Source organism: Agrobacterium albertimagni AOL15, from assembly GCF_000300855.1.
Lineage (GTDB): Bacteria > Pseudomonadota > Alphaproteobacteria > Rhizobiales > Rhizobiaceae > Allorhizobium > Allorhizobium albertimagni.
This window is the reverse complement of record NZ_ALJF01000011.1, coordinates 1-55,668: the sequence shown is the minus strand read 5'-3', so window position 1 is coordinate 55,668 and position 55,668 is coordinate 1. Positions and strand designations below refer to the sequence as shown.

General features: G+C 62.1%; 55 protein-coding genes, 1 tRNA gene and 1 other RNA gene (1 of these 57 only partly in view). 24 read left to right on the top strand and 33 right to left on the bottom strand.

The window, feature by feature from the left end:
- On the top strand, positions 1–214 hold the 3' portion of the coding sequence (locus QWE_RS14225) for a cell division protein ZapA (protein WP_006726843.1). The gene continues 167 nt to the left of window position 1, outside the view; only the last 214 of its 381 coding nucleotides appear in the window; its start codon lies beyond the left edge, outside the window; its stop codon occupies positions 212–214.
- 54 nt (positions 215–268) lie between these two features.
- Positions 269–427: non-coding RNA, 6S RNA (ssrS, locus tag QWE_RS24750), on the top strand.
- A gap of 82 nt (positions 428–509) precedes the next feature.
- On the opposite strand, the gene QWE_RS14220 is transcribed toward ssrS, so the two are convergent.
- The gene (locus QWE_RS14220; RefSeq protein ID WP_006726842.1) at positions 510–2,534 is read right to left on the bottom strand and encodes a methyl-accepting chemotaxis protein; all 2,025 of its coding nucleotides are present in this window, start codon (positions 2,532–2,534) and stop codon (positions 510–512) included.
- A 168-nt stretch (positions 2,535–2,702) separates the two neighbouring features.
- Here QWE_RS14220 and QWE_RS14215 point away from each other — a divergent pair, with 168 nt between their 5' ends.
- Entirely contained in the window at positions 2,703–3,281 is a 579-nt protein-coding gene (locus tag QWE_RS14215; RefSeq protein WP_100220921.1) for a 5-formyltetrahydrofolate cyclo-ligase, read from the top strand.
- 10 nt (positions 3,282–3,291) lie between these two features.
- Positions 3,292–4,116, top strand: coding sequence for a TIGR00282 family metallophosphoesterase (locus QWE_RS14210; protein ID WP_006726840.1), 825 nt, complete (start codon positions 3,292–3,294; stop codon positions 4,114–4,116).
- A gap of 35 nt (positions 4,117–4,151) precedes the next feature.
- Here QWE_RS14210 and QWE_RS14205 read toward each other — a convergent pair whose 3' ends face one another.
- The gene (locus tag QWE_RS14205) at positions 4,152–5,507 is read right to left on the bottom strand and encodes a methyl-accepting chemotaxis protein (protein ID WP_006726839.1); all 1,356 of its coding nucleotides are present in this window, start codon (positions 5,505–5,507) and stop codon (positions 4,152–4,154) included.
- A gap of 227 nt (positions 5,508–5,734) precedes the next feature.
- Here QWE_RS14205 and QWE_RS14200 point away from each other — a divergent pair, with 227 nt between their 5' ends.
- Complete coding sequence (locus QWE_RS14200; protein WP_006726838.1) at positions 5,735–6,577, top strand: MBL fold metallo-hydrolase; 843 nt, start codon at positions 5,735–5,737, stop codon at positions 6,575–6,577.
- Between the two features lie 15 nt (positions 6,578–6,592).
- Here the strand turns inward: QWE_RS14200 and QWE_RS14195 are convergent, their stop codons facing one another.
- Positions 6,593–7,096, bottom strand: a complete 504-nt coding sequence (locus QWE_RS14195; protein ID WP_006726837.1) for a pyridoxamine 5'-phosphate oxidase family protein — start codon at positions 7,094–7,096, stop codon at positions 6,593–6,595.
- A 147-nt stretch (positions 7,097–7,243) separates the two neighbouring features.
- On the opposite strand from QWE_RS14195, the gene QWE_RS14190 reads away from it, so the two are divergent.
- The gene (locus QWE_RS14190; RefSeq protein ID WP_006726836.1) at positions 7,244–7,990 is read left to right on the top strand and encodes a YebC/PmpR family DNA-binding transcriptional regulator; all 747 of its coding nucleotides are present in this window, start codon (positions 7,244–7,246) and stop codon (positions 7,988–7,990) included.
- 78 nt (positions 7,991–8,068) lie between these two features.
- Here the strand turns inward: QWE_RS14190 and glmM are convergent, their stop codons facing one another.
- The 19 genes from glmM to ruvC form a co-directional block, all read right to left on the bottom strand.
- Entirely contained in the window at positions 8,069–9,424 is a 1,356-nt protein-coding gene (gene glmM, locus QWE_RS14185) for a phosphoglucosamine mutase (RefSeq protein ID WP_006726835.1), read from the bottom strand.
- A gap of 250 nt (positions 9,425–9,674) precedes the next feature.
- Complete coding sequence (ftsH, locus tag QWE_RS14180; RefSeq protein WP_006726834.1) at positions 9,675–11,606, bottom strand: ATP-dependent zinc metalloprotease FtsH; 1,932 nt, start codon at positions 11,604–11,606, stop codon at positions 9,675–9,677.
- Positions 11,607–11,726: 120 nt separating this feature from the next.
- A complete protein-coding gene (gene tilS, locus QWE_RS14175; RefSeq protein ID WP_006726833.1) occupies positions 11,727–13,052 on the bottom strand; it encodes a tRNA lysidine(34) synthetase TilS in 1,326 nt (441 codons plus the stop codon).
- Complete coding sequence (gene ybgF, locus QWE_RS14170; protein WP_006726832.1) at positions 13,052–14,041, bottom strand: tol-pal system protein YbgF; 990 nt, start codon at positions 14,039–14,041, stop codon at positions 13,052–13,054. Before ybgF ends, tilS begins: the two co-directional genes overlap by 1 nt.
- Before the next feature lie 162 nt (positions 14,042–14,203).
- Positions 14,204–14,743 carry a peptidoglycan-associated lipoprotein Pal gene (gene pal / locus QWE_RS14165; protein WP_006726831.1) on the bottom strand — a complete coding sequence of 180 codons (540 nt, stop codon included), beginning with the start codon at positions 14,741–14,743 and terminating at the stop codon, positions 14,204–14,206.
- 165 nt (positions 14,744–14,908) lie between these two features.
- On the bottom strand, positions 14,909–16,213 hold the full coding sequence (gene tolB / locus QWE_RS14160) for a Tol-Pal system beta propeller repeat protein TolB (RefSeq protein ID WP_006726830.1): 1,305 nt from the start codon (positions 16,211–16,213) through the stop codon (positions 14,909–14,911).
- A 21-nt stretch (positions 16,214–16,234) separates the two neighbouring features.
- Positions 16,235–17,269 (bottom strand): cell envelope integrity TolA family protein, encoded by a 1,035-nt coding sequence (locus QWE_RS14155; protein WP_006726829.1) that lies wholly within the window; start codon positions 17,267–17,269, stop codon positions 16,235–16,237.
- 10 nt (positions 17,270–17,279) lie between these two features.
- Positions 17,280–17,732: a protein TolR gene (gene tolR, locus QWE_RS14150; RefSeq protein WP_006726828.1), complete on the bottom strand. Its 453-nt coding sequence runs from the start codon at positions 17,730–17,732 to the stop codon at positions 17,280–17,282.
- A 24-nt stretch (positions 17,733–17,756) separates the two neighbouring features.
- A complete protein-coding gene (tolQ, locus tag QWE_RS14145; protein WP_006726827.1) occupies positions 17,757–18,476 on the bottom strand; it encodes a protein TolQ in 720 nt (239 codons plus the stop codon).
- Between the two features lie 243 nt (positions 18,477–18,719).
- Positions 18,720–19,172: a tol-pal system-associated acyl-CoA thioesterase gene (gene ybgC, locus QWE_RS14140; RefSeq protein WP_006726826.1), complete on the bottom strand. Its 453-nt coding sequence runs from the start codon at positions 19,170–19,172 to the stop codon at positions 18,720–18,722.
- Positions 19,173–19,259: 87 nt separating this feature from the next.
- Entirely contained in the window at positions 19,260–19,823 is a 564-nt protein-coding gene (locus QWE_RS14135; RefSeq protein WP_006726825.1) for a DinB family protein, read from the bottom strand.
- Entirely contained in the window at positions 19,820–20,329 is a 510-nt protein-coding gene (locus QWE_RS14130) for an NUDIX hydrolase (RefSeq protein ID WP_006726824.1), read from the bottom strand. The genes QWE_RS14135 and QWE_RS14130 overlap by 4 nt, the downstream gene beginning before the upstream one ends.
- Before the next feature lie 4 nt (positions 20,330–20,333).
- Complete coding sequence (ruvB, locus tag QWE_RS14125) at positions 20,334–21,374, bottom strand: Holliday junction branch migration DNA helicase RuvB (RefSeq protein ID WP_006726823.1); 1,041 nt, start codon at positions 21,372–21,374, stop codon at positions 20,334–20,336.
- Positions 21,371–21,769: a PIN domain-containing protein gene (locus QWE_RS14120; protein WP_006726822.1), complete on the bottom strand. Its 399-nt coding sequence runs from the start codon at positions 21,767–21,769 to the stop codon at positions 21,371–21,373. The genes ruvB and QWE_RS14120 overlap by 4 nt, the downstream gene beginning before the upstream one ends.
- On the bottom strand, positions 21,766–22,026 hold the full coding sequence (locus QWE_RS14115) for an AbrB/MazE/SpoVT family DNA-binding domain-containing protein (protein ID WP_006726821.1): 261 nt from the start codon (positions 22,024–22,026) through the stop codon (positions 21,766–21,768). Before QWE_RS14115 ends, QWE_RS14120 begins: the two co-directional genes overlap by 4 nt.
- Positions 22,027–22,080: 54 nt before the next feature.
- Positions 22,081–22,698, bottom strand: coding sequence for a Holliday junction branch migration protein RuvA (gene ruvA / locus QWE_RS14110; protein ID WP_006726820.1), 618 nt, complete (start codon positions 22,696–22,698; stop codon positions 22,081–22,083).
- A gap of 16 nt (positions 22,699–22,714) precedes the next feature.
- The gene (locus tag QWE_RS14105; RefSeq protein ID WP_006726819.1) at positions 22,715–23,134 is read right to left on the bottom strand and encodes a type II toxin-antitoxin system VapC family toxin; all 420 of its coding nucleotides are present in this window, start codon (positions 23,132–23,134) and stop codon (positions 22,715–22,717) included.
- Positions 23,115–23,375: an AbrB/MazE/SpoVT family DNA-binding domain-containing protein gene (locus QWE_RS14100; protein ID WP_006726818.1), complete on the bottom strand. Its 261-nt coding sequence runs from the start codon at positions 23,373–23,375 to the stop codon at positions 23,115–23,117. The genes QWE_RS14105 and QWE_RS14100 overlap by 20 nt, the downstream gene beginning before the upstream one ends.
- A 55-nt stretch (positions 23,376–23,430) precedes the next feature.
- Entirely contained in the window at positions 23,431–23,943 is a 513-nt protein-coding gene (ruvC, locus tag QWE_RS14095; protein WP_006726817.1) for a crossover junction endodeoxyribonuclease RuvC, read from the bottom strand.
- A gap of 151 nt (positions 23,944–24,094) precedes the next feature.
- Between ruvC and QWE_RS14090 the strand changes: the two genes are divergently transcribed.
- The 8 genes from QWE_RS14090 to QWE_RS14050 all read left to right on the top strand — a co-directional run bounded on the left by QWE_RS14090 (position 24,095) and on the right by QWE_RS14050 (position 35,523).
- Positions 24,095–25,096, top strand: coding sequence for an LLM class flavin-dependent oxidoreductase (locus QWE_RS14090; protein WP_006726816.1), 1,002 nt, complete (start codon positions 24,095–24,097; stop codon positions 25,094–25,096).
- 157 nt (positions 25,097–25,253) lie between these two features.
- Entirely contained in the window at positions 25,254–27,530 is a 2,277-nt protein-coding gene (locus tag QWE_RS14085; RefSeq protein ID WP_040300303.1) for a methyl-accepting chemotaxis protein, read from the top strand.
- A gap of 230 nt (positions 27,531–27,760) precedes the next feature.
- Positions 27,761–28,597, top strand: coding sequence for an outer membrane protein (locus tag QWE_RS14080; protein ID WP_006726814.1), 837 nt, complete (start codon positions 27,761–27,763; stop codon positions 28,595–28,597).
- A 199-nt stretch (positions 28,598–28,796) separates the two neighbouring features.
- Complete coding sequence (locus QWE_RS14075; protein ID WP_006726813.1) at positions 28,797–29,975, top strand: phosphoserine transaminase; 1,179 nt, start codon at positions 28,797–28,799, stop codon at positions 29,973–29,975.
- A gap of 88 nt (positions 29,976–30,063) precedes the next feature.
- A complete protein-coding gene (gene serA, locus QWE_RS14070; RefSeq protein WP_006726812.1) occupies positions 30,064–31,659 on the top strand; it encodes a phosphoglycerate dehydrogenase in 1,596 nt (531 codons plus the stop codon).
- 205 nt (positions 31,660–31,864) lie between these two features.
- Positions 31,865–33,277, top strand: a complete 1,413-nt coding sequence (locus QWE_RS14065; RefSeq protein WP_006726811.1) for a cytochrome ubiquinol oxidase subunit I — start codon at positions 31,865–31,867, stop codon at positions 33,275–33,277.
- Complete coding sequence (gene cydB / locus QWE_RS14060) at positions 33,267–34,271, top strand: cytochrome d ubiquinol oxidase subunit II (RefSeq protein WP_006726810.1); 1,005 nt, start codon at positions 33,267–33,269, stop codon at positions 34,269–34,271. The genes QWE_RS14065 and cydB overlap by 11 nt, the downstream gene beginning before the upstream one ends.
- Before the next feature lie 238 nt (positions 34,272–34,509).
- On the top strand, positions 34,510–35,523 hold the full coding sequence (locus QWE_RS14050) for a Tim44 domain-containing protein (protein WP_006726808.1): 1,014 nt from the start codon (positions 34,510–34,512) through the stop codon (positions 35,521–35,523).
- A gap of 65 nt (positions 35,524–35,588) precedes the next feature.
- Here the strand turns inward: QWE_RS14050 and QWE_RS14045 are convergent, their stop codons facing one another.
- Together QWE_RS14045 and QWE_RS14040 are read right to left on the bottom strand one after the other, a co-directional pair.
- On the bottom strand, positions 35,589–36,029 hold the full coding sequence (locus tag QWE_RS14045) for a GNAT family N-acetyltransferase (RefSeq protein WP_006726807.1): 441 nt from the start codon (positions 36,027–36,029) through the stop codon (positions 35,589–35,591).
- 185 nt (positions 36,030–36,214) lie between these two features.
- Positions 36,215–36,799 carry a transglycosylase SLT domain-containing protein gene (locus QWE_RS14040; protein WP_006726806.1) on the bottom strand — a complete coding sequence of 195 codons (585 nt, stop codon included), beginning with the start codon at positions 36,797–36,799 and terminating at the stop codon, positions 36,215–36,217.
- Positions 36,800–37,068: 269 nt separating this feature from the next.
- Here QWE_RS14040 and QWE_RS14035 point away from each other — a divergent pair, with 269 nt between their 5' ends.
- The 3 genes from QWE_RS14035 to QWE_RS14025 all read left to right on the top strand — a co-directional run bounded on the left by QWE_RS14035 (position 37,069) and on the right by QWE_RS14025 (position 39,696).
- The gene (locus tag QWE_RS14035) at positions 37,069–38,169 is read left to right on the top strand and encodes a Gfo/Idh/MocA family protein (RefSeq protein ID WP_006726805.1); all 1,101 of its coding nucleotides are present in this window, start codon (positions 37,069–37,071) and stop codon (positions 38,167–38,169) included.
- 22 nt (positions 38,170–38,191) lie between these two features.
- Positions 38,192–38,833, top strand: a complete 642-nt coding sequence (locus tag QWE_RS14030; protein ID WP_006726804.1) for a ThuA domain-containing protein — start codon at positions 38,192–38,194, stop codon at positions 38,831–38,833.
- A 116-nt stretch (positions 38,834–38,949) separates the two neighbouring features.
- Positions 38,950–39,696: a hypothetical protein gene (locus tag QWE_RS14025; RefSeq protein ID WP_006726803.1), complete on the top strand. Its 747-nt coding sequence runs from the start codon at positions 38,950–38,952 to the stop codon at positions 39,694–39,696.
- A gap of 124 nt (positions 39,697–39,820) precedes the next feature.
- Here QWE_RS14025 and QWE_RS14020 read toward each other — a convergent pair.
- Both QWE_RS14020 and mnmA read right to left on the bottom strand, forming a co-directional pair.
- A tRNA-Met gene (locus QWE_RS14020) sits at positions 39,821–39,897 on the bottom strand.
- A gap of 159 nt (positions 39,898–40,056) precedes the next feature.
- Complete coding sequence (gene mnmA, locus QWE_RS14015) at positions 40,057–41,253, bottom strand: tRNA 2-thiouridine(34) synthase MnmA (RefSeq protein ID WP_006726802.1); 1,197 nt, start codon at positions 41,251–41,253, stop codon at positions 40,057–40,059.
- A 180-nt stretch (positions 41,254–41,433) separates the two neighbouring features.
- Between mnmA and dgcA the strand changes: the two genes are divergently transcribed.
- Entirely contained in the window at positions 41,434–42,417 is a 984-nt protein-coding gene (dgcA, locus tag QWE_RS14010; protein ID WP_006726801.1) for an N-acetyl-D-Glu racemase DgcA, read from the top strand.
- 215 nt (positions 42,418–42,632) lie between these two features.
- Here dgcA and QWE_RS14005 read toward each other — a convergent pair whose 3' ends face one another.
- Positions 42,633–43,301 (bottom strand): spermidine synthase, encoded by a 669-nt coding sequence (locus QWE_RS14005; RefSeq protein WP_006726800.1) that lies wholly within the window; start codon positions 43,299–43,301, stop codon positions 42,633–42,635.
- Between the two features lie 185 nt (positions 43,302–43,486).
- Here QWE_RS14005 and QWE_RS14000 point away from each other — a divergent pair, with 185 nt between their 5' ends.
- Both QWE_RS14000 and QWE_RS13995 read left to right on the top strand, forming a co-directional pair.
- Positions 43,487–44,257 carry an HpcH/HpaI aldolase family protein gene (locus tag QWE_RS14000; RefSeq protein WP_006726799.1) on the top strand — a complete coding sequence of 257 codons (771 nt, stop codon included), beginning with the start codon at positions 43,487–43,489 and terminating at the stop codon, positions 44,255–44,257.
- A 34-nt stretch (positions 44,258–44,291) separates the two neighbouring features.
- A complete protein-coding gene (locus QWE_RS13995; protein WP_006726798.1) occupies positions 44,292–45,284 on the top strand; it encodes an Ldh family oxidoreductase in 993 nt (330 codons plus the stop codon).
- Positions 45,285–45,304: 20 nt separating this feature from the next.
- Here QWE_RS13995 and QWE_RS13990 read toward each other — a convergent pair whose 3' ends face one another.
- Together QWE_RS13990 and QWE_RS13985 are read right to left on the bottom strand one after the other, a co-directional pair.
- Positions 45,305–46,636, bottom strand: a complete 1,332-nt coding sequence (locus QWE_RS13990; RefSeq protein ID WP_006726797.1) for a sigma-54-dependent transcriptional regulator — start codon at positions 46,634–46,636, stop codon at positions 45,305–45,307.
- On the bottom strand, positions 46,633–48,414 hold the full coding sequence (locus tag QWE_RS13985) for a sensor histidine kinase (RefSeq protein ID WP_006726796.1): 1,782 nt from the start codon (positions 48,412–48,414) through the stop codon (positions 46,633–46,635). Before QWE_RS13985 ends, QWE_RS13990 begins: the two co-directional genes overlap by 4 nt.
- 311 nt (positions 48,415–48,725) lie before the next feature.
- Between QWE_RS13985 and QWE_RS13980 the strand changes: the two genes are divergently transcribed.
- On the top strand, positions 48,726–50,060 hold the full coding sequence (locus tag QWE_RS13980) for a dicarboxylate/amino acid:cation symporter (protein ID WP_006726795.1): 1,335 nt from the start codon (positions 48,726–48,728) through the stop codon (positions 50,058–50,060).
- 79 nt (positions 50,061–50,139) lie between these two features.
- On the opposite strand, the gene QWE_RS13975 is transcribed toward QWE_RS13980, so the two are convergent.
- Positions 50,140–50,448: a ribbon-helix-helix domain-containing protein gene (locus QWE_RS13975; protein ID WP_006726794.1), complete on the bottom strand. Its 309-nt coding sequence runs from the start codon at positions 50,446–50,448 to the stop codon at positions 50,140–50,142.
- Positions 50,449–50,678: 230 nt separating this feature from the next.
- Between QWE_RS13975 and QWE_RS13970 the strand changes: the two genes are divergently transcribed.
- The 3 genes from QWE_RS13970 (at position 50,679) to QWE_RS13960 (ending at position 53,399) form a co-directional block, all read left to right on the top strand.
- Entirely contained in the window at positions 50,679–51,074 is a 396-nt protein-coding gene (locus QWE_RS13970; RefSeq protein ID WP_006726793.1) for a VOC family protein, read from the top strand.
- Positions 51,075–51,197: 123 nt separating this feature from the next.
- A complete protein-coding gene (locus tag QWE_RS13965) occupies positions 51,198–51,728 on the top strand; it encodes a twin-arginine translocation signal domain-containing protein (protein WP_006726792.1) in 531 nt (176 codons plus the stop codon).
- A 99-nt stretch (positions 51,729–51,827) separates the two neighbouring features.
- A complete protein-coding gene (locus QWE_RS13960; RefSeq protein ID WP_006726791.1) occupies positions 51,828–53,399 on the top strand; it encodes a GMC family oxidoreductase in 1,572 nt (523 codons plus the stop codon).
- Positions 53,400–53,473: 74 nt separating this feature from the next.
- On the opposite strand, the gene QWE_RS13955 is transcribed toward QWE_RS13960, so the two are convergent.
- The 3 genes from QWE_RS13955 to QWE_RS13945 form a co-directional block, all read right to left on the bottom strand.
- Complete coding sequence (locus QWE_RS13955) at positions 53,474–54,676, bottom strand: ceramide glucosyltransferase (RefSeq protein ID WP_006726790.1); 1,203 nt, start codon at positions 54,674–54,676, stop codon at positions 53,474–53,476.
- A gap of 84 nt (positions 54,677–54,760) precedes the next feature.
- The gene (locus tag QWE_RS13950) at positions 54,761–55,360 is read right to left on the bottom strand and encodes a DedA family protein (RefSeq protein ID WP_006726789.1); all 600 of its coding nucleotides are present in this window, start codon (positions 55,358–55,360) and stop codon (positions 54,761–54,763) included.
- Positions 55,357–55,668: hypothetical protein (locus QWE_RS13945; protein ID WP_006726788.1), on the bottom strand; the 312-nt coding region annotated here is incomplete at its 5' end. The genes QWE_RS13945 and QWE_RS13950, both read right to left, overlap by 4 nt.

Below are 55,668 nucleotides of genomic sequence, written 5' to 3'. Positions count from 1 at the left end.
GATCATGGTGATGGACGAGATGGCCGAGATCAATCGTCGGCTTGCTGCGGCCGAGGCTGAGCTGGCCGGTTTCCGCGAGGGCCGCGATACGGTCCTGTCAGGCGTGCATAACCGCGAGGAAGCCGTGGCGCATGCAATAGCCGACCTTGCAGATCGCCTGAACGGCATCACGCGTAAACTCACCCAGCGGCCCGCTCCCCAGCCTCAGGCTTGAGGACTATTTTTCCAGCCCACTGGCGCGGTGCCCGCGAAGCGCCTATATCTGAAATGCGATCTGCGCCTCACGACAGGAACCACAATCCCTGGGGCCATACTCGATCCAAAGGGAGCTGTCCCTGACCAGGCCCGTGGGCTTGGACATATGGCGCCCACCTACGTTTGTAGGCACCCAGGATCGTAAATCTCCATCGGTTGCCGTGGATCGCACCTTTCTCTTTTCATCAGATATGATGCAAAAAAAGCCGCCGCGATCGCTCGCGACGGCTTTTCTCTTTGATCTGATCCTGGGATCAGAATTCTTCCCAGTTGTCCTGCGAGGCGGCTGCTGCCGTGCTGCCGCCACCGAAGGCCTTGGCAAGGTTGCCGACCATGCGCCGCGCCGGTGAGGCCACGGGGCGCGTCTCGGCTTGAGCGGCTGCTGGGCGTGCTGCCGGACGGGCCGTAGGCGCCGGTGCGGCGTGGCTCGGGGTCGGAGCGCGGTTCGAGGAGACTGCGCCGCCGGCAACGCGGAACTGTGCGACAAGGCCACCCAGATTGCGGGCGCTGTCGGCCAGACGGTGGGTCACGGCGGTCGCTTCTTCGACCATCGCGGCGTTCTTCTGGGTGAACTGGTCCATGTGGTTGACCGAGCCATTGATCTCGTTCAGCGCGGTGGACTGCTCGCGGGCAGCCGAGGCGATCGATGAGATGTGGTCGTTGATGACGGCCACCTGACTGGAGATCTCGGTGAGTGCGCTGCCGGTCTGCTGAACCAGCGAAACACCGCCGGCGACGGCTTCACCCGACTTGTTGATCAGCGCCTTGATGTCCTTGGCGGCATTCGCGGAACGCTGAGCCAGTTCACGGACTTCCTGGGCGACGACGGCAAAGCCCTTGCCGGCTTCACCGGCGCGCGCTGCCTCGACGCCTGCGTTCAAGGCGAGTAGGTTGGTCTGGAAGGCTATTTCATCGATGACGTTGATGATCTTCGAGATCTCGCTCGACGCCTGCTCGATGCGGCTCATGGCCTCGATGGCGTCGGACACCACCTTGCTCGAGGTCTCCGTGCTCTGGCGAGCCTTGGTCGCCATGGTCGCGGCTTCGTCCGCCTTGGCCGACGAGCCACGGACGGTCGAGGTGATCTCTTCCAGGGCGGCGGACGTTTCTTCCAGAGAGGCGGCCTGCTGTTCGGTGCGCTTCGACAGGTCGTCGGTGGCGGAGCGCATCTCGGCCGAGCTTGCCTCGATGCCCGAGGTTTCGGTGCGGATTTCGGCGAGTGTGCTGCTGAGCTTCTCGACGGAGGCGTTGAAGTCGACACGCAGACGGTCGAGGTTGCCGATGAAGGCACGATCGATGCGGACCGTCAGGTCGCCGTCGCTCAAACAGGTCAGACCGTCGGCGAGAGCGTCGACCGCTTCCTGGACGAGACGCGAATCTTCGGCCTTGGCCACCTCGCGCTCTGCACGTTCCTGTTCGCCCTGGGCTGCGGCATCGGCGGCACGGCGTTCGATCTCGATCTTCTGGATCGCGCTTTCGCGGAAGACGTTGATCGCACGGGCGAGTGCACCGATTTCGTTGCGCAGATGCTGATCCGGCACCTCGGTTTCGAGCTGGCCGGAAGCAAGGCGGTCCGCGACGGCCGTCAGGCGCGGCAAGGAGCCGACGATGCGACGGACGAGAAGGGCGATCAGCGTGGCTGCGATCAGAAGCACGATCAGCGCCGTGGTGCCGATCGCATAGGTCATCTCGGTTGCGATGCTGTTGATGTCGGCCTTGCGCACGCCGGCATAGAGAATGCCAAGCACGTCACCGGCGGGCGAGAAGATCGGCTGGTAGATCGTGTAGTAAGGCGTTTCAAGGATGACGGCTTCACCGCGATAGACCTCGCCCTTGACGGCATAGGGGTAGACGGCGCCGGTCTGGCCGAGGGCTGTGCCGACGGCGCGGTTGCCATCCGGCTTGATGATGTTCGTGGTACGGCGCCAGAAGTCCTTGCGTTCGGCATCCCAGGCAAAGATCGTTGCCGTCTGGCCGGTCATGCGGCCGATGACGTCGATCATACCGTGCTCGGTGAACTCAGCCGGAATGGATTCCATGACGATGCGGCTGACGTTGCCGTCCTGAGCCCAAGTGATCTGGGTGCCGGGCAGATCCCGTTCGATGATCGTGGCCGCCGTGCGAAGGCTTGCATCCTGGCCGGCGATCGCCTGCTGCTGGATGCGAGTTTCGATGCTGCCGGAGATGACCCATGCGACGGCTCCGAGCGCCGCGATCAGGATCAGGACCGTCGTGGCGGTGATTGTCTTCGTGATGCCGAAGCGCGAAAAGAACTGCATTATAAAATGCCCTTTGGACGTTGACTTGTACCTTAGTCTAAGCGCTTTGAGTTAATCTCTGGTTTTACAGGGGTTTTCAAAATCGAGTTGACGAAGGGCAAAAACACGATTTTTCGTTGATTGGCCTCCCCAAATATGGCGTGGCTGGACGGAGAGAGCCTTGTGATGGTGGAAAAACGAGAATTGAAGGCCGAGATCCGCAAGGCGCGGCTGGCGGCCCGGGATGCGATCCCGGCGGAGACGAGACTGGAGCACAGTCTTGCCATGGCCGAGCTTGCGGGAGATGTTCTGTCGCTGGAGCCCGGGCTTGTCGCCTCCGGCTTCTTCCCGATCCGCTCCGAGGCGGATGTTCGTCCCCTCATGGCGCGGCTCAAGGCCCGTGGCGCGCGCCTCTGTCTGCCTGTCGTCCTCGACAAGGAGACGATCGTCTTTCGCGAACTCGTGGCCGGCGCAGAGCTCATCGATACCGGCTTCGGTACCCGTGGACCGGGGCCCGAAGCTGCGGTTCTCGATCCCGACCTGCTGCTGGTGCCGCTCTCGGCTTTCGATGCCGCCGGCAACCGGATCGGCTACGGTGCGGGACATTACGACCGAGCGATTGCCCGTCTCAGGGAAAAAGGCCGGCATCCGCGGCTGATCGGCATTGCATTCGACTGTCAGGAGGTGGCAGAAGTGCCCTACGAGGCCCATGACGTCCGGTTGGAAGCCGTGCTGACAGAGAGTGGCCTCAGAAGATTCATGGAGTGATTGGACGAAAATGCGACTTCTGTTCCTCGGAGACATGGTGGGCAAGACCGGACGGACGGCTGTATGGGAGCGGTTGCCGGGCCTGATCTCCGACCTGAAGCTCGATTTCGTCATCGTCAACGGCGAGAACGCCGCCGGCGGCTTCGGCATCACCGAGGATATCTATCTCGAGACGATCAATGCCGGCGCCGATGTGGTGACGACCGGCAACCATGTCTGGGATCAGAAGGAGGCCGTGTCGTTCTGCACCCGGCACGACCAGTTCCTGCGGCCGGCCAATTATCCTTCAGGCACGCCTGGCAAGGGCTCCGGACTGTTTTATGCCCGCAACGGGGCGCGCGTGCTCGTGGCCAATATCATGGGCCGCGTCTTCATGCATCCTGAGTTGGACGACCCCTTCAAGTCGGCCGAAACAATTCTTGCGGCCGCCCCGCTGAAGGAGCAGGCGGACGTTATCGTCTTCGATTTCCATGCGGAGGCGACCAGCGAGAAGCAGTGCTTCGGGCACTTCGTCGATGGCCGTGCAAGCTTCGTTGTCGGCACGCACACCCATGTGCCGACCGCCGACCACCAGATCCTGAACGGCGGCACGGCCTATATGTCGGATGCCGGCATGTGCGGCGACTACGATTCCTCGCTCGGCATGGAGAAGGAAGAGCCGCTCAACCGCTTCATCTCGAAGATGCCCAAGGGCCGCTTCGAGGCGGCGAGCGGTCCTGCGACGATCTGTGGCGTTGGCGTCGAGATTTCCGACAGCACGGGGCTTGCTGAAAAGATCGCACCGCTGCGGCTCGGGCCGCGGCTCGCCGAGACGATCCCGCCCTTCTGGGCCTGACGGCGGGATCGAGTGTCAGGACGCCGATGGCGCCCTTACGTGCGCGAGGTCTTGCGCTCCAGTCGTCCCAGCTTCTGCAACACTTCGCTGGACGCGATCTCGACGCATTGCAACTGCTTCAGAGCCGAACCGATATCGCCGGCGTTGTAGCAGCGGACGGCTTCCAGCCCGTGCTCATGCACCCGGCAATGCGGCTCGTCCAGCGACAGGAAGTCGCTGTCCTGGCCAAGTGGCGTCGTACGTGCGCCCAGATACCATTTGCCAAGGCGGCAGTTCTTGTGGTCGGCTAGTTCCCGAGGATCGAGCTTGTCGCGCCCCACCATCATGTTGGCGAGACGCCGTTTCCAGATCACGTGATCGGATTGCGCAAGCAGAACCACCTTGCCGGGGATGTCCTCCTCGGCCAGAGCCTTCAGCCGCCTGTCGAGGCCGGCTTGTGCGCTTGCGACCGCGTCCATGACCCGGCCGAGCTGGCGGGTCGCATCGCCGGCGCTCGTGGCGATGTGGGTAATCCCGTTGGCAACGCTCGAAGAGGCAGCTTTCTGTTCGACGAGACCGCTTGCGATCTGGGCCGCGCTGTCTGCGCTCTCATTGACCTGGCGTAGGGCTTCGGCCAGCCGGGTCGAAAGCTTGTCGAGGGCCGTCGTTCCGGCACTTGCGGAGCTTCGGCTAACGGACATCGCCTCATTCATCGAAGTCAGTCCCTGCTCGAGGTCCATGACGATCTTGGAAATTTCCGTCGTCGCATTGGCCGTGCGGTCGGAAAGCGCTTTCACTTCCGAAGCGACGACGGCAAAACCGCGCCCGGCCTCGCCGGCGCGTGCCGCTTCGACGGCCGCGTTGATCGCCAGCATGTTGGTCTGGGACGCGATCTTCTTTATGTTGGAGGCGATCTCCGAGATGCGCGATCCAAGGGTATGGATCGATGCAATCCGGTCGGAGGCATCGCCGAGCGCACGGTTGATGCCTTCCATGGTCGTGCGTGTTTCCATGGCCGATTGCCGAGCTTCATCGCAGGCGGCGCCCGCGCGTCGCGTTCCGCCGGAAATCTCTTCGCCGTGACGGGCGATCTCGTCCACCGTCGCCGCCATTTCTTCGGCGGCTGCCGCAATGTCATGCGTCCGATGGTCGACCTGTTTGAGATCGTAAAGCAGATTGGCCGACATCGTGGCCGTCTCGTTGACGTTGACCGAGATTTCAACGACGTCCTTCAACTGTGCGCCCGACCGCTCCTGGCAACGCGCAATCAGGCGCGCGACGGCGCGATCCAGCGGGTCGGAGCCGGACGGCAGTTTGCTGAAGTCTTCGTTTAGGGCTGCTTCGATACAATCCAGTAGGGCATGGCCGGTGGTCTGGGTGTCGTGGTCGAATAGGGCTTGCGCCGCCGGCATGGGATGGTCCTCTCCAGATATGTGTCGCGGGATGCAGTCCCCGCCTGAGTGCGAAGATTGACCAGCAGCGCTTAAGGATCGATTAAGCCTATGTGCCCGGGACAGGGTATTTTCCGCGCCCCGCGATAACGGCAAATTGACAAGGGCTGCCCGGTCTCATGGCTTTACCCCAGGGGTAAGCTGCCTCATGCTCTCACTCCTGATCTGGATGGGATGCAGGGAGCGGCATGATGCTGAGACTGGTGTTGTCCACGATGGTGCTCTCGGTTCTGACCGGTGGTGCCTTGGCGCAAGAGGCACAGCGACCGCAGGTCAGCCAGTGCCAGCTGATTGCCGAGAAAATTCCCAATGTTCAATATGCCAACTTCACACCCTCTGCCTCCGGTGCTCCGGCGCTGACCCTGGCGCAGGTGCAGGAAGACGTGGTCATCACTTTCGTCGGTCATTCGACCTTCCAGATCGACACGCCGGCCGGGATCTCGATTGCTACCGATTTCAACGGCTGGCTTCGTACGTCGCGCACGCCCGATGTGGTGACGATGAACAAGGCGCATTCGAGTCACTACACGCTCAACCCGGATCCGGCGATCGGTGCAGTCCTGCACGGCTGGAACGAAGCCCAGCCCGGCGAACCGATCGAGCATCGGCTGGTCGTTGGCGACGCCTATGTTCGAAACGTGCCCACGGATATCAGGAGTTGGGGCGGGGCCATGGAGCCGAATGGCAACTCGATCTTCATCATCGAGGTCGCGGGCCTGTGCATCGGCCATCTCGGGCACCTGCATCACGAACTGACTGACACGCATTACGGCGAGATCGGCCGACTGGATATCCTCATGGTGCCGGTGGATGGGGGGCTGACGCTCGGGGCCGACAGCATGAGCCGGATCGTGAAGCGTCTGCGCTCCGCATTGATCCTGCCCATGCATCGCCGTGGTCCGCCGATCGAGACCTTCCTGTCGATGTTCGACGACAGTTTCGATACGCAGATCTCGGACAATCGCGGCTTCACGGTGTCCATGCGAACATTGCCGAAAAAGCCGCTGATTCTCGTCTTGCAGGGGGTTTAATACCCCCTATGCGGCTCAGGCGAAGCGGACCTCGCGGTGTACGCCGACGTCAGGCATCTTCTCGTCGCTCATGTTCGCCTTGGCGATTTCCCAGCCGAACTTGAGCGAGCTGTTGGTGGAGGCCCAGATCTCGCCATCGTCCAGCTTGAGTTCCAGAAGCGTCAGCTTCGGATCGGACTTTCCGCCTTCGTACCAGGCTGCGACGACCGAATTCCAGTATTCGTCGATCTTGGCCGGATCCTTGTTCTCCACCAGCGTGCCTGCGAGGCAGGCATGATAGTCGTGATCCTTGCCAACGACGCAGAAGTGAGCGCGGCTGCCGGGACGCAGGGCCTGCACAAGATGGCTGTCGGTCTTGGAGAAGAACCAGATGCTATTGCGCTTGCGATCCGCATTCGGGGCCATCGGCTGCATATGCATGTTGCCGCCCATGAGACCGAGCATGCCGGCATGGATGCTGTCGATTTCATCCCAAAGCTGCTCGACGGGATTTTCGCGGGCTTCGCTGAAACTTGCCATGTTCTATCTCCTTGTCGTGTGTGCTCACAGCAACGAGTTCGGCAGGCACTTGTTCCGGCTTTTTGAAGCGCTGTCGCGGCCTTGAAACAGCTGGCTTTCGCCCTTATAAGGCGGCCATTCCCACAAACAGACCTGATCAGGGGTGCCATGGCTGGCCATTCACAGTTCAAAAACATCATGCACCGCAAGGGCAAGCAGGACGGTATCCGTTCGAAGATGTTCTCCAAGCTCGCGCGCGAAATCACCGTTGCCGCAAAGACCGGTCTGCCCGACCCTGCGATGAATGCCGCACTTCGCCTCGCCGTGCAGAACGCCAAGGCGCAGTCGATGCCGAAGGACAACATCGAGCGCGCGATCAAGAAGGCGTCCGGCGCCGATGCCGAGACCTATGACGCGATCCGCTACGAAGGCTACGGTCCGGGCGGCGTTGCCGTTATCGTCGAGACGCTGACCGACAACCGCAACCGCACCGCCTCAGTCGTTCGCTCGACATTCTCCAAGGCCGGCGGGGCGCTCGGCGAAACAGGATCGGTGTCCTTCTCCTTCGACCATGTCGGCGAGATCACCTACAAGGCCTCCGTCGGCGATGCCGACAAGGTGATGGAAGCGGCGATCGAAGCCGGTGCCGAAGACGTCGTTTCGGATGAAGACGGGCATACGATCTACTGCGCCTTCGAAGACATCAACGAAGTGTCCAAGGCTCTGGAAGCCGTCCTCGGTGGTGCCGAGTCGGTCAAGGCAATCTGGAAGCCGCAGAACACGATCGAAGTCGATGAAGAAAAGGCGACCTCGCTGATGAAGCTCATCGACACACTCGAAGACGACGACGACGTGCAGAACGTCTATTCGAACTTCGAAATCTCCGACGAAGTCATGGCGAAGCTGTCCGCCTGATCGTCGGACCGATCGAGACTTACAAAAGCCCGGCTGCATCGCAGCCGGGCTTTTGTTATTCAGCGATTTTTCGGCAACTCAGGCAGCGGCGCTGCGTACACTGCCGATGACGTCGACGAGTTCGTTGACGATGCGCTCGACTTGCTCGCGGTCGTCTCCTTCGGCCATGACGCGGATCAGCGGCTCGGTGCCCGAGGGGCGGATGACCAGACGGCCGGACTTGGCGAGCTCGGCCTCAGCGTCAGCGATGGCCTGCTTGACGACGGCGTCTTCCAAAGGCTTGCCGCCGGAGAAGCGGACATTGCGCAGGAGCTGCGGCACGGGCTCGAAGCGATGGCAGAGTTCGCTGACCGTCTTGCCGGTCCGCTTGACGGCGGCGAGGATCTGCAGGGCGGCGACGAGGCCGTCACCGGTCGTGCCGTGATCGGCGAGAACGATATGGCCGGACTGTTCGCCGCCGACGTTGAAGTCATGACTGCGCATGTGCTCGACGACATAGCGGTCGCCGACCTTGGTGCGGGCAAGCGTCAGGCCCTTGTCGCCGAGGAAGCGTTCCAGGCCGAGGTTCGACATGACGGTCGCGACGATGCCGCCGCCACGCAGCAGCCCGTCCTGCGCCCAGGTTTCGGCAACGACCGCCATCAGCTGATCGCCGTCGATGACGGTGCCATTTTCGTCGACGATGATGACGCGGTCGGCGTCGCCGTCGAGTGCGATGCCGATGTCGGCGCGGGTCTCGTGGACCTTCTTCTGCAGGGCGTCCGGATGGGTCGAACCGCATTCCAGATTGATATTGGTGCCGTTCGGCTCGTCGCCGATGGTGACCACGTCGGCACCAAGTTCCCAAAGGGCAGCGGGCGCCACCTTGTAGGCCGCGCCGTTGGCACAGTCGATGGCGACACGCAGACCGTGAAGGGTCACGTCGCGGGGCAGGGTGCGCTTGGCGAATTCGACATAGCGGTCATGCACGCCGTCGATGCGCTTGGCACGGCCGATGTCGTTGGGGGCTGCGAGCTGGCCGTAGAGATCCTTCTCGAGCAGTTCCTCGATCTGCTGCTCCAGCTCGTCCGACAGCTTGTAGCCATCGGGGCCAAAGAGCTTGATGCCGTTGTCGGCAAAGGGATTGTGCGAGGCGGAGATCATTACGCCGAGATCGCAGCGGAGCGAGCGCGTCAGCATGGCGACAGCGGGCGTCGGGATCGGGCCGAGAACGAAGGCATCGAGGCCAGCGGCCGTGAAGCCGGCGACCATGGCGTTTTCCAGCATGTAGCCGGAGAGGCGCGTGTCCTTGCCGATCACCACCCTGTGGCGGTGCCCGCCGCGGCGGAAGATCGTGCCGGCGGCAATGCCGACACGCATGGCGAGATCGGGTGTCATGGGGAAGCGGTTGGAGAGGCCGCGAATACCGTCCGTGCCGAAGTAACGACGTGTCATCAAGTGTTCCTTCAAGTCCATTTCGCTGGCGGTCGCCGCACGTGATCAGCCAGAAGCGATCGTGCAGGGGCCCGCGGTTGGCTGCTCATGCCATAGAACGCGACGAAGAACACGTAAAATAGCGCTAAAACTCATTACATGGCGTTACCGCAGGCCCTGTCGTCCACCGGATTTTGCGGCTGGTCCCGTTCAATACAAAAAAGGCCACCCCGTGAAGAGTGGCCTTTCGCTTGATCTCTGTCGCGTGCGATCAGTGCGGCTGGGGTTCCAGCCCGCCTTCCGGTTCGCCGCCCTTGGGCGCATCCTTGCGACCGGTCGAGGGTACGGCGGAGCCTCGGCTCGGCGTGCTGTCGTCGCCACTGTCGCGGGACGGCTTCTCACCGCGGATCAGCGCCTTGATCTCTTCGCCCGAAAGCGTCTCGTATTCGAGCAGGCCTTCAGCGATCGCCACAAATTCATCGTGGTGGTCGGTCAGGATGCGACGGGCCTCGGTATAGGCTTCGTCGATCAGGCGGCGCACTTCCATGTCGATCTTCTGGGCGGTCGATTCCGAGACGTTCTTCGACTGCGAAACCGAATGACCGAGGAAGACTTCCTGCTGGTTCTCACCATAGGCGACCTGGCCGAGGACATCCGAGAAGCCCCACTGGGTAACCATGGCGCGGGCAAGCTTCGTCGCCTGCTCGATGTCGGAAGACGCGCCGGAGGTGATGTTTTCCTTGCCGAAGGTCAGTTCTTCAGCCACGCGGCCACCCATCATGATGACGAGGCGCGAGACCATCCACTTGTAGCTCATCGAGTAGCGGTCGCCCTCGGGGAGCTGCATGACCATGCCGAGCGCACGGCCGCGCGGGATGATGGTTGCCTTGTGCAGCGGATCGGCGACCGGCACCTGCAATGCGGTGATCGCATGTCCGGCTTCGTGGTAGGCGGTCAGCTTCTTTTCGGCCTCGGTCATGGCGGAGGACCGGCGTTCCGCGCCCATCATGATCTTGTCCTTGGCGTCTTCGAACTCCGACATGGTGACGACGCGCTTGTTGCGGCGGGCGGCCATCAGGGCAGCTTCGTTGACGAGGTTCATCAGGTCGGCACCGGAGAAGCCGGGCGTACCACGCGCGAGAACCTTGAGGTCGACATTCGGGGCCAAAGGCACGTTGCGGGCATGAACCTTCAGAATGCGCTCACGACCGACGATGTCGGGGTTCGGCACGACAACCTGACGGTCGAAGCGGCCCGGACGCAGAAGGGCGGGGTCGAGAACGTCGGGACGGTTGGTCGCCGCGATCAAGATGATGCCTTCATTGGCTTCGAAGCCGTCCATCTCGACGAGCAGCTGGTTCAGCGTCTGCTCGCGTTCGTCGTTGCCGCCGCCGAGACCGGCGCCACGATGGCGACCGACGGCGTCGATTTCATCGATGAAGATGATGCAAGGCGCATTCTTCTTGGCCTGTTCGAACATGTCGCGAACGCGGCTTGCACCGACGCCGACAAACATTTCGACGAAGTCCGAGCCGGAAATGGTGAAGAAGGGCACATTGGCTTCGCCGGCAACGGAGCGGGCGAGAAGCGTCTTACCCGTGCCCGGAGGGCCGACGAGCAGCACGCCGCGCGGGATCTTGCCACCGAGGCGCTGGAACTTCTGCGGATCGCGCAGGAATTCGACGATTTCTTCCAGATCCTGCTTGGCTTCGTCAACGCCTGCAACGTCATCGAAAGTTACGCGGCCGTGCGCTTCCGTCAGAAGCTTGGCCTTGGACTTGCCAAAGCCCATGGCACCACGCGAGCCACCCTGCATCTGGCGCATGAAGAAGAGCCAGACGCCGAGAATCAGCAGCATGGGGAGAAGCGTGCCGATATAGCTCAGGAAGCCGGAGGATCCGTCCGTCTCAGGACGGGCCACGATCATCACGTTCTTGGCTTCCAGCTTGGTCAGCAGGTTGTCGTCGACCACGGGGGCGTAGGTCTGGAAGGCTGTTCCAGACTCGACATACTTGCCGAGAACGCGATTGCCAGTGACCGTCACTTCCCGCACGCGCCCTGCATCCACCTCTCGGAGGAACTGCGAATAAGGCACCTCGCTCGAGGCCGTCTGCGACGGCGAGGTCTGGAACATGCTGAAGAGCGCGATCAGCAACAGTGCGATAATCGCCCAGAGCGCGAAATTGCGAAAATTTGGGTTCATTGAACTCCCCGAACCTGTGGTGCGGGACGAAGCCCCGCAGAATTACTCTCTAACATAGGATCGCGCCGCATCCTTGCCAAGGCAAACGGGCCTTCACAGATCGTTTTCCGTCAATAAGTCTTAAATGGGACAGCGGGGGCTCGGTTCCGCGCCAATCAGTTTGGCCATCGCATCGGCCAATAGCTGGTCGAAACAGGGCATGAAATCCGCGTAGAGCGAGAGCCGTGGTACGACCGTCACGAGTGCGCCCTGCTGGTAGGAAATGCCATCGATATCAATGATTTGTGGCGCGTTTCCCTGCAATGCAGAACGGATCGAGCCGGGCAGGGCAGGGTCGATTGTGGGTGCAGGGCCGCCCGTGACCGTGATCTCCGCGTCGCTTAAATTCAGGATTGTATAGCGGCCGTCCCAGACACCGATTGCCCCTGGTAAATAAGACAGCGGCAAAAGACCGCGCCTTTCACGCACCAGATAGAGCCGATCACGCCGTCGAAGGATGAGCGCACCTGACAGGGTCAGGCGAAAATCGGTACCTTCGTCCAGGTTGCGGCTCAGCCTCGCAAGACTGTCTGCACCCGGACGATGCGGCTTGCCGCCGAGCACGGCGACCAGCGCACCGAGAGCATGATCGCGAACTTCCTTCTCCGAATCTCCGGAGGCATCCAGCGAAACGCGCACCAGCATTCCGGGGCCGGCAATCGCGTGGCGTCTCAGCCAGACTGCCGCTTGTCCCGAAAGGGATATTCTCTGTCGGGCGGCAGCGTCGATCGTGGCGGCATCGACTCTCGGAGCAGTGCGCCGTGTCCGGACGCGCTCGTAGTGGGGATCGTCATTGCTCGGGTCGTCGATCCATGCCCGGCCTGAGGCCTCGAGGCTGCTGCGGATCGCGGCACGGCGCGTGTGAAGAAATGGGCGGAGGATCCAGAGGCGGCCGGCATACAGGGTGGCAGGCGCCATGCCGGAAAGACCGAGGACAGCGTCGGCGGAGCGACCGGCGCGCATGGCCACAGTCTCGATCTGATCGTCTAGGGTATGGCCGGTGACGATTGCGTCGGCGTCGTAGGTGTCTGCTGCATGGGCGAGCAACCGATAACGCGCCTCGCGAGCGGCAGCGGAGAGGCCGGTCGTGGGCTTCTCGCCGGTCCAGCGTTCGATCCGGTGCGGGACGCCGAGCTCTCTGCATAGTATCGCGACCTGCTCAGCCTCGTCGGCGGCTTCTGGCCTCAGGCCGTGGTCGATGGTTGCGGCGGAAAGAGAGTGGCGGTGAGCATATGTCTGTCCGTCGATCGCGCGCTTCAGCGACAAAAGCAGGCCGAGCGAATCGCTGCCACCGGATACGGCAACGAGCAGGCGCATGGGACGGTTGAGGGAGAGGAGAAAGTCTTGGATCGCGGCTTCGGGCGAGCGTTCGGGCAGTGAAGACCCTGCCGCGAGGACGGCGCTCATCAGCAGCTGAGGCGCTTCTGCTCGCTCGCGACCTTCGATACGACGGCGCGGGAAGCCTTAGGGTAGCGCTTCGAGACTTCGCGCAGCGTGGCGCAGGCGGTCTCGGTATTGTCGAGGGCGGCGAGCGACATGCCGAGCTTCAGCAGCATCTCAGGCGCCTTCGGCGAGGTGTTGTAGGTCTGATGGGCGTTGAGGAAGGTCTTGGCCGCCTCGTTGAAATTGCCCTGGGAGTAAAGCGCTTCTCCGAGCCAGAAATGCGCATCGGCGATCTTGGCGCTGCTCGGATAGGCCGCGATGAAGTCGCGGAACTCGCTCTCGGCCAGCGAATAGTCGCCGGAGAGCACATGGGCATAGGCAATCTGATAGACGTCGCCCTCGGAATTGAGCGAGGCGGTCTGCTGCGGCGCAGACGGAGGCGTCGTCGAGGGGGCGGTCACGCCGGTATCGACGCCGGGCAGGGCGGTCGAGCTGTTGTTCAGCGCATCCTGGTTGAGCGTGGCCGTGACGGGCATGCCGCTTTCGTCGAGCGCGATGGAGCCGAGCGTCTGTTCGCCGGGTGCCGTCCCGGATCCGAGACCGGAAGCGTCGGCGGTTACGCCGACGTCCGGGGTTTCGGTGATGATCTCTGCGACCGAATCCTGCTGGTCGCCGGCTGTGGCAGGACGCGTCAGCGAGCCGCTCTTCTTCTCGAGATCCTGGAAGCGGAACTCATTGTCTTCCTGCTGCTTTCGGATGGCTTCCTGCATCTGCAGGAGCTGGAAGCTCATTTCCTCGATCCGGCCATTCAGGGCGCGGATTTCTTCCTCAAGCTGCTGGACACGCAAGGTCGGATCCGTCGCTTGAGCGAACTGGACGTCTGCCTTCGGCGTTTGTCCGGTTGCCTTCTGGCCGAGCTGGACATTCGGAAACAGCTGAAATGCGTTAGCAGCGCTGCTCAGTCCGGTAAGCGAGGCCGTCGCAAACAGAGCGGCCATCACAAGTTTGTTCATGTTCCTTTTCCTGTTTTCGCGATGATTTTGCGCCGAACCAGCGCCGACAGGAGTTTTCCCAATTGCCTGCAAAAAGCAACCAAGTTCGGCCAAAGTAAGGAGAAAAGTAAAAGGCGGCCCATGGGCCGCCTTCAAGCTCTGGTGATGACCGGGTGAGCCGGATCACATGCCGGCGCCACCGAGAACAGTGACGGCGCGGCGGTTCTGCGACCAGCAGGAGATGTCGTCGCAAACGGCGACCGGACGTTCCTTGCCGTAGGAAATGGTCTTCAGGCGCTGAGCCGGAACGCCACGCTGTGCGAGGTAGTCGCGGGTCGCAGCTGCACGGCGGGCACCCAGTGCCAGGTTGTACTCGCGGGTGCCGCGTTCGTCGGCATGGCCTTCGATCGTGATCGCGTAGTTCGGGTAACGCTGCAGCCACTGCGCCTGACGATCAAGCGTCTGGGCGGCATCGGCGCGGATGGCGGTGGAGTCGGTGTCGAAGAAGATGCGGTCGCCGACGTTGACGGTGAAGTCCTGGGCCGAGCCGGGGGTGGCGGCGCCAGCGCCACCGGCGCCGAGGCCGAGTTCGCCGGCGCTGTTCGGCAGGTTCTTCTTGTTGGCGCAGCCGGCAAGGGCGAGGGCCACGGCAAATGCGACCATGGCCGGATTGGTTGCCATCTTCTGCAGGCGGCTCGTGGCCGGGGAATGAATGCGGCTCATCGCCGGTCTCCTTGAATTCTCTGTTAGGGTTGCCGGAGCATAACCAATCGCGGTTAACCGGCTTCCAACAATTATGGTTAACGAAGCGTCAATTCTCGTCAGAAACAGCGCAATTGCCGGCCCTTTGAGGCAAGAAAGAGGCGCAATTGCGCCTCTTTCCAGTCACTATTCCATCAGCGGCGACCAGGCCGGGTCGGAGGCGAAGGATGGCGTCTTCACCAGTTGCTCGTTGTAGCCCGACAAGTCGATCGAGTAGAGCTGCGGGCCACCGGCGCCAGCGTTCTGGCGGAAGAACATCAGCACGCGTCCGTTCGGTGCCCAGGTCGGGCCTTCGTTGTGGAAGCCTGTGGTCAGGATGCGTTCGCCGGAGCCGTCAGTCTTCATGACGCCGATGGAGAACCGGCCGCCGGACTGCTTGGTGAAGGCGATCAGATCGCCGCGGGGCGACCAGACCGGGGTCGAGTAGGAACCGTCACCGAATGAAATGCGGCGCTGGCCGGAGCCGTCGGCACCCATGACATAGAGCTGCTGGCGGCCGCCACGGTCACTTTCGAAGACGATCTGGCTGCCATCGGGCGAATAGGACGGCGAGGTGTCGATCGCGGCCGTGTTCGTCAGACGTGTCGTGGTGCGCGACCGCAGATCCATCGTGTAGATATTGGCGTTTCCGTCCTGCTGCAGGCTCATGATGACCCGCTGGCCGTCGGGCGAGAAGCGCGGCGCAAAGGTCATGCCGGGGAAGTTGCCGACCACTTCGCGGGCGCCGGTTTCCAGCTGCAGGAGGTAGACGCGCGGCTGCTGGCCCTCGAACGACATGTAGGTGATTTCCTGGCGGCTCGGCGAGAAGCGCGGCGTCAGGACGATGTCGTTGCTGTTGGTCAGCATGCGGATGTTTTCGCCGTCCTGGTCCATGATGGCCAGCTGGCGCTTGCGGTCGGTCTTCGGGCCGCTCTCCGAGACGAAGACGACACGGGTGTCGAAATAGCCCTTTTCGCCGGTGATGCGCTCATAGATCGCGTCGGCGATCATATGGGCGACGCGGCGCCAGTTCTTCGGATCGGTGAAGAACTGCTGGCCGGTCATCTGCTGGCCACCGAAGGTGTCCCAGAGGCGGAATTCGGCGCGCAGGCGGCCATCGGGTTCGCGCACGATGCGGCCGACGACCAGGGCCTCGGCCTTCAGGGCTGTCCAGTCGGGAAAGCGCGGTGCCTGATCGGGGTTCTGAATCTTCTCGATGAAGGCCGCACGGTTGACCGGGGCAAAGAGGCCCGAGCGCTTCAGGTCGGCTTCCACGACCGCAGAGATCTGCGCGCCGATGCCATCGGCCGAGATGAAGTCGGTGATGGCGATCGGCAGCGGTTGGACGTTGCCGCGGTTGATGTTGATTTCAACGGCTGCGTTTGCAGGCGCCACAAAGGCAGCTGCCATGCCGGCACAGACCAGCAGAAGTCGGAGGAGGAGAGTTTTCATGCTTACCAAGCCTTTCAGCTCTTACATCAGTTCGCTGGGGTCGAAATTGACGACAACTTCAGACCAAGCGTCGTATTTGTCCGGGGGCAGATTGGTGAAGGGGGCGGACTTGCGCACGGCGCGAACGGCGCCGCTCATGAGGACCTGTTGGGCCGAGGGCGAGCCGCCGGTGGCCGTCGCTTCGGGTTCGCCGATCAGCGCGCCGTTCTGGTCGAGGCGGAAGGTGACGCGGATGCGAACGTCGGCGGCATCCGCCATGCCCGGCGTGATCAGCCAGTTGTCCTGGATGACGCCACGCAGTGCATCGAGTTCGCTCTGGCTGAGCTTCGAGCCGCCGGTGTCGGTGCGGCCGCCCAGGGCTTCCTGATCGGTGGAACGCTTCGCGCCACCGCCGGCGGCATCCGTCTTGTTGAGAAGGGCTGCCACTTCGTCGGCGTTGAAGTCGCTTTCCATCTGCGGCTTGGATTTCGCCGTTTCCTGCGCCTTGGTGTCTTTCTTGGCGTCAGGCTTGGGCGCCGGCTTCTTCTCCGCCGGCTTGGCGATCTCGGGCTTCGGGCGGGCAGCCGGGATCGGCGCCTGCTCGGGCAGGGGGATTTCTTCGGCTACCGCCTGTTCGACCGGCTGAGGCTCCGTGGGCTGGGGTTCCGGCTCCGGTGGGGGAGCCGTGTCTTCCTTGACCACTTCCTTCACCTCGTTAACCTTCGGATCAGGCGTCGGCGCCGGCGTCTCGACCTTCTTCGGTGCGGCCGCGACTTCCTGTTCGACCGGCCGCTTGGAGGGGGTCGGTGGGGCTTTAAGATCGACCTCGTTGTCGCCGATATTCTCGGCGGGCTCCGCAATCGGTGGCTTCTTGGTCGGCACGGGCGCGGATTTCTCCGCCATCGGCGCGTCCGTCGAGCCCTTCTGGATCTGGGTGAACTCCTCGATCGGAACGATGTCGACCGGGAGCGATTCCATCGGAGCGAATTCGAGTTTTTCAGGCGAGCCGAGGCTCACCAGCGCCGCCGAGAGCGCCAGAGTGTGCAGAAGCGAGGATGTGAAGAGGCTGCCCTTCATGTCCGTCCGATCAGTTCTGCTGTTCCTGCAGGGTCACAAGACCAATATTGGTAAAGCCTGCGGCCGAAATCCGCGCCATGACCTGCATGACGATGCCGTAGGTGGCGGCGGTGTCGGCGCGCACGAAGATGCGTTCACTGTAGCCGGTGGTGGCGATCGCCTGCAGCTTCGGCACGACTTCCTCGATCGGGATCGCCGTTTCCTGCAGATAGATCTCGCCTTCCGGATTGACCGAGACGGTGATCGGCTGATTTTCGCTGCTCATCGCCTGGGCCTGGGTTTGCGGCAGGTCGATCGGCACGCCAACAGTCATCATCGGGGCTGCGACCATGAAGATGATCAGCAGCACCAGAACGACGTCGACGAAGGGTGTGACGTTGATGTCGCTGACGAGGGCCTTCTTGCCACCGCGACGACCGCGGCGTCCGCCGCCCTTGCTACCCGATCCAACCGACATACCCATGATGCGTCTCCTGCTCCCCGAGCTTTACTGGGCGGCCTGACGAGGCTGCAGCTTCTCGTCGATCTGGCGCGACAGGATGGCCGAGAATTCGTCTGCAAAGCCTTCCATGCGTGCGCCGAGCTTGCCGGCCTCGCCTGAAAACTTGTTGTAGGCGATGACGGCGGGAATAGCGGCAATCAGACCCATGGCGGTCGCGAGCAGTGCTTCCGCGATACCGGGGGCGACGACCGCGAGGCTTGCATTGTTGGAGCCGGCGATGGCCTGGAAGGAGGTCATGATGCCTACGACGGTACCGAAGAGACCGATGAAGGGACCGGCGGAGCCGATGGTGGCGAGCGACGACAGGCGCGATTCAAGCGTCTCGGTTTCGCGTGCCATGGTAACGTCCATGGCGCGGTCGATACGCATCTGAAGGCCGATCGGCGAGCGGGCACCGCGCTCGAAGCTCTTCTTCCACTCGCGCATGGCGGCGACGAAGATGGCGGCAAGGCCGGTATTGCTACGCTCGGCGAGCGTGCGGTAGAGCTCTTCCAGCGACTGGCCGGACCAGAAGACCTGTTCGAACTGATCGAACTGGCGCCGCGCGCGAGCATAGCTCACATACTTGTCGATGACGATGGCCCAGGTCCAGACGGAGGCGCCCACCAAGCCGATCATGACCAGCTTGACGATCAGGCCCGCCTGCATGAAGAGGCCCCAAAGGCTCACGTCATGGGTCGCCGCAGCCATTCCAACTTGTTCCATCGCCTTTAATTCCCCGAAATCCAAACGCCCGGTGGGTCGGACCGGGCGGTGACATGAGCTCTACTGTGGAAAATGTGCGGTCGCTGCCGCCGAAACCCTTTTCCCGCCTTAGCTCCCAGAGTGCTTCTGGTATGAAAATTTGGTCAAAGGAAGGCGTGCGCTGCACAATCTTCCAGCCTCCGAGTAAGACCCGATTAAGGTTAAAAAGGGGTTACCACAGAGCTCGATCAGGGCTTTGTGAAGTCAGGTGAGGAACTGCCTGGCGAGATCGTCCGGCAGGCGCCTCGGCCGGCCATTGCGATTGACGACCGCGATCACGACCTTCGCTGCGATCAGCAGCTGATCTGCGCGGCGGATCTCCTGTTGCAGGATCATCTTGGCGCCACCGGCCTTTTCCGTCCGCGTGACGACGCTGACAACGTCATCCATGCGGGCAGGGGCCTTGAAGTCGATTTCCATCCGATGAACCATGAAGGCGAGGCCTTCGTCGGATGTCTCGAAGAGGGTCGATTGCGCAACGCCCAGGCAGCGAAGGTAGTCGGTCCGGGCGCGTTCCATGAAATGCAGGTAGCGGGCGTGGTAGACGGCGCCGGAGAAATCGGTGTCCTCGTAATAGACGCGCTGCGTCAGGTGGTGCGTTCCATCGATGATCTCGCCAGCCAGGGAAACGGTAATCGGTGTCGTGGCGCTTGTCATCGCGTTGCTCCCAAGGCTCGGTCTGTCGTAGTGGAGAGGCTGCGGACGGTGCCGCGTTTTAGTCGGGGCTCGCTACCGCCGGTGTGCTCAGATGTCCAGAGCCATGACGTCCGCTTCCTTCAGCCCGAGCCGTTGGAGGACGTCCCGGCGGTTTTGTGCATCGTCTGCGACGATGAACTCATCGAGCTGCGGTGGCTTTATGCCGGTGCCCGACAGCATGGCGTGTGCCTGGCCACGATGATGGGTCTGATGCTGAAAAAGATGCGACAGCACGTCGTCACAGCGCTCGACCTGGATGCGGCCCGCGCGGTGGATTTGAACTGGCTCGGCGAGACGGTCTTCGGTCAACCTCATGCAAAGGGCGAGCAGGCGCTGGTCTGAGCCCAGTTGCGCGGCCCTGAGTTCCCGAGAATCCGAATAGGGAATCTCGTTCTCCCATGCCTTTGGACCGAGTTGTCCACCTTCGAGCGCGTCGACATAAAACCAGTCGATGATCAGGATGTGGTTGAGGGTCGCGACGAGTGACGGAAAGAAGCTCGTGCGGGGTGCCTCGAATTCTCCAGCCTCCAGCTGCGAGACTGCCTCATGCAGTCGGTCGTTGGCCAGCATGTTGGCATAGGCGAGCTTGCGGACGAAGCGGAGCGCGCTCATGGCCGGTCAAGATTCCCGTCGTGCCAGACGATGTGCTTCGGAGATCTCGGCAGGTTCTCGATCTCGTCGGCGATGAAGTATGGCGGGATGTCGAGTGCAATCAGCGCATCGCGCGTGGCCGGCACCCATTTGAATTCGAGGCTGTTCTTGCCGTCTTCGTTGCGGTGGATGATGTCGGACGCGTGGAAGGGGAAGTGCTCCGGGATCTCCATCCGGTAGTAAAGCCCGAGTTCGTGCCAGGCCTTCTGCTCGTAATCGAAGAAGTTCTCGACGATCCAGAGCAGTTCGTGGACCACGGCCGTCACACCCAGTTCCTCCTGCATTTCGCGCACCAGCGTTTCAGTCGAAGTCTCGCCGATCTCGGCCCGACCGCCCGGGAAGGTCCAGAAGGTCTCGTGGGTGGCGCGGTGGACAAGAACGTGGCCGTCGCGAAAGGCAAGGCCCGCGATGCGATGGTTGAAACGTCGCTTGCCGTCCTTGATGGTGATCAGGGTGCGTTTGGTCACGGGATCAATCATCCTCCAGCGTCAATCTGAACTGCGCCGCCTCAAGGTCCTTCGGCGGCGTCATGCCAAGGTGCTTCCAGGCGGTGGCCGTCAAGACGCGGCCGCGCGGGGTGCGCTGGATAAAGCCCTGCTGGATCATGTAGGGCTCGATGATGTCCTCGATCGCGTCGCGTGGTTCGGACAGGCCTGCGGCGATGGTTTCGATGCCGACCGGGCCGCCGCCGAAGTTGACGGCGATCATCGAGAGATAGCGCATGTCGAGTTGGTCGAGGCCCAAATTGTCGACATTGAGCCGCGTGAGAGCTTCATCGGCAATCTGCCGGGTCACTGCTTCGGCACGGGCGACCTCGGCAAAGTCGCGCACACGGCGCAGCAGGCGGCCGGCGATGCGTGGTGTGCCTCGCGCACGACGGGCGACTTCGCGGGCGCCGTCCTCGGTCATCGGGAGGTTGAGGAGCCGGGCACCGCGACGGACAATCGATTCCAGTTCCTCGACGGTGTAGAAATTCAGCCGCACCGGAATGCCGAAGCGGTCGCGCAACGGGGTGGTCAGAAGCCCCAGGCGGGTGGTGGCAGCAACCAGGGTGAACTTCGACAGGTCGATCTTCACCGAACGGGCCGCCGGGCCTTCGCCGATGATCAGATCGAGCTGAAAGTCTTCCATTGCCGGATACAGGATTTCCTCGACGGCGGGGCTCAGGCGATGGATCTCGTCGATGAAGAGCACGTCGCGCTCTTCAAGATTGGTGAGAAGGGCCGCGAGGTCACCCGCCTTGGCGATCACTGGGCCTGAGGTCGAGCGGAAGTTGACGCCGAGCTCCTTGGCCATGATCTGGGCAAGGGTCGTCTTGCCGAGGCCGGGAGGGCCGACGAAGAGCACATGGTCCAGCGCCTCGCCACGGTTCTTTGCCGCCTCGATGAAGATCTTCAGATTGGCGCGCGCCTCGGCCTGACCGGTGAAATCGTCGAGCGTTTGCGGGCGGAGCGCGGCATCGAGGTCTTCACCACGCTTTTCCGGCGTCAGGATCGGGTTGTTGGTCATCATGCGAGAAGTTCCGTGCCGGGCACGCCGGAGGCGGCGCGTTTGTCAAAGGTCAGGGTGGAGCGGCAGCCTAGTTCGCGGTTCTTCAAGGCAATAAAAATGTCGGCGAACTCTTCTTCGCTCCGCTCCATCTCGTCCAGTGCAAGCTCAATGACGTTCTCATCTTCCAGCACCAGATTATCCGAGTCCAGAAAACCCCCAAGAATCCGCTTCAGCTCTTCCCTGGACATCTTGGCCTGTCGGCGAGCAGTCCAGATGAATTCCAGCAGAACCGCGCTATTGACGAAGCCGGGTTCTCCCGGCGTCAGACCGCCAACCAGCGCAAGCGCCTTTTGCGAATGTGTCTCGTCATCTTGAAGTATCAGCCGAAGCAAAATGTTGGTGTCGAGTCCGATCATGTGCTGCGGTTCACATGTTCAACGATGGCATCACCGATGGCCTCATCAATATCGGTCAGGCTGAGGGCCGGAACGTCGGGACGATGAAGGATACCCGCCAGATCGATCAACCGTTTGTTCTTTGCCTTGATCACGACTTCGCCGTTTCGCACGACGTAGCGAATTCGATCACCCGGCTTCAACTTCAGAAGCTCTCTGATCTCTTGGGGAACAGTCGTTTGTCCCTTGGAGGTCATCTTCCCATAGAACACGTTCATGATCTTCTCCTTACAATTTTAGGATAGTAAGGATTTCGAATTTGCGCAAGGAAGTCACCGCGACAGCTCCTTCAGCCCCAGCCGGATCAACTTGGCGCTGTCAGCCCCTTCGCCGCCGTTCTTCAGCGCTGCGGCGACGGCATTGGCCGCCTGGTCGCGGGAGTAGCCGAGATTGGTGAGCGCCGAGACCGCGTCGGCGACCGGTGCGGAGGCGACACCTTCGCCGAGTTCCTGCTTGAGGCCGATATTCGCGGCGGCCTCGCCGGCGAAAGCGGGCGCCTTGTTCTTCAGTTCGGTTACGAGGCGCAGCGCGACTTTGGGGCCGACGCCGGGCGCGCGGGAGATGGCGGCTTTGTCCTGCAGCGCGATCGCATTCGCCAGTTCCGATGGGGTGAGGGTGGAGAGCACGGCGAGCGCCACCTTAGCGCCGACGCCCTGGACACTTTGCAGCAGGTTGAACCACTCCCGCTCCAGCGCGCTCATAAAGCCGAAGAGCTTCAGCTGGTCCTCGCGCACATAAGTCTCGATGAACAGCACGACGGCTTCACCGGCAGAGCCGATGCGCGACAAGGTGCGGGCCGAGCAATGCGCGACGTAACAGACGCCGTGGACATCGACGAGGACGTAATCGTCGCCAATTTCGTCGATGGTGCCTTTAAGTTTGCCGATCATGGATGCGTCCGTCGCGTTACAGGGGATGGGTTTCGGGGGAGATGATGTCGAGGTCGGGGAAGTAGGTGCGGTAGCGCGCTGCATCCCGTGTCAGTAGCCGGTGAGACCGGACGGCGGCGTGTGCGCCGATGAAGAAGTCCGGCAGAGTGCGTTCGCGCTGCCCCCCATTCCTTCGATAGAGAAGATGAGCCTTGCCAGCGCGAAACGCCACTTCGTAGGATAGCGGTTCCTTCTTCAGATCGAGCCAATCAAGGGCCAGGCTCAGCTGCTGCTCGCTCAAGGGCGAGGCTGCTAGTTCGGACCAAATCACCGGATTGACCACGAGCGGCCCTTCATGGAAGCAGCGTTTCATTGCATCAAGCGACCAGACGCGCGTTTCGCTATCTGGTCCGAGCACGTCGATCAGCGCATTCGTGTCAATGATGGTCGAGGTCATCACGGGGTCCCCGAAGCCAATCGACATACTCGTCTGCTGTCATTCCATTGGTGTCGAAGGTCCCTTGGACGCTCCGCGCCCAGGCATCGAAGTCCTTGAATGCATCCGTGGCGTCGCCGGTCTTGACCAGCATGACACCTGTGTCCGCGACGACGAAGTCGACATCCGACCCCGGCTTGATGTCGAGCCGATCGCGGATTTCCTTCGGAATGGTGACCTGGCCTTTTTCCGTAACGCGCATGGTAATACCTCTGGGGTATTACTTAAATGCAGACTTGGAACAAGTCAAGAACAAATCAGGCGCTAGCGAGCAGTTGGCGCATGCGTTCGCCGCCTCTGTTATGGGCGTGGCAGATGGCGATGGCGAGGGCATCGGCTGCGTCATTGCCCTTGAATTCGGCCTTCGGCATCAGGATCTTCAGCATCATATGGATCTGTTTCTTGTCGCCATGGCCGACGCCGATGACGGCTTTCTTCACCGCATTCGGCGCGTATTCGGAAACACGCAGACCCGCGCGGGCAGGCACCAGCATGGCGATGCCGCGGGCCTGGCCGAGCTTCAGGGTGGCAACCGCATCCTTGTTGACGAAGGTCTGTTCGACAGCCGCTTCGTCGGGTTTGTGGGCGTGAACCACTTCAGCCAGGCCGTCATGCAATTGGCAGAGGCGCGAAGCGAGGTCCATATCGCCATCGGAGGTGACCGTACCCGAAGCGACGAAACGCAGCGAGTTGCCGAGTGTCTCGATCACGCCCCAGCCGCAGCGGCGTAGGCCCGGATCGATGCCGATGATGCGAATCGTTGAAGTCATGGCAGATCCTAGTGCAGGTCGGGGCAGAAGTGCCACTGAAATGTGAACAAAACAAAAACAAACGAAGTGATTATATTTTATTATCGTCACCTCTTGGGCGCCTGATCTGCCCTCCCTACATGAAAGGTCTCAAAGATCGAAGGCCGCCGACATGATCCCGTTTTCCATTCTCGACCTCTCCCCGATTGCCGAAGGGCATACTGTGCGCGAAGCACTGGATGCGTCGCGTCGGCTTGCCCAGGCGGCGGAGAAGAACGGTTACCGTCGCTTCTGGCTGGCTGAACATCATGGCATGCCTGGCATCGCCAGCGCCGCCACTGCGCTCGTCATTTCGCATGTCGCTGCCGGCACGCAGACGATCCGCGTCGGATCGGGCGGCATCATGCTGCCCAACCATTCGCCGCTGGTGATAGCGGAACAGTTCGGAACGCTGGAGGCGCTCTATCCCGGGCGCATCGAGCTCGGTCTCGGTCGAGCTCCCGGCACGGACATGCGCACGGCGCGCGCCCTTCGCCGCAACATGGAAGCCGGCGCTGAAAGCTTCCCCCATGACATCATCGAATTGCAGCGGCTGCTCGGTACTCCGGATGAAGAGAGCGGCTTGATCGCCGTGCCCGGCATGAACAGCCATGTGCCGATCTGGCTCCTTGGTTCCAGTCTCTATAGCGCGCATCTCGCGGCGGCCCTCGGCCTGCCTTATGCCTTCGCCTCGCATTTTGCGCCCGATCAGCTCCTCGAAGCCGTCGAGATCTACCGCGAACGGTTCCAGCCGTCGGCGGGCCTGCAGAAGCCGTATGTCATGGTGGGTGTCATGGCCGCGATTGCCGAGACGGATGCGCGGGCGTCGCACCTCTTCACCTCGGCACAGCAGCAGTTCGTCAATCTGCGACGCAATATCCGGCGGCCGTTTCCGCGTCCCGTCGATACCATGGAGGGCTTCTGGACCGAGATCGAGCGTATCGGCGTCGAACATACCTTGCGTTATGCGATCGTCGGATCCCAGGAGACGGCATCAGACAAACTGGAGCGCTTCATCGCAGAGGTTCGTCCTGACGAGGTGATCGTCTCAATGCCGGTGCACGACCTTGACGCCCGCCTACGCTCCGTTGAACTGTTCGCGGGTCTCCGACAGGGCATCAAGCAGACGGCGTAACCCCCTGGATTACAGGGATTAGCCTGATATCTTTACCCCCGATTAAGCGCTGAGGGTGATTGTTCCCGGATAAAGGGGAGCCTGCCGATTTGAAACGGCAGGCCATGAATCTGTGGGCGCAGGGTTCTTGCCTGGACTGCCCAGGGGAACAATGAACATGACAGCTCGCATCCACTCGCTTTCGTTCAAAGTCATTGCCGTCTTTCTCGTTTTGACTTTCATCACCGTCGCGCTCCTCAATGTCTTTGCCTATCGCAGCTCCAGTGCGCTGTTCGGCGAGCAGACCGAGAAGGCGATGTCGAGCATGCTGACTTTCCGAGGCGACATGCTGACGGAGAAGCTCCAAGCGCTGGAAAACCAGGCAGCCTCCATCGCCAAGATCGAGACGCTGCAGCAGTCGATGACCGGGCTGAAGAGCGGTTGGAACACCATCAGCAAAAGCACAGGCGATGCGAAAGCCGAACTGCAGCGTGTCTTCGTTGCGGAAAATCCCAATCCGCCCGGCGAACGCGAGAAACTGCTGAAGCCCGAGGGGCCGAGTGGTTTCTATTATTCCACCCATGAGACCACGCAGGCCCAGATTGCCGAATATCTCGAAGGCACGAGCTTCAGCGACATGCTGATCGCCGATCAGAACGGCAATGTCATCTACTCCTTCAAGAAGGGCGCTGCATTCGGGGAAAATCTCGCGGAGGGAAGCTGGGCTGCCACGAACCTTGGGCGTGTCTTCCAGCAGTCGGTGCAGGCAGCGGCAGCAGCGGTCGACGATGTCGTCGGCGTCAACTTCTCCGGCCTGTCGGTCGGTGCGGATCCCAGTGCCCCTGATATCTATTTCGCCGTCCCCTTCGTCAAGCTTGGTGGTTACAAGGGCAGCCTGATGTTCCAGGTGAAGGCCGATGTCTTCGAGAACCTCCTGTCCAAGGGCATTGTCGCCGGAAGCAGCCAGAAGGCCGCCATTCTGTCGGGCGAGGGCACCGGGATCGCGCTTGACGCGTCCGGCAAGCTCATCGATGTCCGGGCGGATTTCACCATGTCGGGCGACGGCGTTTCCGTACAATCCGGCGAGCGTCCTGAAGGTGCCGCGATGGTCTATGGCCGGCGCATTACCTTCGGTGACCAGAGCTTCGTGGTGACGGAAAGCCTGACCACGGCCGAGCTCGAAGCCGGCTCGATCCGCATTGCAACGATCCTGTTCGTGACCGGCCTCATTGCGCTTGGCGTTCTTGCCGCGGCGACCTGGGTCTTTACCCGCCGCCTGTTCGCGCCGCTGGAGCGCCTTGTCGCCTTTACCGGTGCCGTGGCCGACGGCGAGATCGACCATCCTGTTCAGAACCAGGAGCGGCGCGACGAGATCGGCAGCATGGCCCGCGCGCTCGAACGCTTCCGGCTGGCGCTGATCGAGCAGCAGCGGCAATCAGCCGAGCGCCGGGAAGAACGGGCGCGCGCCGAAGAAGAACGCCGCCAGCGTATGGAAGAGCGCGACAGCGAGGCTCGAACCCTGCAGGAGGTGGTCGAAACTCTCGATCAGGGCCTGGACAGGCTGGCCGCGGGCGATCTCGCCTTCCGCATTGAAACCCGTTTTCCGGCGGATCTCGAAGCGCTGCGTTCCAACTTCAACAAAGCGATCGAGACACTGAGTGCCACACTTGGCGGCATCGGCGGCAATTCTGTCGCCGTCCGTGAAGGCTCCGAGGAGATGCGGACGGGTGCAGACCAGCTCGCCGCGCGGACCGAGCGGCAGGCGGCTGCGATCTCGCAGGCCGCAACGGCAATCCAGGAAATCACCGGTGCGGTGAAGGTACAGATCGCCCGGGCTGAGGAAGCCGAACGGATCGCCCGGGCCGCGCGGGACGATACCGCGATGTCCGGCCACATCATGCGCGATACAATCGCGGCCATGGAGGCGATCCAGGGATCCTCGATGGAGATCAACAAGATCGTGTCGGTGATCGACGAAATCGCTTTCCAGACCAATCTCCTCGCCCTCAATGCCGGCGTCGAGGCGGCGCGTGCAGGCGAAAGCGGCAAGGGCTTCGCCGTTGTCGCACAGGAGGTTCGCGAGCTTGCGCAGCGTTCGTCGAATGCGGCGAAGGAGATCGCAGGCCTGCTCTCCAAGTCGCGCGGCGAAGTTGATCACGGCGTGACGCTGGTGGAAAAGGCCGGCAATGCGCTCGATGGCATCGGATCGCATGTCCTGTCGATCAACAGCCATATCGCCGAGATCATGGACTCCACCCGCGAAGAGGCGCAAACGCTTGTGGACATCAACACGTCGGTGAACCAGCTCGATGCGATGACACAGCAGAATGCCGCGATGGTCGAGGAGACGACTGCTGCCATCCATCGCCTCGCGGGCGAGGCGGCCGAAATGGACCAGCGGCTCGGTCTGTTCAATCTCGGGGGCGAGCGCCCCACGGCGCGCCACGCTGCCTGAGCACTTCGCGGACAGACCGGGAGATACTGAAATGCGGTCCCTCGGGCCGCATTTTTCTTTTGGGCCGGACTTCTCGCCCTAAGTATCAAGGTAAGCAAATGGATAACGTCTAAAGTTAAGAACTGTAGTTAATCCGAACTTAACCTTTCCACTCCATTATCTGTCCCAATTCAGGATGTTGGGTCTTTGACAGCCTGACGCGATAACGCTGGGATTTGGAGTATCCTGTCATGACGAAAACCATTCTTGCCGTGGCAACGGCTGCCCTGCTCGCCAGCTCGGCCGCCTATGCGGCCGATGTCTATCAGCCTGAACCGCAGCCCGTTTATGTCGATGCTCCCGAAGTTGCCGTTTCGGAAGCCTCGGGCTGGTACCTGCGCGGCGATCTGGGCTACAGCTTCAACAAGCTGCGCGGCGCCAACTACTTTCAGGGCAGCAACGGCAATCAGGTCGACTTCGCCACGTCCTCGATCAAGGACAGCTTCTGGGTCGGCGGCGGTGTCGGCTATCAGATCAACAGCTATCTGCGCACGGACCTGACGTTCGACTACCTGACCAAGGCCGACTTCAACGGCTCGACACGCGGCGAGTGCGGCTTCTCCGCCACGCCGTGCACGTCCTCTGATGTCTCCTCGATGCGCGCCTATACGCTGATGGCCAACGCTTATGTCGACCTCGGCACATATGCCTACTTCACGCCCTATATCGGCGGCGGTATCGGTGGCTCCTACGTCAAGTGGGACAAGCTTCGCAACACGTCCTGCGCCGACAACGGTACCGGATGTGACGCAACCGTCGAGCACCATGGTGCCGGCAGCTGGCGCTTTGCCTATCAGCTGATGGCTGGCGCCTCGATCGACGTGACCTGCAACGTTAAGGCTGATCTCGGCTACCGCTTCCGCCACACTGCGGGCGGCGACATGTTCGGTTACGCGCTGAACGGCGGCCCGGGCTACGACAAGGGCTTCCACAGCCACAGCGTCCATGCTGGCGCGCGTTACGTCTTCGGTGGCTGCGAAACGCCCGTGGCCTACGAGCCGCCGGCAGAGCTGCCGGTCTACAAGTAAGATCCCTTGAGCGATCAAGTACAGGGCTGCCTTCGGGCGGCCCTTTTGCGTTTCTGCCCGGAGCTTCGGCGGCGCAGACGAGACAAAAATTTCTCCTCATGCGACGCGCGCCCGCTTGACTGCGTCAGGCGACAGGAGTAGTTCCGACGGCGGGACACCTCTCCCCAACGAGAGGCTAATTACCTGGAAGGGTATCTATATGGCTGATATCGTCGCCCCCGCCGCGCGTCCGGCGAATGCTTACTTTTCTTCTGGCCCTTGCTCGAAGCGCCCCGGTTGGTCGCTCGACGCGCTTTCCGATGCCCCGCTCGGTCGTTCGCACCGCGCCAAGGTCGGCAAGGAAAAGCTGAAGCTGGCCATCGACCTTACCCGCGAAATTCTCAAGGTTCCCGCTGACTACCGCATCGGCATCGTTCCGGCCTCCGACACGGGCGCCGTCGAGATGGCCATGTGGTCGCTGCTCGGCGAACGCGGCGTCGACATGCTCTCCTGGGAAAGCTTCGGCGCCGGCTGGGTCACCGATGTGGTGAAGCAGCTGAAGCTTGCCGATGTGCGCAAGTTCAATGCCGATTACGGTCTGCTGCCGAACCTTGCCGAAGTCGATTTCGACCGCGATGTCGTCTTCACCTGGAACGGAACGACCTCCGGCGTCCGCGTTCCGAACGCCGACTTCATCCCTGATGACCGCAAGGGTCTGACCATCTGCGACGCCACGTCTGCGGCCTTCGCGCAGGATCTCGATTTCTCCAAGCTCGATGTCACCACCTTCTCCTGGCAAAAGGTTCTGGGCGGCGAGGGCGGTCACGGCGTGATCATCCTGTCCCCGCGTGCTGTCGAGCGCCTGACGACCTATGTGCCGGCCTGGCCGCTGCCGAAGATCTTCCGCATGACGTCTGGTGGCAAGCTGATCGAAGGCATCTTCGTCGGTGAAACCATCAACACGCCGTCGATGCTCTGCGTCGAGGACTATATCGATGCGCTGAAGTGGGCGAAGTCGATCGGTGGCCTTGAGGCCCTGATCGCGCGTGCCGACGCCAATGCCAAGGTGATCTTCGACTTCATCGAGAAGAACGACTGGATTGCCAATCTGGCCGTTGACGATGCGACGCGTTCCAACACCTCGGTCTGCGTCAAGATCGTTGATCCCGAAGTCACGGCGCTCGATGCCGATGCTCAGGCAGCGTTTGCCAAGGGCATTGCCAGCATTCTTGAAAAGCAGGGTGTCGCCTTCGACATCGGCGCTTACCGTGATGCGCCGGCCGGCCTTCGCATCTGGGCGGGTGCCACGATCGAAACCGCCGACATGGCGGCTCTGATGCCGTGGCTCTCCTTCGCCTATGAGACGCAGAAGGCGTCTTTGGCCAAGGCTGCCGCCTGATCGCTGATCAATTCGGCTCCGCCTGATTGGCGGAGCCCCGAAATTCTCATCATCCCATTCAAACGAACTCTCTGAAGGAGGCCTCGTCATGGCACCTCGCGTTCTCGTATCCGACGAATTGTCTGAAACCGCCGTCCAGATCTTCCGTGATCGCGGCGTTGAAGTGGATTTCCAGCCGAAGCTCGGCAAGGACAAGGAAAAGCTTGCCGAAATCATCGGCAATTATGATGGTCTCGCCATCCGTTCCGCCACCAAGGCGACGGAAAAGCTGATCGCTGCCGCCACCAACCTCAAGGTCATCGGCCGGGCCGGCATCGGCGTCGACAATGTCGATATCCCGGCTGCCTCCAAGCGCGGCATCATCGTGATGAACACGCCCTTCGGCAACTCGATCACGACGGCCGAACACGCAATCGCCCTGATGTTTGCCGTTGCCCGCCAGATTCCGCAGGCCGACGTCTCGACCCAGGCCGGCAAGTGGGAAAAGTCGAAGTTCATGGGCGTTGAAATCACCGGCAAGACGCTCGGCGTCATCGGTGCCGGCAATATCGGCGGGATCGTCTGCAAGAAGGCGATCGGCCTTGGCATGCATGTGCTGGCCTATGACCCCTTCCTGTCGACCGAGCGCGCCCAGGAAATGGGTGTCACCAAGGTCGAGCTCGACGAGCTCCTGGAAAAGGCCGACTTCATCACCCTGCACGTCCCGATGACCGACAAGACGCGCGGCATCCTGTCGAAGGACGCGCTTGCCAAGACCAAGAAGGGTGTTCGCATCATCAACTGCGCCCGCGGCGGTCTGGTTGACGAGGCAGCGCTCGCAGACGCCATCAAGTCCGGCCATGTGGCTGGCGCCGGCTTCGACGTGTTCGAAGTCGAGCCTGCCACCGAAAGCCCGCTTTTCGGCCTGCCCAACGTCGTCTGCACGCCCCATCTCGGCGCCTCGACCACGGAAGCCCAGGAGAACGTCGCGCTTCAGGTCGCCGAGCAGATGTCGGATTATCTCATGAAGGGTGCCGTCTCGAACGCCATCAACATGCCGTCGATCACGGCCGAGGAAGCGCCGATCCTGAAGCCGTTTATCCGGCTCGCCGACGTGCTCGGCTCGTTTGCCGGCCAGATGACCGAGAACCCGATCAAGGAAATCGAGATCCTCTATGACGGCGTGACCTCCGGCATGAACACCAAGGCGCTGACTTCGGCACTGCTGGCCGGTCTCATCCGCCCGCAGGTGGCCGACGTCAACATGGTCTCGGCCCCGATCATGATCAAGGAAAAGGGCGTGATCGTTTCAGAAGTGAAGCGCGACAAGACCGGCGTCTATGACGGTTACATCAAGCTCACCGTCACCACCGAGAAGCAGACGCGTTCGGTTGCTGGCACCGTCTTCTCCGACGGCAAGCCGCGCTTCATCCAGATCAAGGGCATCAACATGGATGCCGATGTCGGTCAGAACATGATCTACATCTCCAACACCGACGTTCCCGGCATGATCGGCTTCATGGGCACGACGCTTGGCAATGCCAAGGTCAACATCGCGAACTTCCAGCTCGGTCGCGACAAGGAAGGCGGCGATGCCATCGCACTCCTTTATGTCGACGGTCCCGTCGAGCAGGCGGTTCTCGACCAGCTGACCGCCAATCCGGCCGTCAAGCAGGCCAAGCCTCTGGTATTCAACGTCGACTGATCGGCGCTCTGAAATTCATCGTCAATGACGGCGCGGGATCAAACCCGCGCCGTCTTTGTTTTGGAGCTCTCGGCTAAACGCAAAGTTACATATGGAAAAATATATGCGTTGAACTGACGCATGGCGGGTTGTCGCATTGCTTCTCTGATGCGAGGGTATAGTTGATGTTTATCATCTCCGGGGGGAGAGAAGGAAGGGACAGCCCATGTTCGAGCACTTCGACGCGCAACTCCTGGCACGCATACAGTTTGCCTTTACCGTATCGTTCCACATCATTTTTCCGGCCTTTTCGATCGGCCTTGCGAGCTATCTCGCGGTGCTTGAAGGCCTCTATCTCTGGAAAAAGGACAAGGTCTATCTCGAGCTCTTCGACTTCTGGAAGACCATCTTCGCGGTCGCTTTCGGCATGGGCGTCGTCTCCGGCATCGTGATGTCCTACCAGTTCGGCACCAACTGGTCGGTGTTCTCCGACAAGGCGGGGCCGGTCATCGGTCCCCTGATGGGCTACGAAGTCCTCACCGCCTTTTTCCTCGAAGCCGGCTTTCTCGGGGTCATGCTGTTCGGTCGTAACCGTGTTGGCCCTGGACTGCACTTTTTCGCGACACTGATGGTCGCCTTCGGCACGCTGATCTCGGCCACCTGGATCCTCTCGGTCAATTCTTGGATGCAGACGCCGGATGGTTTTGCCATGAACGAGGTTGGCCAGTTCGTGCCCACCGACTGGTGGAAGATCGTCTTCAACCCGTCCTTCCCCTATCGCCTCGTGCATATGGTGATTGCCGCCTATCTGACGACAGCCTTCGTCGTCGGCGCTGTTGGAGCCTGGCATCTCGTCAAGCGCACGGCGCCGCGCCGCGCCGGCAAGATGTTCTCCATGGCCATGTGGATGGCGGCGATCGTTGCGCCGATCCAGATCTTTGCCGGCGACATGCATGGCCTCAACACGCTGGAGTATCAGCCGGTCAAGGTGATGGCCATGGAGGGCCATTTCGAAAGCCATCCGGAGGGCGCGCCGTTGATCCTGTTCGGGATCCCGAACCAGGACGAGCAGCGGATCGACTATGCGGTGCAGATACCCAAACTTTCCAGCCTGATCCTAAAGCACGACCTGAATGCGCCGCTCGACGGTCTGGATACGGTGCCGCGCGAATTGCAGCCGCCGGTCGCCATCGTCTTCTGGTCCTTCCGCGTGATGATCGCGATCGGCTTTGCGATGCTGGGCGTCGGCCTCTTCTCGCTCTGGTGTCGCTGGAAGGGGACGCTCTATTCCAATGGATGGCTGCACCGCGCGGCCCTCGTCATGGGCCCCTCGGGTTTCGTCGCTGTGCTCGCCGGATGGATCACCACGGAGGTCGGGCGCCAGCCCTATACGGTCTACGGCCACCTTCTGACCGCCGACTCGATCTCACCGATTGCAGCGCCTGCGGTTGCGGCCTCGCTGATCGCCTTCATCGTCGTCTATTTCATCGTCTTCGGTGCCGGCACCTTTTACATCTTGCGCCTGATGGGCCGCCTGCCGCGGGATCCCTTGCCGGATCTCGACGATGGCCCGATCCGCTCGTCCGGCATCACGCCGGCCGCCCAGCCTGGACACCATGGAGGCAGACATGCCCATTGATCTTCCCTTCATCTGGGCCGGCATCATCGCGTTTGCCGTGCTCGCCTATGTCATCCTCGATGGCTTCGATCTCGGCGTGGGCATCCTCTTTCCCTTCTTTCCTGAAAAGCATGAGAAGGACCTGATGATGAACTCGGTGGCGCCCGTGTGGGATGGCAACGAGACCTGGCTGGTGCTTGGCGGGGGAGGGTTGCTTGCGGTCTTCCCGCTCGCCTATGCGACGATCCTGCCAGCCCTCTATGCGCCACTGATCATCATGCTGCTCGGCTTGATCTTCCGGGGCGTTGCCTTCGAATATCGCTGGCGCACGAAGCGCGCGGAGTATCTTTGGAACTGGGCCTTCACCGGCGGCTCCGTCGTCGCGGCCTTCTTTCAGGGCGTGGCGCTCGGTGCCTTGGTGCAGGGTATCCCGGTCGAGAACCGCGCCTATTCCGGCGGCTGGTGGGACTGGCTGACGCCGTTTTCGCTCGCAACCGGTGCTGCTCTCGTCATCGGTTATGCGCTTCTCGGCGCGACCTGGCTCGTGATGAAAACCGAGGGCGAGATCTCGGATCGGGCGCGGTCCTTCGCGCTACCTCTGTCGTTTGCCACCGTCGGGGCGATGGGCGTCTTCAGCCTCTGGACACCCTGGCTGGAGCCGCTCTATTTCGAGCGCTGGTTCAATTTCCCGACGCTGATCTTCTCGATCATCGTGCCTGCACTGGTGCTCGGCTGCCTCTACGTGATCGTCAACGGGTTGCGCAAAGGCCATGACGCGCGGCCCTTCCTGGCGGCCCTCGGCCTCTTCGTGCTCGGCTATGCCGGGATCGGGATCAGCTTCTATCCCTATATCGTGCCGACGTCGCTGACCATCTGGGAGGCTGCCGCTCCCGACGAGAGCCTTGCCTTCCTGCTCTACGGTGCCGTCATTCTCGTGCCGATGATCCTCGGATACACGGCCTATGCCTATTGGGTCTTCCGTGGAAAGCTCAATCCGGACGAGGGCTATCACTGATGGACAAACGCCTCGTTGCCAGCCGCCTCCTGTGGTTCGTCGGGCTATGGGCCGGCGGTGTGCTGGCGATCACTGTCGTCGGACTGATCATCAAATTCTGGCTTGGAGCCTGACGTCGATCACCTGAAATTCAATGGAAATCGGCTCGCTCTCCCTTCAAAAGAGAGCGAGCTCTCTCCATATGGGGGACAAGCCCGAAAGGGCATTCAAGACTGTTTCGAGGAGGACAGGAAACACGATGCGGCAATACGCAAAGACATTCGCGACGCTCGCGCTTGGCATGATGGTCACGCTGGTAGCCGTCGATTTCGCCGAGGCGCGTCGCGCAGGCGGCGGCTTCGGCAGTCGCGGCACGCGCACCTTCGATGCCCCCGCGTCGACACGGACCGCGCCCACCCCGGCCGCGCCAATCGAACGCACCATGACCCCGCGCACCAATGCGAACCAGCCCGGTGCTGCCCAGTCGACGGCGGCCAATCAGGCTGCGCGTCCGGGTGGTCTGTTCGGCGGTCTCGCCGGTGGTCTGATGGGCGGCCTGTTGCTCGGTGGTCTCTTCGGCATGCTGATGGGCACCGGCTTCGGTGGCGGCTTTGGCTTCCTTGGCCTGCTCCTGCAGGGCCTATTGATCTTCTTCCTGATCCGCTTCGTCATGCGCATGTTCGCCAATCGTCAGGCGCCAGCCTCAGGCCCAAGCGGCGGTCCGGGTTTCGGCGGCTTTGGCGGCATGGCACGTGACAACCAGTCCGGCGATCAGGCACGCCCTAGCTTCCAGATCCCGAAGCTTGGTGGTGGCGGCGTAGCGTCGGCGGCTTCCGCTCGCCGGTCCGGTCAGTCCGACGAACTCGGCATCACGCCGAAGGATCTCGAACGCTTCGAGGAACTGCTGCAGGAGATGCAGCGCGCCTATGCAGCCGAGGACTATGGTTCGCTGCGTCGCATCACGACGCCGGAAGCCATGTCTTATCTCGCCGAGGAACTGAGCGAGAATGCCACCAAGGGCGTCAAGAACGAGGTGCGCGACGTGCATCTGGTGCAGGGCGACGTGGCGGAAAGCTGGGCCGAGGACAAGATGGAATACGCGACGGTCGCGATGCGCTACGAGGCAATCGACTATATCGCCGATCGCCAGAGCGGGGATGTGGTCGAGGGGGATCCGAACGCGCCGACCGAGTCGGTCGAGCTCTGGACCTTCGCCCGCCGCCCGAACACCCTGTGGCAGATCTCGGCAATCCAGGGTGTCGAACAAGGCTGAGTGCGTCGGCACTTGGCGTCCCCGAACATGTTAGGGCCCGGCCTTTTGGCCGGGCCTTTTTTGCGTCAGCGAACGAGCTTGATCAACTCGAAGGGTAGACCGCTGTCATCGGTCGGACGGCGGCCTGTCTCGACGAAGCCAAGCCGGTCGTAGAAGCGGCGGGCGCTTTCGTTGAGCGCATACACTTCGAGCTCCAGCTTTGGGCGGAGGTGTGCGGCATGGTCCACGAGATGTCGGCCGATGCCCGTCCCATGGTGGTTCGGGTCGACGAAAAGGCCGCCAATAGTCTGGTCCAGCAGGCTGATGAAGCCGACGATCTCGCCGCTCAGCAGTGCGACATGGGTTTCCGCCAGCGGCAGGTAATGGTCGGCCACGAGGGTCGTCTGGATGTCCAGTTGCTCGCGGGCGAGAAAGGGGTGCCCTTTCTCCGATGCCGCACGCCAGATAGCGACGAGGCGCGTAGTATCCTCGGGCAGAAATGCCCGGATATGCAGGTCGTATTTCATGATTGTTCCGTCAGTGGTGTTGTTGATGCGCGTGCGACAGCGTTCGGCTGTCGTGCCGTTCCCATAGGGTTCACAGGCTATCGTTACTGCGCATCAAACTCCTTCTTGCCGACGATCCTGGACTTTTAGACCTTGAGGCGTCTCGCCTCAAGTCTTGAATGGCATGCCGACCGGTCAGCCCACCCTCACCCCGGGCACTGCTGCAACTGCTTCGCGTAAGTATAGGTAATATCGGTAAATCTCTTGGCACCCCTCAAGGCCTCCGGACGCTTGTTGTAGGCGCCGCGGAGATAGCCTGTGTGGCCGGAGTGGTAGGCGAGATAGAGCTTGTAGGGGTCGTTCAAGGGGATGTTGACCTTCGTCGCGCTCTCGCGGTGATACCAGCCGATGAAGCGGATGGCGTCGGCGAAATCGGTGCGGCGGGCGCCCCAGCGGCCGGTTTCGCGCTGGTAGCGTTCCCAGGTGCCGTCGAGGGCCTGGGAATAGCCATAGGCGGTCGACTGGCGCTTGCCGGGGATGAAGCCGAAGATCTTCTTGCGCGGCGGCTTGGCGTTGTGGCGGAAGCTCGATTCCGTATAGATCGTCGCCATCAGGATCGGCACCGGCACGCCATATTCGCGCTCGGCGGCGATCGCGGCGCGGCGCCAGTTGTTGAACAGCCCGTTGCGTTGCTCGAAGATCGCGCAGGCATTGCGGGTCTGGGATGGCGGCTTGGCACAGGCCGACAGCATCAGCATGACGCCGAGGGCGGAGATAAGAGCGGTACGCATGACAAAACCTCGCTACAGGCCCACCATCCTATTCATTAAAATTTAACGAAAGGTTTTCTTAACCGCCCCCGGATCTCGCATCCCCAATCAGGGGTGGGAATGCCGGGGGAGGGCTGCCCCGCATGCTCGCCTCGCGAGAAACAGGCGTTGACGTCAGTCTCATTTGCCACCAGTCTGCCGGGCGATCGCCGAGGCAGCGAGGAGGAACGAATGCGTTCTTGCCCGGCGATCGCAGTTGGACGGATGTCCGGGAGTGAGGAATTCAAGGCATGCAGCAGGTCGGCATCGGCATCATCGGATGCGGCAATATTTCAGGCGCTTATCTCAAGGCGCTCCAGCATTTTCCTATTCTGAAGGTCTGCGGCATTGCCGATCTGAACAGTGATCTCGCCGCCGCGCGGGCCGCCGAATACGGTGTGCCGGCGCGCACGATCGACGAACTGCATGCCGATCCGGACGTGCAAATCATCGTCAATCTGACGATCCCCAAGGCGCATGTCGAGGTGGGGCTGAAGGCACTCGCCGCGGGCAAACATGTCTATTCGGAAAAGCCGCTCGGCGTCACCTTTCCCGAAGGCAAGCGGCTGGTCGAGGCGGCCAGATCCCTCGATCTCCGGGTCGGGTCTGCGCCCGATACCTTTCTCGGCGGCGCGCATCAGACGGCGCGTGGGCTGATCGACCAGGGCGTCATCGGCCAGCCGATCGGCGGCACCGCCTACTTCATGTGCCCGGGCCACGAGCGATGGCATCCCAATCCGGACTTCTACTACGAGGCCGGTGGCGGGCCGATGCTCGACATGGGCCCCTATTACATCACCGACCTCGTCAATCTCTTCGGCCCGGTCGAGAAGGTGGCAGGCTTTGCCACCAAGGTGCGCGATACGAGAAAAATCGGCAGCGAGCCGCGCCGGGGCGAGACGATCCCCGTGCATGTACCGACGCACGTTGCGGGGCTGATGTCCTTTGCCAATGGCGCGGTGGTGCAGATCTCCATGAGCTTCGATGTGGCCGCCCACTGGCACAAGCCGCTCGAGGTCTATGGCACCGAGGGCACCCTGATCGTGCCGGATCCCAATCATTTCGGCGGCGACGTCTTCGTCCTGCCGCTGACGGGCGAGGCGCAGGGCAAGCCGGTTACACTGCCTTACTCCGAAGGAAATTGGCGCTCGCTCGGCGTCGCCGATATGGCGCATGCCGTTCTCTCTGAACGGCCGCATCGGGCGAACGGAGATCTGGCGCTGCATGTGCTTGAAGTCATGGAAGCCTTCCAGACGGCCTCCGACCGGGGTGAGGCAGTCAAGATCACCACAAGCGTTGAGCGGCCGGCGCCGCTCGAACAGTCGCTCATCGATGGCCTGATCGGCCGCTGAAGACAACAACAGGGAAATTCACATGCGTCAGGTTCTGATTTGCTGGGGCGGCTGGGACGGACACCAGCCCGAACAATGCGCCGCCGTCGTCTCCGACATGCTGAAGGCCGAAGGGTTTACCGTCCGCGTCGAGGCAGGCACGGAGGCCTTTGCCGATCCCGCCATCCGCGACTACAGCCTCATCGTGCCGATGCTGACGATGACCAAGATCGAAAAGCCCGAGATCGAGAACCTGGAGCTCGCCATTCGCGGCGGCGTCGGCCTCGGCGGCTTTCACGGCCAGGCGGGCGACAGTTTTCGCGACTGTGTCCAGTATCAATACATGATCGGCGGCCAGTGGGTCGCCCATCCCGGCAATATCTATGACTACACGGTCAATATCGTTAAGCCCGAGGACCCACTCGTAACAGGCATCGGCGATTTCCCCTACCGCTCCGAACAGTATTACATGCATGTCGACCCGAACAACGAGGTGCTGGCGACGACCACCTTTACCGGCGGGCATGATGCCTGGATCGACGGCCATGTGATGCCGGTCGTCTGGAAGCGCCGCCACGGGCAGGGCAGGGTGTTCTACTCCTCCCTCGGCCATCAGGCGGCGGAGTTCGAGGTGCCGCAGATGCGGGAGATTGTGCGGAGAGGGTTGGTTTGGGCGGCGCGGTGAGGGCGGGTTTGTACTTTTTGGCGCAAGGGGACCGCGCAGCGTCTTACTTAGCAAGCATTCTAGCTAATGCGCCCCTCATTTCTCACCAATTCGCCACCGAGCGCAGGTGATGTTCGATGAAGCAGAAAGAGCTTGAACGCTATCATCTTGAGCAGGCTATTCGAAGCGGGAGGCTCGATTGGAAGATAGTCGCGGAAGGAGAGTCGCCAGACTTCATGGTTGACTCGCCTGGGGGGGGAGCTTTCGGTCTTGAGCTTGTGACTGTCTATCGCGGTGGCGGCGTTGAAGAACCGAAGGTTCGTAGCGCGAAAAAAATCGCAACGGGCGCCTGGAGCAAGAAAAAGGAACAGAAACGCAGTATTCAATTACAAAAACTTCGAAGCTCGTATGAGGCGTCCGGTGGTCCGCCGCTTAGTGTTAAGGTCCTTGGGAACCCGAATTCTCCGGACTTTCGGGACATACCTCGTCATCTAGCTGAGAACGGAGCAGGTGAGTTGGAGATTGGCAACCAGATTAGAATTGGCCTGCCATCGATTATCATCCACGCTACTCGATCGGATAGAGCTATCTGGATCATGATCGAGGACGTAGTGGGCTGGGTCAACTTGGAGCCGCGAAAAGAAGTGGAGGCGGCAATTTCGTCCAAAGCTTCTAAGTTGTCGGCATATCAAGAACGTGTCGGAGCCGATGTTAGGCTCCTGATAATTGCCGAAGATCGCTTCAACAGCGGAAAGCTTCGTCCCCACAATCGTATGTCATTTAACGGACACGGGTTTAGAGAGATTTACTTCTTCAACTCGCCGTCTGGTCCGTTCCAGACCCTAGATATCAGAGCGGCTTCGGATGGGCATATTGAAGTTTGACGTCAAATTGTGACGCATGTCGTTTCGCTTTAGGCTTCCGATAGCGCTAGCCGTAATTAGGGCCATCTCAGGCAGCCACACGCAACTCTGACGAATACAACACATGTGAAATGATCAGAGATTTTGGTAGCGGGGGGCGGACTTGAACCGCCGACCTTGGGGTTATGAATCCCACGCTCTAACCACCTGAGCTACCCCGCCACACATCGAACATCTGGGCCTTAAGGCCGTCGCCGTCCGAAGCGATGGGCGGCTTATAAGGCGAGGGTCCGATCAAAGTCAAGCGCGGTTTGGCCAAAAACAACGTGGCTTTCCACCGGCTTGAGCCAAGACCTTGCACGCGGCCCGAAAGCCCAGGCTTCAGGCCGCGACGGGGCTGGCGAGAAGCGCCTTCAGCGAGGCTTCCGCAGTGACCGAGCGTTCCGAACGCTCGATGAAGCCGCCGCCATAGACGCGGGCGTCGGCGCCGGTTGCCGAATAGAGCACGCAGGCCTGGCCGGGGGCGACGCCGGCTTCGCCGATTTCGAGATCGACATAGACGCCCTTGTCGTCGGCATGCAGCACTGCCGGCGTCGGCGGGCGGGTGGAGCGGACCTTGGCGAAGCAGGGCATGCCGTCTGCGGCATCTTCGGCCAGCGTACGGTCGCCCAGCCAGTTGATGTCGCGCAGATAGACGCGGTGGGTTTCCAGCGCTTCCTTGGGGCCGACGATGACGCGGCGCGAGCGGGCGTCGAGATAGATGACATAGAGCGGTTCGCCGGTGGCGACGCCCAAGCCCTTCCGCTGGCCGATGGTGTAATGCAGGATGCCTTCGTGGTTGCCGAGTACCCGGCCATCGAGATGGACGATGTCGCCGGCAAGCGCTGCATTCGGCTTCAACTTGTTGATCACGTCGGCATATTTGCCCTGGGGCACGAAACAGATGTCCTGGCTGTCGGCCTTCTGGGCGACGACGAGGCCCATCTCTTCGGCGAGCACACGCACCTCCGCCTTCGACATGGCGCCGAGCGGGAAGCGCAGATAGTCGATTTGCTCCTGCGTGGTGGCAAAGAGGAAATAGCTCTGGTCGCGTTCCGAGTCGATCGGGCGAAAGAGGGCGCGATGGCCGGGGTCGTTTGCTAGCGGCACGGATTTCGAGCGGATATAATGGCCGGTTGCCAGCGCATCGGCGCCGAGTTCCTTTGCCGTCGCGAGCAGATCGGCGAACTTGACCGTCTGGTTGCAGGCCACGCAGGGGATCGGCGTTTCGCCGGCGACATAGCTTTCCATGAACGGGTTGATCACAGTATCGCGGAAGCGCTGTTCGTAGTCGAGCACGTAATGGGGAATGCCAAGTGTTTCGCAGACGCGGCGGGCATCGTCGATGTCCTGGCCGGCGCAGCAGGAACCGGCGCGGTGGACGGCGGCGCCATGGTCATAGAGCTGCAACGTGATACCGAGGACGTCATAGCCCTCGCGCTTCAGAATGCCGGCAACGACAGACGAATCCACGCCACCCGACATGGCGACGACAACGCGCGTATCTTCCGGTCTCTTGTCAAAATCCAGCGTGTTCACGGGCTTCGTCTCTGTGCTTCATGCGACCGTTCAGCCCGCCCATTGCGGGGATCTACGTCAGGCTTTGCGGGGTTTTTGGCCCGCTGCCGGTACCGGTCCTTTAGTTGACGGATATAGAAAGGATTGCATCTTCGTGCAAGAGCAGCGATTCGCGGGGATTGCCCGCGAGAGGAGATTTCCATGCCCGTCCATATGGTCGTCACGCCCGAGAGCTTCCCGATTGCAGGCAGCTTCACGATCTCACGCGGGTCGAAGACCGAGGCGAAGGTGGTCACGGTCAGGCTGACGGACGGCGTGCATATGGGCCAAGGCGAATGCGTGCCCTATGCGCGTTATGGCGAGACGGTGGAGAGTGTCGTCGAGGCGCTTTCGGCGCTGGTGCCGGAGGTGGGGCAAGGACTGGATCGGGCAGGGTTGCAGAACCGGCTGAAGCCAGGGGCTGCACGCAATGCGCTGGACTGCGCCTTCTGGGATCTCGAAGCCAAGCGGGCGGGCAAGCCGGTCTGGCAACTGCTCGGGTTACAAGAGCCGAAGCCGCTTTCTGTCACCTACACGCTGTCGCTCGGGAGCCCCGAAAGCATGAAGGCGGCCGCCGAAAAGGAGGCGCACCGGCCGCTCTTGAAGGTCAAGCTTGGCGGCGAAGGCGATATCGAGCGCATCCGGGCTGTCAGGGCGGGGGCGCCGAACGCCGCCATCATCGTCGATGCCAATGAGGGTTGGAGTGTCGATCAGTACAAGGCGCTGGCGCCTGTGTTTCTCGATCTCGGGGTGACGCTGGTCGAGCAGCCGTTTCCGGCGAGTTCTGATGATGCGCTGCTTGGGTTGGACCGCGTTCTTCCGGTCTGTGCCGACGAGAGCTGCCATGACACGGCATCGCTCGCCTCGTTGAGTGGCAAGTATGATGCAGTCAACATCAAGCTCGACAAGACCGGCGGGCTGACGGAAGCGCTTGCGATGCGGGATGCGGCTGTTGAAGCCGGCTTCGGGATCATGGTGGGCTGCATGGTCGGCACCTCGCTTGCCATGGCCCCGGCCTTTCTGATCGGGCAGGGCGCGGCCTTTGTCGATCTCGACGGGCCGCTGCTTCTGGCGCGGGATCGCGAGCCGGCGATTGCCTATGACGGCGCGGTGATGCCGCTTCCGCCGCGCGGGTTGTGGGGGTAGTCTTTCCCGCTTTGCCCGACGGCACCCCCCTCTGTCCTGCCGGACATCTCCCCCACAAGGGGGGAGACTGGCTACCCTGCTAGCCTTTCACCCACCTTTGGGGTTGCATTCGGTGCGGCAGACGCGACGCCCCGCTCTCCCCCCTTTGGGGGAGATGTCACGCAGTGACAGAGGGGGGTGTTGGCGAAGCCGAGCGGTGCAGCAGAGTATCGCCTTCAGGCCTTCGCCATCCAGATCACATGTTTCTTGCCGCGACCGGTCCGCCCGGCTCTGACCGGAATCTCTTCCACGCCATAGCCGCAGTCCTTCAAGCGGCGTGTGAAGTAGGGATCTGGCCCCTGCGACCAGACGCCGAGCACGCCGCCGCGGGTTAGCGCCGACTTGGATTTGCGTAACCCGTCATGGGAATAGAGGCCGTCATTCGCCTCGCGTGTGAGGCCATCTGGCCCGTTGTCGACGTCGAGCAGGATCGCGTCGAATTGGCCCTTTGACTTGGCGATCAGGGCGCCGACATCGCCGACATGCACAGTGACACGCGGGTCGTCGAGGCTGCCGGCATAGATTTCGGCCATGGGGCCGCGCGCCCAGTCGACGACGGCGAGCACGAGTTCGGCGACGGTCACCTTCGCATCCTGAGGCAGGACGGCAAGCGCTGCGCGCAGGGTAAAGCCCATGCCGAGGCCGCCGATCAGGATATGCGGGCGCTTGTGGGTAGCGATCCGCTCATAGGCGAGGGTGGCGAGGGCCTCTTCGGAGCCGCTGAGGCGGCTGTTCATCAGCTCGTTGGTGCCGAGCATGATGGAGAATTCCGATCCTCGGCGCTTCAGGCGCAATTCGCCGCCGCCGGGTATCTTGGCCGTGTCGAGCTGGATCCAGGGGAGCATGGGGCAATTCCTGCGCTTAAAGGTTCGGCTGCCCCTATCACGGCGGACCGTTCGGCTTCAACTGTGGCCGCCAGTCTCCGTCCGTACCAAAGGCGTTGGATTGGCCCTTGCGGTTTGCGTCCGCCAGAGCGCATCTTGCGCTTTGAACACACATTGTCGAGACGTCCTGCAGTTGGAGAATGCCCATGCCCGCCCCCAAGAATGCCTTCAAGGCCGCCCTTTACGACACCAACGAACTGCTTGTCGGTTTCTGGGTGGCGCTGGCGAGCCCGCATGTCGCGGAAGTCTGTGCTGGGGCCGGCTTCGACTGGATTTTGATCGATGGCGAGCACGGGCCGAACGACATTCCGCTGATGGCGGCCCAACTCGCAGCCGTGGCAAGACATCCGGCACATCCGGTCGTGCGTCTGCCGGTCGGTGAGACCTGGCTGATCAAGCAGGCGCTCGATATCGGCGCGCAGACGGTGATGATCCCGATGGCCGAGACGAGGGAAGAGGCAGAGCGCCTGGCCAAGGCCCTGCGCTATCCGCCGGAGGGCATCCGCGGCATGGGCGCGAGCCTTGGTCGCGCCTCGGATTTCGGCCGCATTGCTGACTATGCGGAGACAGCGAATGCGGAGGTCTGCCTGATCGCCCAGATCGAAAGCCGGCTTGGTGTCGAGAATGCCGATGCGATCATCGCGACTGCTGGCGTTGACGCAATCCTCATCGGACCGGCCGACCTTGCGGCAGACATGGGTCATCGCGGCAAGCCCACGCATCCTGAGGTCATGCAGGCCGTCGAAACAGTGATCGGCAAGGGTGTCGCTGCCGGCAAACCGGTCGGCATCATGTCCGGCGATACGGCCATGCTTGCGATGGCGCGCAAGGCCGGCATCCGCTTCTTTGCCTCATCCACGGATGTCAGCCTGCTCTCCGCTGCCGCTGCCAATCTTGCAGCGTCGATGCGCGGTTGATCTTGCTTTCCCTCGATACTCTCATGGATCTTCGATGAAGCTGACACTGGCAGAAGCCGAGGCGCTGGTTGTCGGCGCGCTCAGCCGTTCCGGCGTGTATGAAGCCAATGCGCGATCCGTCGCCCGCGCGCTTGTTGCCGCCGAAGCCGCCGGGCAGGGCGGTCACGGCCTGCGTCGGGTCGAGGCCTACAGTGCCCAGGCGCGGGCCCGCAAGGTCGACGGATTGGCCAAGCCGCAGGCGTCGAGACCGAGGCCGGGTGTTCTCACCATCGATGCGATGAACGGCTATGCCTATCCGGCGCTCGATCTTGCCGTCGAGATGTTGCCTGCCATCGCGCAGGAGCAGGGCATTGCGATCGCCACCATTCACCGCTCGCATCATGCCGGGGTGATGGGGCTGACAGTCGCGCGTTTTGCAGAGCGCGGGCTGGCGGCGTTGATGTTTGCCAATGCTCCGGCCTCCATGGCGCCCTGGGGCGGCAACAAGGCGCTTTACGGCACCAACCCGATTGCCTTTGCCGTGCCGATCGAGGATGGCGAGCCCATTGTCGTCGATCTGGCGCTCTCCAAGGTGGCGCGTGGCAAAATCATGGCGGCACGGCAGAAGGGTGAGGCCATTCCCGACGATTGGGCCTTTGATACCGATGGCCAGCCGACGACGGATGCGAACCTTGCAATGGACGGCTTCATGGCGCCGCTCGGCGGTGCGAAAGGGGCAGCGCTTGCGATGATGGTCGAGATCCTCTCGGCGGGTCTGATTGGCGCCAATTATGCATTCGAGGCCTCCTCCCTGTTCGACGACAAGGGGCCGCCCGTGGCGCTGGGTCAGACGATCATCGCCATTGATCCAACCGCGACAGGTGGGCCTGGCGTTTTCACTCGTCTCGCCCTGCTGGCGGATGAAATCGGGGCGCAGGAAGGGGCACGCATTCCAGGAAGGCGGGGGCAGAATCTTGCTCGTTCCGCCGAGACCGACGGCATCACGATCGATGACGAGGTCGTCGCCGCCATTCGGGCGATTGCCTGACGGGAAATGACGGTATCCCGCTATTCGTAATCGGCGCGGTTGATGCCGTGCCGCTGGAGCTTGTCGTAGAAGGTCTTGCGCGGAATGCCGAGCGTCTCGATGGTCGAGCGGACGTCACCCTTGTTTGCGATCAGCGCCTCGCGGATGAGGGTGGCTTCGTGGCGTTCCATCAGTTCGGGCAGGCTGAGGCTCGATCCTGTGGCCGCTGACGGCTGCCTTGGTGCCTGCGTGATGCCGAGCACGACGCGCTCGGCAAAATGCGAGAGTTCACGGACATTGCCCGGCCAGTCATGGTTTTCCAGATGCCGGTGAACTTCGCTCGTCATGACCGGCATGTCGCGGCGGAAGCGGTCGGCAGCGCGGGCTGTGAAATGGGCGAAGAGCAGTGGGATATCGGCGCGGCGTTCCCGAAGAGGCGGGATCGAGACCGTCACGACGTTCAGGCGGTAATAAAGGTCCTCGCGGAATTCGCCGCGCTCGGCCGGATTGCCGAGATCGACCTTGGCGGCTGCGACGACACGCAGATCGACGGGCCGAATGTCGTTGGTGCCGAGCGGGCTCACCTCGCGCATCTCCAGAACCCGCAGCATTTTCACCTGGGTGGAGAGCGGCATACTCTCGATCTCGTCGAGGAAGAGTGTGCCGCCACTTGCATGCTCGATGCGGCCGATACGCTTCTTCTGCGCGCCGGTGAAAGCGCCGACCTCGTGGCCGAAGAGCTCGCTTTCGATGACGGTCTCGGGCAGGGCGCCGCAATTGAGTGCAACGAAGTTGCCACGGGCGCGGCGGCTCCAGCGGTGAAGCAGCGTCGCGACCACTTCCTTGCCGCTGCCGGTTTCGCCGGCGATCAGCACGTCGACATCGGTGTCGGCGATCTGCCGGAGCGTTTGGCGCAGATGCTCCATGGCCGGTGTCTGGCCGATGAGGGGCAGGTCGTCCGGCGTCGTGGTTGCGGCGTCGCGCAGGCGGCGGTTTTCCATCACCAGCCGGCGCTTCTCGGCGGCGCGGGCAACGCTCTGGACAAGGCGCTCGGCGGGGAAGGGCTTGGCGATGAAGTCATAGGCGCCATCGTGCAGCGCTTTTACAGCCATGTCGACGTCACCGTGTCCGGTGATCAGGAGAACGGGGAGATCCGGATCGAGGCTGCGGATGCGCGTGAAGAGTTCGAGCCCGTCCATGCCGGCCATGCGGATATCGGTGACGACGACGGTTTCGCTTTTCGGCGAGAGTTGGGTGAGCGCCTGTGGTGCGGCCGCGAAATCGCGAACGGCATAACCGGCAAGCTCCAGCGTCTGGCGGGTGGCGCGGCGCAAAGCCTGGTCATCGTCGACGAGGATGATGTCGATGCTCATGCTGGGGCCCTCTTCAAGGTGATGGTGAAGACCGTGCCCTCCTTGCTCGTATCCACAGAGAGCCGGCCGCCATATTCGGCGACGATGTCGCGGGCGATCACGAGGCCAAGGCCCAGGCCTCCCTCCTTGGAGGTGGTGAAGGGGATGAAGAGATTATCCCTGACATGGTCCGGTAGGCCGGGACCTGTATCACTGACGGTGAGATCCACCTCGTCGTTGCCGAGGCGCGCAATCCCGACGCGGATGTGACCATCCGCTTTGCCTTCAATGGCTTCGAGTGCGTTCTGCAGAAGGTTGATCAGCACCTGTTCAAGCCGGATGCGCTGGCCAAGCACCTGGAGATCTGGGGGGATGTCACCGATGGTGAGGCGATCGAAGCTCCCGGCGAAGCGGCTTTTCAGCAGGAAGAGGGCTCCGTCAATGGCGGCCTTGAGTTCGACGGGTTCGGCTGCCTGACGGCCCTTTCGGGCAAGCCCCTTCAATTCGCCGGTGATTGCGCCGATGCGGTCGGTGAGCTCGGCGATCAGGCTGAGGTTCTCCTTTGCCGTTTCTGCCTTGCCGCGATCGAGGAACGACTTTGCATTGTCGGCGTAGGCGCGGATGGTGGCGACGGGCTGGTTGATCTCATGCGCCACGCCGGCTGCGACCTGGCCGAGGATCGCCAGACGGTTCGCCTGGACGAGATCCTGCTGCACGCCCTGCAGGCGGATGTCGGTCGCCCTGTGCTCGGCGATCTCGGCCTGCAGCCGGTCGCGCGCCTCGGTGAGTTCGGCGGTGCGGCGCGTGACCTGCCGTTCGAGTTCGGCCTGTGCCGCCTGCGCTTCGGCGGTCCTGCGGGCAGCACGGCCGCTGCGATACAGGAAGAAGCCGGCTGCGGCGAGCAAGGGCAGGCCGAGCGCGACCGCAGTGGTGCGCCCCTGGAGGATTCCGGCATCCATTGCCGCGGCGGCGGGCGCCAGCAAGTGCAGGGTCCATGGCGTGCCGGGCACCGGCAGGGCTTCGGCGACATGCGGCTGCCGTGGACGTGCGCCGCTTGTGTCGGTCGCCACCATCGTGTTTCCGTCAAGGTCGGAGAGCGACCAGATCGGGACTGGCAATAGCGGCGCTTCACCGAATTGCAGGCTGTCGCGGATTGCCAGCCGATCTTGCTGCGGGATGTCGGTGATGGTGAAGAAGCGCCAGTCCGGGCGGCTGGTGATCAGGACGATGCCTCTGGTGTCGGTCACATAGGTCGGGCGCCCGGACCGCTGCCAGTCCTGCTCCAGCGCGTTGAACTCGACCTTGACGACCACGACGCCCAGCGGCTGGCCGGCAGCGTCATCGACGCGGCGGGAGAGGTAGAGCCCCGGCCTGCGGCTGACATTGCCCAGCGCATATTGTTCGGCCGTGCCGTTCGCCATCGCGCCGGTGAAATATTCACGGAAGGCATAGTTGCTGCCGACGAAGCTGTCGGGCTCACGGAAATTGCTGGCGGCGATCGTCAATCCCTCTGTGTCGACGACATAGATCACGGATGCGCCGGTCCCCGAGGTCAGGGCCTCCAGCTTTTCATTCAGGCGGTTGACGCTGTCTAGGCCAGGCGCCTGTAATGTGGCGGCCAGTTCGGCGTCCGTCCCCAGCACGAAGGGCAGGGTGCGTGATCGCTCCAGCACGGCAATCAGCAATGCGCGCTTCAGCTCGGCATCGGTTTGTGCGTCTTCCGCGACCGCATTCAACGCGAGGATCTTGCCTCTCTCGCCGGCGAAAAACAGCGCGGCGCCGAACAGCAGGACGGCCACTACGGCGTATATGATCCAGATTATGCGACTGGAGCTTCGAAGGAGCAGCATGACGTCGGTGGGGCCTCGGAGACTGTGCGATAGGTCGCATCCTAGCATATCCGGCTTGTGCGGAAAACCGCACATCTTGATGTGGTGAATCAAGTCTACCTATTTCCAAAAATAAGTAAAAACAGTGTCTTAAACCCATTTCTTCGGTCTGGCACGCGCCTTGCTGACCTTTCTCCCAAGCGGCCACGCCGCTCCCAGTCAGTTGAGCCACCGCCCGGGAGGCCGGAATTCGTTCCGTCAGGGCGACCACGGAGGAAAACATGCATATCGATACCGCAGAGCAAGCGCCCGAGGGCCGGCAGCCCTTCTACAAACATCTCTATGTCCAGGTTCTGACCGCGATCGTTGCCGGCATCCTGCTCGGCCATTTCTATCCGGATGTCGGTGCGCAGTTGAAGCCGCTGGGCGACGCCTTCATCAAGCTCGTCAAGATGATCATCGCGCCGGTCATCTTCCTGACGGTCGCGACCGGCATTGCCGGCATGACGGATATGAAGAAGGTCGGCCGCGTCGCCGGCAAGGCGATGCTCTACTTCTTCACCTTCTCGACATTGGCGCTCATCGTCGGCCTCGTGATCGCCAATGTGGTGCAGCCCGGTGCTGGCATGCATATCGATCCGGCTACGCTCGATGCAGCTGCGGTCGCGACCTATACCGAAAAGGCGCATGACTCGTCGATCACAGGCTTCCTGATGAACATCATCCCGACGACCATCGTCGGTGCCTTCGCAGATGGCGATATCCTACAGGTGCTGTTCTTCTCGATCCTGTTCGGCATTTCGCTGGCGCTTGTCGGCGAACGTGGCAAGCCGGTCACGGACTTCCTGCAGGCGGTCATAGCGCCCGTCTTCAAGCTGGTCGCAATCCTGATGAAGGCCGCCCCGATCGGTGCCTTCGGCGCCATGGCCTTCACCATCGGGAAATACGGCATCGGCTCGGTGACGAACCTCGCCATGCTGATCGGCACCTTCTACCTGACGTCCTTCCTGTTCGTCGCCGTGATCCTCGGTGCTGTCGCGCGCTACAACGGTTTCTCGATCCTGTCGCTGATCCGCTACATCAAGGTAGAACTGCTTCTGGTTCTCGGGACGTCGTCGTCGGAAGCAGCCCTTCCGGGCCTGATGAACAAGATGGAAAAGGCCGGCTGCAAGCGCTCGGTCGTCGGTCTGGTCATTCCGACCGGCTATTCCTTCAACCTCGACGGCACCAATATCTATATGACGCTGGCCGCGCTCTTCATCGCCCAGGCGACGGATATCCATCTGCCACTCGGCGACCAGATCCTGTTGCTTGCCGTTGCCATGCTGAGCTCCAAGGGGGCTGCGGGTATCACCGGTGCGGGCTTCATCACGCTGGCCGCCACGCTGTCGGTCGTGCCGTCGGTGCCGATCGCCGGCATGGCGCTGATCCTCGGCATCGACCGCTTCATGTCGGAATGCCGCGCGCTCACCAACTTCATCGGCAATGCGGTGGCAACCGTCGTCGTCGCCCGCTGGGAAGGCGAACTCGACGAGACGCTGTTCCATGCCGCGCTCGGCGGCAAGGTGCTCGAAGAGCACGAGGACCTGCAGCCGCAATTACAGCCAGCGGAGTAATACGTCCGAGCCGACCCAAGACGGTGATCGGAACTGAAGCGCGGCCCGGCATCCGTTGGGCCGCGCTTTTTGTTTGCCTCTACTCGGCGGCGATGATGTGGAATTCGGGCGGCTGTGCCGGATTTTGCGCCTTGCTCATCAGGTAGATGAGACAGCTCGTCCGAAGCAGGGATGCAAAGTTCGACACCGAACCGTTGATCTCCAGCGCTTCGTCATGAAGCGTCGACAGAAAGCGGGATGTCGAGAAATTCTGGCTGGCCGCGATCTCGTCGATCAGCACCCAGAAGGCCGCTTCAAGTTGGATGCTGGTGGAATGACCACCGATGCGGACGGAGCGGTTGACCGCGCGGTAGCGGGCCGGGTCCTGTCCTGCGAAGACTTCACACATGGCATGCTCCTCCCTGATGTCTTTTTCGATCTGCAGTCTTTTCGGGCATTATGTTGCGCGCCGCTGCTCTGGTCAATTTCCGTCTTCTCTAAACTGCCTCGCCCAGGTGCGAAGAATGGCCACATCCGTCAGCGAAAAAAAACGGCTGCGGTAATGGGCTGCTACCAGCCGTCCGGAAAATCGCGACATCCTCTCTGCATGACATATGTCAGCATGCAAGGAGCAGCCCATTGGCCAAAATGATCCATTCGATGATCCGTGTCCTCGAAGAGGTCCGATCCGTTTCCTTCTACGTTCAGGCCTTCGGTCTGGAAGTCGCGGAACGTCTCGATTTCGAAACCTTCACTCTGGTCTATCTCAGCAATGCGGAGAGCGAGTTCGAGCTTGAGCTCACGGTCAACAAGGGCCGCGAGGAGGCCTATGATCTTGGGACCGGTTACGGCCATCTCGCGGTCAGCGTCTCGGATCTCGACGCCGAACACAAGCGGCTGACCGATCTCGGCCTGAACCCGGGCAAGATCGTCGAATTCAACCGCGATGGCGTGCTGCTTGCCCGCTTCTTCTTCATCACCGACCCCGACGGCTACAAGATCGAAGTCCTGGCCCGGCACGGACGGTTCAAATGATTGGAAGGCCGGGGAAGAGGAGCCCTGGCCTTCTTTGTTTCGCAGCCGGTGGGCGCGGTATCGCGCCTGCCACCGCCGACGGCAGACTGGCCGTTGCGCATCATCTCATGTGAGGAGAATGACGTGGTTACGATACTCGACAAGACCGGCGGCATGTCACGCCGCCAGCTTCTGAAGACCGGTGCAGCAAGCGCCGTGCTGATGGTAACCGGCACGGCTGTCATCTGTCCCGACCAGGCCTGGGGCCTGGAGGCGACAGCCCTGAAGCCGGACACGCTCGCGACGCTGATCAAGATGGCGCGCGACATCTATCCGCATGACCAGCTTGCTGATCGTTTCTATGCGGCGGCCGTCAAGGGTCAGGACACGATGGCGGCCAAGGACGAGAAGCACAAGGCGCTGATCGAAGAGGGCATTGCCGACCTCGACAGCAGAGCGGGTGCCGGCGGTTATCGCGGGCTTGGCTGGGAAGACGATCGGGTCGCCATCCTGCGCGACATCGAGACGACGCCCTTCTTCCAGGCGGTGCGCGGCGACCTCGTGGTCAGCCTCTATAACCAGAAGGAGATCTGGCCGATCTTCGGCTACGAGGGCGAGTCCTATTCCAAGGGCGGCTATATCGAGCGCGGGTTCGACGACATCACCTGGCTCTGAGCGACCTGAAAGACACGCATTTATCGTCGCCGGAAGGAGGCCCATCGCGGATGGGACGGCGGCGCTTACCCAAATTGACGGATTTCCCGGGAGGAAAACATGGCAGCGCCCTATGATCTCAACGACGACAGCGTGGTCGTCATCATCGGCTCCGGTGCGGGTGGCGGCACGCTCGCCAACGAGCTTGCCCAGAAGGGCATCGACGTGGTCGTGCTCGAAGCCGGTGCCCGTATCGAGCACGAGGAATTCATCAACGACGAATGGGACAGCTTTGCCCAGCTCGCCTGGCTCGACCACCGCACGACCGGTGGCGGCTGGCGGGTAGCAAAAGACTTCCCCAATCTGCCGGCCTGGATCGTCAAGGCGGTCGGTGGCACCACTACCCATTGGGCCGGCGCGTCGCTCCGCTTCCAGGAGCACGAGTTCAAGACTCTGACCAACTATGGCAAGGTCGAGGGAGCCAATCTTCTCGACTGGCCGATCACGCTGGCCGATCTCGAGCCGTACTATGCCAAGGCCGAAGACAAGATGGGCGTCACCCGCACCAACGGCATCGAGGGCCTGCCCGGCAATAATAACTTCAAGATCCTGAAGGCTGGTGCCGACAAGCTCGGTTACAAGGACTGTCACACCGGCAATATGGCGATCAATTCGGCCGATCGAGACGACCGGATGAGCTGCCAGCAGACGGGCTTCTGCTTCCAGGGCTGCAAATGGGGCGCCAAGTGGTCGACGCTCTACACGGAAATTCCGAAGGGCGAGGCGACGGGCAAGCTCGAAGTCCGGCCGAACTCGCATGTCGTCAAGATCGAGCATGATGATACGGGCAAGGTGACCGCCGTCGTCTATGCCGACAAGGATGGCAATCTGCAGAGCCAGAAGGCCCGAATCATCTGCGTTGCCGGCAATTCGATCGAAAGCCCGCGCCTGCTGCTCAACTCGGCTTCGTCGAAGTTCCCTGATGGTCTGGCCAATTCTTCCGGCCAGGTCGGCAAGAACTACATGCGCCACACCACCGGTTCGGTCTATGCCGTCTTCGAAAAGCCGGTGCATTTCTACCGCGGCACGACCATGGCCGGGATCATCCGTGACGAGGCGAGGCACGATCCGTCGCGCGGCTTCGTCGGCGGCTATGAACTCGAGACGCTGGCGCTCGGCGTGCCCTTCATGGCGGCCTTCCTCGATCCGGGTGGCTGGGGCCGGTCGTTTGCCTCGGCCATGGACCAGTATGCCAATATGGCGGGCCTCTGGATCGTCGGCGAAGACATGCCGCAGGAGCAGAATGCGGTGAAGCTGCATGGCGAGCTGAAGGACAAATACGGCATGCCGATCCCGGATGTGTGGTTTACGGACCATCCGAACGACGAGGCGATGCGCAATCATGCCTACAAGCAGGGCGTGGCCCTCTATGAGGCGGTGGGTGCAACCCGTGCCTTCCCGACGCCGCCCTATCCGTCGACCCACAATCTCGGCACCAACCGCATGAGCGAGAAGGCGCAGGACGGGGTCGTCAACAAGTGGGGCCAGACGCACGACATCAGCAACCTCTTCGTCTCCGATGGCAGCCAGTTCACCACCGGAGCGGCCGAAAATCCGACCCTGACGATCGTTTCTCTTGCGATCCGCCAGGCGGATTACATCGCCGAGCAGATGGGCCAAGGCACCATCTGAGCGGCGGAACTACCTCCCTCTTGCGGGCAGCGATCGCCATGCGGTCCTGCCCGCTTTTTAAGTTGAGAGGGATGTCAGTGACTGCGGGCGGCAACCAGAGCTCGGGCTTTCTCGCGCGCTCTGTCCCGGGTTCGGGCAACTGCCGTGCGAAAGCGCGCCGTGCGGCTATTGTCATTGTCAGCGACCGTCATCGCATTGCCGCGCCATTCAAATCCGCTGCCGAACCAGGCCGCGACGAACAGCCCCGGCAGCAACAGGTCACGGGCGAGCATGGCAGGAACGATCCGCCAGCCGCTCGGCCAGCTATAGCTTCTGGCGAGCAGCACTTCTGCGCCATACCAGGCGGCAAGATAGGCGATCGGGGCGATGAGCGGCAGTGCGCCTGTCGCCGCAAGCGCGATCATGGCCGCCAGCGGCAGGGCGGCACCGGTCAGGATCTCCGGCAGGAAATAAAGCGGGAAAGACGCGCGGCGCAGGCGCGCCCAGCGCAGCTGGCGCTTCCAGACAGCCTTGATATCGCGGGGCCCGAGCGGCTGTGGGAAGGGCTCGTGAACAATGCGGACCTTGAGGCCCGCGTTGCGGATCAGCAGTGTTGCGGCGGCATCCTCGGCGACTTCATCGCCCAGTCGCTCGAAACCGCCGAGCTGCGTCATCACATGACGATTGAACAGCATCGATTTGCCCTGGGCAAAGCCGAAGCCGCAGGCGTCGGCAAAGAGCTGCCAGCGGGCCTGGAAACTGTCGAGCCAGGCGCTTTCGAGAAGGGCGCCAGCATTCTCCGGCTCGGTTCCCGCTGGTGGCGAGCAGACGAGGCCGGTCCGCTCGTCCCAGCGGGCGATCATGCGCTCGATTGTGTCTGATGGCATCAGCACGTTGCTGTCGGTCATGACGATCCAGTCATGGCGGGCGGAGCGCCAGCCCTTGACGACATTGTTGAGCTTGGGATTGGCGCTGAAGGGATCTTCGCCGACGAGGAGTGTCGAGGCAATGTCGGGATGTTCTGCCATCAGGCGACGGGCAAGGGATGCTGCCGGATCGTCGGCTCTTGCGACACAAAAGAGGATCTCATAGGTCGGCCAATCGAGCTGGAAAGATGAGGCGAGGCAGCGCTCGAGATTGTTTTCCAGCCCGCAGATCGGGCGGATAAGTGTGACCGGCGGGCGCGGCGTCGGCGCAGCCTCTCGGTTTTTGTGGCGCAGCTTGACGGAGAGGACGACGGCGATGCTTGCAAGCTGGACGAGAAGCGCGATCGCGGCAAACCAGATCAGAAAAGTCATGGCGAGTCTCCGGATTTTGGTATCCGGATAGCACTGCTGTGTGACAGTTCGGAGAAGCCTTCTTTCGGCCTTATCGTTGGGCTTTCAATCCTTGCTCTGCATGGCTTGGAAGAGCTTCCAGCCGAGGAAGGCGGCGACAGCACCGGCCGCCAGAAAGCCGCTGATGCTGCCGCTGATTTCGGCGATCTCCGTGACGCTCTCGCTGAATGCCGCTCCGAGGCCAGTGTAGAGACCGACCCAGACCGTCTCCCCAAGGATGCCTGCCAGCGTGAAGCGCGCCCAGGAAAAGCCGGAGGCTCCGGCGAGCAGGTTGAGATAGGGGCCGAGCGGGGAAAGCAGCCAGCGGGTGAGAAAGACGGCGACGTTGCCGCGGGCATCCATTTCCTGCTGCGCCCGCTCGATCGCCTTGCGGCGTGAAGGCTCGCGACTGACGATCGGCACGAGGCGCTGTCCGGCGACGCGGCCAAGCATGTAGCCGATCTGGTCTCCTGCCACGGCCGAGGCGAGTGCCACGGCAATGACATAGGCCAGCGTGAAGTCTCCGGCGGCCGCCAATGCGCCCATCAGCATCATGACGATCGAGGCGGGCAGGGGCGCGCCAAGGCAACTGATGCCGACGACCAGCGCAAGCAGCAACAAGCCATAGGACGGCAGTGATGCGAGCAGCGTCTCGGTCAGGGTCATTGGGGAGGTCCCTGCCGGCGCAGTTCGGCAAGGGAGGCCTCTATTTCGGCCTTGAATGTCTCGAAGCTCTGGCCGCGTTCCACGGCAAGGCGTTCGAGCGATGGGCGAGGGCCATCCTTTGGCGGGGGCGGCAGATCGAGGTCGCGGGCGAGTTTCTCGACCGGTACATGCCAGGAATGGGCGACATAGCCGATCGTCATCCAGGGCTCCGGCGGCAGGTCCTGACGGGCGGGATCGCTCCAGTAGGCCACAAAGAAGATCGTCCGCCCGGCAAAGAAAATTGCGAGCGCCATCGCCAGCAGGAATGC

Excerpts from the sequence above, each read along its gene's own strand:
- QWE_RS14220 (WP_006726842.1), bottom strand. The coding sequence starts at position 2,534 with ATGCAGTTCTTTTCGCGCTTCGGCATCACGAAGACAATCACCGCCACG.
- QWE_RS14210 (WP_006726840.1), top strand. The coding sequence starts at position 3,292 with ATGCGACTTCTGTTCCTCGGAGACATGGTGGGCAAGACCGGACGGACG.
- QWE_RS14205 (WP_006726839.1), bottom strand. The coding sequence starts at position 5,507 with ATGCCGGCGGCGCAAGCCCTATTCGACCACGACACCCAGACCACCGGC.
- QWE_RS14200 (WP_006726838.1), top strand. The coding sequence starts at position 5,735 with ATGATGCTGAGACTGGTGTTGTCCACGATGGTGCTCTCGGTTCTGACC.
- QWE_RS14195 (WP_006726837.1), bottom strand. The coding sequence starts at position 7,096 with ATGGCAAGTTTCAGCGAAGCCCGCGAAAATCCCGTCGAGCAGCTTTGG.
- QWE_RS14190 (WP_006726836.1), top strand. The coding sequence starts at position 7,244 with ATGGCTGGCCATTCACAGTTCAAAAACATCATGCACCGCAAGGGCAAG.
- glmM (WP_006726835.1), bottom strand. The coding sequence starts at position 9,424 with ATGACACGTCGTTACTTCGGCACGGACGGTATTCGCGGCCTCTCCAAC.
- ftsH (WP_006726834.1), bottom strand. The coding sequence starts at position 11,606 with ATGAACCCAAATTTTCGCAATTTCGCGCTCTGGGCGATTATCGCACTG.
- tilS (WP_006726833.1), bottom strand. The coding sequence starts at position 13,052 with ATGAGCGCCGTCCTCGCGGCAGGGTCTTCACTGCCCGAACGCTCGCCC.
- ybgF (WP_006726832.1), bottom strand. The coding sequence starts at position 14,041 with ATGAACAAACTTGTGATGGCCGCTCTGTTTGCGACGGCCTCGCTTACC.
- pal (WP_006726831.1), bottom strand. The coding sequence starts at position 14,743 with ATGAGCCGCATTCATTCCCCGGCCACGAGCCGCCTGCAGAAGATGGCA.
- tolB (WP_006726830.1), bottom strand. The coding sequence starts at position 16,213 with ATGAAAACTCTCCTCCTCCGACTTCTGCTGGTCTGTGCCGGCATGGCA.
- QWE_RS14155 (WP_006726829.1), bottom strand. The coding sequence starts at position 17,269 with ATGAAGGGCAGCCTCTTCACATCCTCGCTTCTGCACACTCTGGCGCTC.
- tolR (WP_006726828.1), bottom strand. The coding sequence starts at position 17,732 with ATGGGTATGTCGGTTGGATCGGGTAGCAAGGGCGGCGGACGCCGCGGT.
- tolQ (WP_006726827.1), bottom strand. The coding sequence starts at position 18,476 with ATGGAACAAGTTGGAATGGCTGCGGCGACCCATGACGTGAGCCTTTGG.
- ybgC (WP_006726826.1), bottom strand. The coding sequence starts at position 19,172 with ATGACAAGCGCCACGACACCGATTACCGTTTCCCTGGCTGGCGAGATC.
- QWE_RS14135 (WP_006726825.1), bottom strand. The coding sequence starts at position 19,823 with ATGAGCGCGCTCCGCTTCGTCCGCAAGCTCGCCTATGCCAACATGCTG.
- ruvB (WP_006726823.1), bottom strand. The coding sequence starts at position 21,374 with ATGATGACCAACAACCCGATCCTGACGCCGGAAAAGCGTGGTGAAGAC.
- QWE_RS14120 (WP_006726822.1), bottom strand. The coding sequence starts at position 21,769 with ATGATCGGACTCGACACCAACATTTTGCTTCGGCTGATACTTCAAGAT.
- QWE_RS14115 (WP_006726821.1), bottom strand. The coding sequence starts at position 22,026 with ATGAACGTGTTCTATGGGAAGATGACCTCCAAGGGACAAACGACTGTT.
- ruvA (WP_006726820.1), bottom strand. The coding sequence starts at position 22,698 with ATGATCGGCAAACTTAAAGGCACCATCGACGAAATTGGCGACGATTAC.
- QWE_RS14105 (WP_006726819.1), bottom strand. The coding sequence starts at position 23,134 with ATGACCTCGACCATCATTGACACGAATGCGCTGATCGACGTGCTCGGA.
- QWE_RS14100 (WP_006726818.1), bottom strand. The coding sequence starts at position 23,375 with ATGCGCGTTACGGAAAAAGGCCAGGTCACCATTCCGAAGGAAATCCGC.
- ruvC (WP_006726817.1), bottom strand. The coding sequence starts at position 23,943 with ATGACTTCAACGATTCGCATCATCGGCATCGATCCGGGCCTACGCCGC.
- QWE_RS14090 (WP_006726816.1), top strand. The coding sequence starts at position 24,095 with ATGATCCCGTTTTCCATTCTCGACCTCTCCCCGATTGCCGAAGGGCAT.
- QWE_RS14085 (WP_040300303.1), top strand. The coding sequence starts at position 25,254 with ATGACAGCTCGCATCCACTCGCTTTCGTTCAAAGTCATTGCCGTCTTT.
- QWE_RS14080 (WP_006726814.1), top strand. The coding sequence starts at position 27,761 with ATGACGAAAACCATTCTTGCCGTGGCAACGGCTGCCCTGCTCGCCAGC.
- QWE_RS14075 (WP_006726813.1), top strand. The coding sequence starts at position 28,797 with ATGGCTGATATCGTCGCCCCCGCCGCGCGTCCGGCGAATGCTTACTTT.
- serA (WP_006726812.1), top strand. The coding sequence starts at position 30,064 with ATGGCACCTCGCGTTCTCGTATCCGACGAATTGTCTGAAACCGCCGTC.
- QWE_RS14065 (WP_006726811.1), top strand. The coding sequence starts at position 31,865 with ATGTTCGAGCACTTCGACGCGCAACTCCTGGCACGCATACAGTTTGCC.
- cydB (WP_006726810.1), top strand. The coding sequence starts at position 33,267 with ATGCCCATTGATCTTCCCTTCATCTGGGCCGGCATCATCGCGTTTGCC.
- QWE_RS14050 (WP_006726808.1), top strand. The coding sequence starts at position 34,510 with ATGCGGCAATACGCAAAGACATTCGCGACGCTCGCGCTTGGCATGATG.
- QWE_RS14045 (WP_006726807.1), bottom strand. The coding sequence starts at position 36,029 with ATGAAATACGACCTGCATATCCGGGCATTTCTGCCCGAGGATACTACG.
- QWE_RS14040 (WP_006726806.1), bottom strand. The coding sequence starts at position 36,799 with ATGCGTACCGCTCTTATCTCCGCCCTCGGCGTCATGCTGATGCTGTCG.
- QWE_RS14035 (WP_006726805.1), top strand. The coding sequence starts at position 37,069 with ATGCAGCAGGTCGGCATCGGCATCATCGGATGCGGCAATATTTCAGGC.
- QWE_RS14030 (WP_006726804.1), top strand. The coding sequence starts at position 38,192 with ATGCGTCAGGTTCTGATTTGCTGGGGCGGCTGGGACGGACACCAGCCC.
- QWE_RS14025 (WP_006726803.1), top strand. The coding sequence starts at position 38,950 with ATGAAGCAGAAAGAGCTTGAACGCTATCATCTTGAGCAGGCTATTCGA.
- dgcA (WP_006726801.1), top strand. The coding sequence starts at position 41,434 with ATGCCCGTCCATATGGTCGTCACGCCCGAGAGCTTCCCGATTGCAGGC.
- QWE_RS14005 (WP_006726800.1), bottom strand. The coding sequence starts at position 43,301 with ATGCTCCCCTGGATCCAGCTCGACACGGCCAAGATACCCGGCGGCGGC.
- QWE_RS14000 (WP_006726799.1), top strand. The coding sequence starts at position 43,487 with ATGCCCGCCCCCAAGAATGCCTTCAAGGCCGCCCTTTACGACACCAAC.
- QWE_RS13995 (WP_006726798.1), top strand. The coding sequence starts at position 44,292 with ATGAAGCTGACACTGGCAGAAGCCGAGGCGCTGGTTGTCGGCGCGCTC.
- QWE_RS13990 (WP_006726797.1), bottom strand. The coding sequence starts at position 46,636 with ATGAGCATCGACATCATCCTCGTCGACGATGACCAGGCTTTGCGCCGC.
- QWE_RS13980 (WP_006726795.1), top strand. The coding sequence starts at position 48,726 with ATGCATATCGATACCGCAGAGCAAGCGCCCGAGGGCCGGCAGCCCTTC.
- QWE_RS13975 (WP_006726794.1), bottom strand. The coding sequence starts at position 50,448 with ATGTGTGAAGTCTTCGCAGGACAGGACCCGGCCCGCTACCGCGCGGTC.
- QWE_RS13960 (WP_006726791.1), top strand. The coding sequence starts at position 51,828 with ATGGCAGCGCCCTATGATCTCAACGACGACAGCGTGGTCGTCATCATC.
- QWE_RS13955 (WP_006726790.1), bottom strand. The coding sequence starts at position 54,676 with ATGACTTTTCTGATCTGGTTTGCCGCGATCGCGCTTCTCGTCCAGCTT.
- QWE_RS13950 (WP_006726789.1), bottom strand. The coding sequence starts at position 55,360 with ATGACCCTGACCGAGACGCTGCTCGCATCACTGCCGTCCTATGGCTTG.